At 51.7% G+C, this 57,671-nt stretch carries 52 protein-coding genes (2 of these 52 running past the window's edge); 24 read left to right on the forward strand and 28 right to left on the reverse strand.

All coding sequences use genetic code 11. From position 1 onward, the window contains the following. Window positions 1-877, forward strand: partial view of an NAD(P)H-quinone oxidoreductase gene (locus tag KTT_RS13235; protein WP_126596415.1) — the 3' portion only. 104 nt of this gene lie to the left of the window's left edge; the window shows 877 of its 981 coding nt (coding positions 105-981); the start codon falls outside the window, past its left edge; the stop codon is at window positions 875-877. 111 nt (window positions 878-988) lie between these two features. Here the strand turns inward: KTT_RS13235 and KTT_RS13240 are convergent, their stop codons facing one another. From KTT_RS13240 to KTT_RS13275, 8 genes are all read right to left on the reverse strand, one after another. Continuing rightward, on the reverse strand, window positions 989-1,459 hold the full coding sequence (locus KTT_RS13240; RefSeq protein WP_126596416.1) for a hypothetical protein: 471 nt from the start codon (window positions 1,457-1,459) through the stop codon (window positions 989-991). Window positions 1,460-1,597: 138 nt separating this feature from the next. Next, window positions 1,598-2,344, reverse strand: a complete 747-nt coding sequence (locus KTT_RS13245; protein ID WP_126596417.1) for a hypothetical protein — start codon at window positions 2,342-2,344, stop codon at window positions 1,598-1,600. A 323-nt stretch (window positions 2,345-2,667) separates the two neighbouring features. Continuing rightward, window positions 2,668-3,474, reverse strand: coding sequence for a hypothetical protein (locus KTT_RS13250; RefSeq protein WP_126596418.1), 807 nt, complete (start codon window positions 3,472-3,474; stop codon window positions 2,668-2,670). Between the two features lie 251 nt (window positions 3,475-3,725). Continuing rightward, entirely contained in the window at window positions 3,726-4,484 is a 759-nt protein-coding gene (locus KTT_RS13255) for a 2-phosphosulfolactate phosphatase (RefSeq protein WP_126596419.1), read from the reverse strand. Between the two features lie 675 nt (window positions 4,485-5,159). Continuing rightward, entirely contained in the window at window positions 5,160-6,278 is a 1,119-nt protein-coding gene (locus KTT_RS13260) for an FtsK/SpoIIIE domain-containing protein (protein WP_126596420.1), read from the reverse strand. A gap of 7 nt (window positions 6,279-6,285) precedes the next feature. Further along, window positions 6,286-8,700, reverse strand: coding sequence for an FtsK/SpoIIIE domain-containing protein (locus KTT_RS13265; RefSeq protein WP_160145843.1), 2,415 nt, complete (start codon window positions 8,698-8,700; stop codon window positions 6,286-6,288). Window positions 8,701-8,882: 182 nt separating this feature from the next. Further along, window positions 8,883-10,274: a hemolysin family protein gene (locus KTT_RS13270; protein WP_126596422.1), complete on the reverse strand. Its 1,392-nt coding sequence runs from the start codon at window positions 10,272-10,274 to the stop codon at window positions 8,883-8,885. Window positions 10,275-10,480: 206 nt separating this feature from the next. Beyond that, complete coding sequence (locus tag KTT_RS13275) at window positions 10,481-11,173, reverse strand: hypothetical protein (RefSeq protein ID WP_126596423.1); 693 nt, start codon at window positions 11,171-11,173, stop codon at window positions 10,481-10,483. Between the two features lie 251 nt (window positions 11,174-11,424). Between KTT_RS13275 and KTT_RS13280 the strand changes: the two genes are divergently transcribed. Together KTT_RS13280 and KTT_RS13285 are read left to right on the forward strand one after the other, a co-directional pair. Beyond that, window positions 11,425-12,174 carry a response regulator transcription factor gene (locus tag KTT_RS13280; protein WP_126596424.1) on the forward strand — a complete coding sequence of 250 codons (750 nt, stop codon included), beginning with the start codon at window positions 11,425-11,427 and terminating at the stop codon, window positions 12,172-12,174. Between the two features lie 10 nt (window positions 12,175-12,184). Then, the gene (locus tag KTT_RS13285; protein ID WP_126596425.1) at window positions 12,185-13,840 is read left to right on the forward strand and encodes a sensor histidine kinase; all 1,656 of its coding nucleotides are present in this window, start codon (window positions 12,185-12,187) and stop codon (window positions 13,838-13,840) included. Window positions 13,841-13,895: 55 nt separating this feature from the next. Here KTT_RS13285 and KTT_RS13290 read toward each other — a convergent pair whose 3' ends face one another. Next, on the reverse strand, window positions 13,896-14,603 hold the full coding sequence (locus tag KTT_RS13290) for a DinB family protein (protein WP_126596426.1): 708 nt from the start codon (window positions 14,601-14,603) through the stop codon (window positions 13,896-13,898). 583 nt (window positions 14,604-15,186) lie between these two features. On the opposite strand from KTT_RS13290, the gene KTT_RS13295 reads away from it, so the two are divergent. The 5 genes from KTT_RS13295 (at window position 15,187) to KTT_RS13315 (ending at window position 21,577) form a co-directional block, all read left to right on the forward strand. Further along, a complete protein-coding gene (locus tag KTT_RS13295; RefSeq protein ID WP_126596427.1) occupies window positions 15,187-16,608 on the forward strand; it encodes a hypothetical protein in 1,422 nt (473 codons plus the stop codon). Window positions 16,609-17,237: 629 nt separating this feature from the next. After that, window positions 17,238-18,860, forward strand: coding sequence for an ATP-binding protein (locus KTT_RS13300; RefSeq protein ID WP_126596428.1), 1,623 nt, complete (start codon window positions 17,238-17,240; stop codon window positions 18,858-18,860). A gap of 201 nt (window positions 18,861-19,061) precedes the next feature. After that, window positions 19,062-19,301 (forward strand): hypothetical protein, encoded by a 240-nt coding sequence (locus KTT_RS13305; protein WP_235845844.1) that lies wholly within the window; start codon window positions 19,062-19,064, stop codon window positions 19,299-19,301. Between the two features lie 15 nt (window positions 19,302-19,316). After that, entirely contained in the window at window positions 19,317-19,769 is a 453-nt protein-coding gene (locus KTT_RS13310) for a hypothetical protein (RefSeq protein ID WP_126596430.1), read from the forward strand. A 215-nt stretch (window positions 19,770-19,984) separates the two neighbouring features. Continuing rightward, complete coding sequence (locus KTT_RS13315; RefSeq protein ID WP_126596431.1) at window positions 19,985-21,577, forward strand: acyl-CoA carboxylase subunit beta; 1,593 nt, start codon at window positions 19,985-19,987, stop codon at window positions 21,575-21,577. Between the two features lie 231 nt (window positions 21,578-21,808). On the opposite strand, the gene pgeF is transcribed toward KTT_RS13315, so the two are convergent. Continuing rightward, window positions 21,809-22,708: a peptidoglycan editing factor PgeF gene (pgeF, locus tag KTT_RS13320; RefSeq protein WP_160145844.1), complete on the reverse strand. Its 900-nt coding sequence runs from the start codon at window positions 22,706-22,708 to the stop codon at window positions 21,809-21,811. A 134-nt stretch (window positions 22,709-22,842) separates the two neighbouring features. Next, on the reverse strand, window positions 22,843-24,285 hold the full coding sequence (locus tag KTT_RS13325; protein ID WP_126596433.1) for an LCP family protein: 1,443 nt from the start codon (window positions 24,283-24,285) through the stop codon (window positions 22,843-22,845). A 306-nt stretch (window positions 24,286-24,591) separates the two neighbouring features. Between KTT_RS13325 and KTT_RS13330 the strand changes: the two genes are divergently transcribed. The 5 genes from KTT_RS13330 (at window position 24,592) to KTT_RS13350 (ending at window position 32,219) form a co-directional block, all read left to right on the forward strand. Then, on the forward strand, window positions 24,592-25,779 hold the full coding sequence (locus KTT_RS13330) for a M24 family metallopeptidase (protein WP_126596434.1): 1,188 nt from the start codon (window positions 24,592-24,594) through the stop codon (window positions 25,777-25,779). A 364-nt stretch (window positions 25,780-26,143) separates the two neighbouring features. Beyond that, window positions 26,144-27,673, forward strand: coding sequence for a DnaJ-like cysteine-rich domain-containing protein (locus tag KTT_RS13335; protein WP_126596435.1), 1,530 nt, complete (start codon window positions 26,144-26,146; stop codon window positions 27,671-27,673). A gap of 253 nt (window positions 27,674-27,926) precedes the next feature. After that, a complete protein-coding gene (locus KTT_RS13340; protein ID WP_126596436.1) occupies window positions 27,927-29,612 on the forward strand; it encodes a glycosyltransferase family 39 protein in 1,686 nt (561 codons plus the stop codon). 414 nt (window positions 29,613-30,026) lie between these two features. Next, window positions 30,027-30,401 (forward strand): hypothetical protein, encoded by a 375-nt coding sequence (locus KTT_RS13345; RefSeq protein ID WP_126596437.1) that lies wholly within the window; start codon window positions 30,027-30,029, stop codon window positions 30,399-30,401. A gap of 162 nt (window positions 30,402-30,563) precedes the next feature. Next, window positions 30,564-32,219 carry an MptA/MptB family glycosyltransferase gene (locus tag KTT_RS13350; protein ID WP_126596438.1) on the forward strand — a complete coding sequence of 552 codons (1,656 nt, stop codon included), beginning with the start codon at window positions 30,564-30,566 and terminating at the stop codon, window positions 32,217-32,219. Between the two features lie 81 nt (window positions 32,220-32,300). Here the strand turns inward: KTT_RS13350 and gyrA are convergent, their stop codons facing one another. Next, window positions 32,301-34,886: a DNA gyrase subunit A gene (gene gyrA / locus KTT_RS13355; RefSeq protein WP_126596439.1), complete on the reverse strand. Its 2,586-nt coding sequence runs from the start codon at window positions 34,884-34,886 to the stop codon at window positions 32,301-32,303. Window positions 34,887-35,753: 867 nt separating this feature from the next. Here gyrA and KTT_RS13360 point away from each other — a divergent pair. Both KTT_RS13360 and KTT_RS13365 read left to right on the forward strand, forming a co-directional pair. After that, complete coding sequence (locus tag KTT_RS13360; protein WP_126596440.1) at window positions 35,754-36,308, forward strand: hypothetical protein; 555 nt, start codon at window positions 35,754-35,756, stop codon at window positions 36,306-36,308. 44 nt (window positions 36,309-36,352) lie between these two features. Further along, on the forward strand, window positions 36,353-37,960 hold the full coding sequence (locus KTT_RS13365) for a PH domain-containing protein (RefSeq protein WP_126596441.1): 1,608 nt from the start codon (window positions 36,353-36,355) through the stop codon (window positions 37,958-37,960). Between the two features lie 184 nt (window positions 37,961-38,144). Here the strand turns inward: KTT_RS13365 and rlmD are convergent, their stop codons facing one another. From rlmD to KTT_RS13390, 5 genes are all read right to left on the reverse strand, one after another. Then, on the reverse strand, window positions 38,145-39,506 hold the full coding sequence (rlmD, locus tag KTT_RS13370) for a 23S rRNA (uracil(1939)-C(5))-methyltransferase RlmD (RefSeq protein ID WP_126596442.1): 1,362 nt from the start codon (window positions 39,504-39,506) through the stop codon (window positions 38,145-38,147). Between the two features lie 184 nt (window positions 39,507-39,690). Then, entirely contained in the window at window positions 39,691-40,689 is a 999-nt protein-coding gene (locus KTT_RS13375; RefSeq protein ID WP_126596443.1) for a DUF8173 domain-containing protein, read from the reverse strand. A gap of 47 nt (window positions 40,690-40,736) precedes the next feature. Beyond that, a complete protein-coding gene (locus tag KTT_RS13380) occupies window positions 40,737-41,327 on the reverse strand; it encodes an anti-sigma factor family protein (protein ID WP_160145845.1) in 591 nt (196 codons plus the stop codon). Then, window positions 41,308-42,078 carry an RNA polymerase sigma factor gene (locus tag KTT_RS13385; RefSeq protein ID WP_218030889.1) on the reverse strand — a complete coding sequence of 257 codons (771 nt, stop codon included), beginning with the start codon at window positions 42,076-42,078 and terminating at the stop codon, window positions 41,308-41,310. Before KTT_RS13385 ends, KTT_RS13380 begins: the two co-directional genes overlap by 20 nt. Before the next feature lie 423 nt (window positions 42,079-42,501). Then, the gene (locus KTT_RS13390; RefSeq protein WP_126596445.1) at window positions 42,502-43,692 is read right to left on the reverse strand and encodes an NHL repeat-containing protein; all 1,191 of its coding nucleotides are present in this window, start codon (window positions 43,690-43,692) and stop codon (window positions 42,502-42,504) included. Window positions 43,693-44,254: 562 nt separating this feature from the next. On the opposite strand from KTT_RS13390, the gene KTT_RS13395 reads away from it, so the two are divergent. Genes KTT_RS13395 through KTT_RS13405 form a run of 3 tightly spaced genes read left to right on the forward strand, consistent with a single transcriptional unit; the run spans window position 44,255 to window position 46,074 of the window. Next, a complete protein-coding gene (locus KTT_RS13395; protein WP_126599609.1) occupies window positions 44,255-44,725 on the forward strand; it encodes an NUDIX hydrolase in 471 nt (156 codons plus the stop codon). A gap of 48 nt (window positions 44,726-44,773) precedes the next feature. Beyond that, complete coding sequence (locus KTT_RS13400; protein WP_126596446.1) at window positions 44,774-45,256, forward strand: GNAT family N-acetyltransferase; 483 nt, start codon at window positions 44,774-44,776, stop codon at window positions 45,254-45,256. A gap of 14 nt (window positions 45,257-45,270) precedes the next feature. Beyond that, window positions 45,271-46,074: an aminoglycoside 6-adenylyltransferase gene (locus KTT_RS13405; protein ID WP_126596447.1), complete on the forward strand. Its 804-nt coding sequence runs from the start codon at window positions 45,271-45,273 to the stop codon at window positions 46,072-46,074. Window positions 46,075-46,214: 140 nt separating this feature from the next. Here the strand turns inward: KTT_RS13405 and KTT_RS13410 are convergent, their stop codons facing one another. From KTT_RS13410 to KTT_RS13455, 10 genes are all read right to left on the reverse strand, one after another. Next, entirely contained in the window at window positions 46,215-46,436 is a 222-nt protein-coding gene (locus KTT_RS13410) for a hypothetical protein (RefSeq protein ID WP_126596448.1), read from the reverse strand. A gap of 158 nt (window positions 46,437-46,594) precedes the next feature. After that, window positions 46,595-46,993: a hypothetical protein gene (locus KTT_RS13415; RefSeq protein ID WP_126596449.1), complete on the reverse strand. Its 399-nt coding sequence runs from the start codon at window positions 46,991-46,993 to the stop codon at window positions 46,595-46,597. Beyond that, entirely contained in the window at window positions 46,990-47,829 is an 840-nt protein-coding gene (locus tag KTT_RS13420) for a hypothetical protein (protein ID WP_126596450.1), read from the reverse strand. The genes KTT_RS13415 and KTT_RS13420 overlap by 4 nt, the downstream gene beginning before the upstream one ends. 403 nt (window positions 47,830-48,232) lie before the next feature. Further along, a complete protein-coding gene (locus KTT_RS13425; RefSeq protein WP_126596451.1) occupies window positions 48,233-48,673 on the reverse strand; it encodes a hypothetical protein in 441 nt (146 codons plus the stop codon). Window positions 48,674-48,926: 253 nt separating this feature from the next. After that, window positions 48,927-49,115 (reverse strand): type II toxin-antitoxin system HicB family antitoxin, encoded by a 189-nt coding sequence (locus KTT_RS37675; protein ID WP_126599611.1) that lies wholly within the window; start codon window positions 49,113-49,115, stop codon window positions 48,927-48,929. Between the two features lie 94 nt (window positions 49,116-49,209). After that, entirely contained in the window at window positions 49,210-49,752 is a 543-nt protein-coding gene (locus KTT_RS13435) for a hypothetical protein (protein ID WP_126596452.1), read from the reverse strand. 430 nt (window positions 49,753-50,182) lie between these two features. Next, window positions 50,183-50,371 carry a type II toxin-antitoxin system HicB family antitoxin gene (locus tag KTT_RS13440; RefSeq protein ID WP_126599613.1) on the reverse strand — a complete coding sequence of 63 codons (189 nt, stop codon included), beginning with the start codon at window positions 50,369-50,371 and terminating at the stop codon, window positions 50,183-50,185. A 28-nt stretch (window positions 50,372-50,399) separates the two neighbouring features. Next, on the reverse strand, window positions 50,400-50,600 hold the full coding sequence (locus tag KTT_RS37680) for a type II toxin-antitoxin system HicA family toxin (RefSeq protein ID WP_126596453.1): 201 nt from the start codon (window positions 50,598-50,600) through the stop codon (window positions 50,400-50,402). Between the two features lie 345 nt (window positions 50,601-50,945). Beyond that, window positions 50,946-52,043, reverse strand: coding sequence for a hypothetical protein (locus KTT_RS13450; protein ID WP_126596454.1), 1,098 nt, complete (start codon window positions 52,041-52,043; stop codon window positions 50,946-50,948). Window positions 52,044-52,091: 48 nt separating this feature from the next. Beyond that, a complete protein-coding gene (locus tag KTT_RS13455; protein WP_126596455.1) occupies window positions 52,092-52,934 on the reverse strand; it encodes a helix-turn-helix domain-containing protein in 843 nt (280 codons plus the stop codon). Window positions 52,935-53,336: 402 nt separating this feature from the next. On the opposite strand from KTT_RS13455, the gene KTT_RS13460 reads away from it, so the two are divergent. The 4 genes from KTT_RS13460 to KTT_RS13475 all read left to right on the forward strand — a co-directional run bounded on the left by KTT_RS13460 (window position 53,337) and on the right by KTT_RS13475 (window position 55,891). Further along, window positions 53,337-53,549, forward strand: coding sequence for a hypothetical protein (locus tag KTT_RS13460; RefSeq protein WP_126596456.1), 213 nt, complete (start codon window positions 53,337-53,339; stop codon window positions 53,547-53,549). A gap of 263 nt (window positions 53,550-53,812) precedes the next feature. Beyond that, window positions 53,813-54,310: a lytic transglycosylase domain-containing protein gene (locus KTT_RS13465; protein ID WP_126596457.1), complete on the forward strand. Its 498-nt coding sequence runs from the start codon at window positions 53,813-53,815 to the stop codon at window positions 54,308-54,310. A gap of 18 nt (window positions 54,311-54,328) precedes the next feature. Then, window positions 54,329-54,730, forward strand: a complete 402-nt coding sequence (locus KTT_RS13470; RefSeq protein WP_126596458.1) for a hypothetical protein — start codon at window positions 54,329-54,331, stop codon at window positions 54,728-54,730. Window positions 54,731-54,802: 72 nt separating this feature from the next. Then, complete coding sequence (locus KTT_RS13475) at window positions 54,803-55,891, forward strand: ATP synthase subunit B family protein (protein ID WP_126596459.1); 1,089 nt, start codon at window positions 54,803-54,805, stop codon at window positions 55,889-55,891. A gap of 445 nt (window positions 55,892-56,336) precedes the next feature. Here KTT_RS13475 and KTT_RS13480 read toward each other — a convergent pair whose 3' ends face one another. Next, window positions 56,337-56,537, reverse strand: coding sequence for a hypothetical protein (locus KTT_RS13480; RefSeq protein ID WP_126596460.1), 201 nt, complete (start codon window positions 56,535-56,537; stop codon window positions 56,337-56,339). A 158-nt stretch (window positions 56,538-56,695) separates the two neighbouring features. Between KTT_RS13480 and KTT_RS13485 the strand changes: the two genes are divergently transcribed. Together KTT_RS13485 and KTT_RS13490 are read left to right on the forward strand one after the other, a co-directional pair. Beyond that, window positions 56,696-56,932: a hypothetical protein gene (locus tag KTT_RS13485; protein ID WP_126596461.1), complete on the forward strand. Its 237-nt coding sequence runs from the start codon at window positions 56,696-56,698 to the stop codon at window positions 56,930-56,932. Further along, window positions 56,932-57,671 carry the 5' end (the start) of a magnesium transporter gene (locus tag KTT_RS13490; RefSeq protein WP_126596462.1) on the forward strand. The gene runs 1,180 nt beyond the window's last position, so 740 of the gene's 1,920 nt are visible here — the first part of the coding sequence; the start codon lies at window positions 56,932-56,934; the stop codon falls past the right edge of the window. Before KTT_RS13485 ends, KTT_RS13490 begins: the two co-directional genes overlap by 1 nt.

Raw genomic sequence — 57,671 nt, forward strand, 5'->3', positions numbered from 1 at the left:
CGCCGCAGGCCTGAACCGGGCCGATCTAGCGCAGCGAGCGGGATTTTATCCCGCCCCTCCTGGCTCTCCCTCGGATATTCCGGGTATGGAGTTCGCCGGCGAGGTGGATGCGATTGGACCGCTGGTGCAGCGCTGGAAGCCGGGACAGCGTGTCATGGGTATCGTTGGTGGTGGTGGGCAGGCCGAGTATCTGCTGGTACACGAGGGCATGCTGGTGGAGATTCCCGAGAACCTGGATTTCGTTCAGGCAGCGGCGGTGCCCGAGGTATTTATGACGGCGCACGACGCGCTCTTTACCCAGGCCGGTCTGCAAATGGGCGAGCGCTTGCTGGTACACGCCGTTGGTAGCGGCGTGGGGACTGCGGCGGTCCAGCTGGCCCATGCTGTTGGGGCCACAGTGTATGGCACCTCACGTACCGCCAGCAAGCTGGAACGAGCCAAGAACCTGGGGTTAGAGGTGGGCCTGGCCGATCCCAATTTCGCGGCTGAGATCAAGCAATTGACCAGGGGCGAAGGGGTCCACGTGGTGCTCGATTTTATCGGTGGGGCGTATATGGAGCAGAATTTAGCAGCTCTGGCCTCCTGGGGACGGCTGGTCTTTCTGGCTACTCTGGGTGGGTCGCACGCGGATGTCAACCTGGGGACCGTGATGGCTAAGCGCATCCAGATTCGCGGCTGCACCCTGCGCTCGCGTACACTGGAGGAGAAGCTGGCGGTGACGCGCCTTTTCGCCACCCAGGTGGTGCCGCTGCTGGCCAGCGCCAGAGTAAGGCCGATCGTTGAAGAAGTGTTCCCTCTACACGAGATCGCCAAAGCCCATGATGTCATGGCTGATAACCGTAACTTCGGAAAACTGGTGCTCAAGATCGACGATTAAGCTGTTCGGTGGTCTCATCAATCCTTCATGGTTTGATGAGACCATCTTTCTCTCTGCTGGTAGATGGCGCGGGATAGATAGCGAAAAGGTTCGCAAATAGTGTGGTATTTTTTATACATTTGACCGCTTAAATGCAGATTGGCGAGATGGGGTATTCTTCTTCACCGCTGACTGCATCTGCAACTCGTATGCCGGTCGGTGCATCAACGCATCTGTGATAGTGCGCACAATTAAATTATTGCGTTCATTTCCTTCGGGCAGGGATGTCGATATCACGCGAATAATTTCATAGACGTTCAATTCATTGGCTTCGCGGCGCAGCTCTTTCGCGTAATAATCGGCGCGCTTATTAGCGCTACGGGCCTGGCTGATGATCAACTGCTGGGTGACACCGGTCACAACATTGGCAATAGTCAGTGCCCATTTGGCGCTATTGTTAACAAACATGGCATTGGTAAAAAGGAGAAAGAGCAAGATAGTGCCTAAAATGAAGATCGTTCCAATGATAGCGATAATCAGGCTGGTAAAGAACCAGCATTGGGCTTCAAAGCGGCTTTGCAGGTACATTTGCTCAAGAGCCATACCCTCATCAGGGAGGTATGACTCTTTGCTCGAGCGCCTGGACGCCGCTCCTGCGGTGCTTCTCTTTTCCATTATGCTCCCATACCCCTCCTAGCCCATCCTGGACATTGTTCAGATCCTTTCCCATCATCTGGTTGCTCATTTGTCTGCTAATGATTCGTTTTGATCATATTCGGGCTCGATATCTATCTGCTGGTCGGAGAGGCCTAAGGATGTTGAAACCAGGGTCTTTTGCAGCAGATGTTTATGCTGGTCATCAATGTCAAGCTGTGTAATAAAGCCTGTGATGGTGGCAAAACTACGTACTTCATTCAGGTTGCAGAGGTAGAGATCGGCCCGCTCATGCGCCTGTCGTGTCTGGTAAAAGACCCAGGCTGTGACACAGGCGTTGATCACATTGATAATGATAATAAAGCTGGTAATCGGAAAAAGTTGTGTTTTGAGCTGTAATGAATACAGCAGAATGGGTAGAAAGATCGAGAGAGCAATAATCATAGCCGCGGTGATCGCGGTAATCAGGCTGCGGTTAAACCAGTTCTGCGCCTCCTGATGATTCTCTTCATAGAGTCGTTCGAGCAACCCGAGCTTGCGCTGCGTTGCGTCTACGATGCGCTGATATGCTTTCTCCTGGGGCACACGTACCACTCGTCGCTGACAGTGCGCTGCTATGCTATCCTTACCATCTTGTTCCAGGGCTTTGACAATAACTGTTCCTTTATCATCTACCTCAATATTCATGCTCAGCGGCGTCAATAGTTCATCATCAATAACGGCATTACGAGCGATGTCGTTTAGAATAGCTTGTCTGACAATAACAGGTTTATCGGCTGAAATGGTAGCTGATCCCATCGATGACTGGGTGGTGCGATATGAGCGGCCGGTCATATCTTAGTCTCCTTTCTGTTTCCCCACACCGTTTCCATTGCCCTGCGTTTAACGCGCACGCCTCCCATGACCAACCCCTTCATCGCAGAGCACCCCAATGCCTTGAAAAGGACTAATTGACCTGAATATACTTTTTACTAATATTTACCAACTTATTATTGCTAGACGTTGCTATCTATAGAATATATCATTTTTATATCATTTTAAATTCTATTTGTCAAATTTTTACATCTGCATGTATTGCTTCGGTATGGAGGAGAGAGAATGCCTTGAAACTGACATTTAGAAGAGGTATAGAAATACAGAAATCAGGATGAGCGTGATCACTCGTCCTGATAAAATGCTTCGAGGGTCTGCTGATAAATCTGCTCAAGCTGCGACATGCTCTTATGCCAGTTCCCATCCAGCAGGAGCGTTGGACGTTGCAGTTGGGTCTGAGTGGAGAATAGATTTAACAGCGCTGATGGGTTATGGATGCTGAAGGCTGGCAATTTGTATTCCGCGATCTCTTTCGCGTTCTCTCGCCAGACTGTGGTGAGCATTTCAAGTATTTCGTGACTTGAAAACACGTTTTGATTGGGGAGCTGTTGTTTGAATTTATGCCACAATAAGTTGACACGTGAGGCGCTCATCAGTATATCAGTATGCAGGTGCGCACACAGCATCAGGTGGCGCCAGATAGACTGTTTCTGCAAGGTGGCAAAGGTATGCGCATCCTGAAATATTGAGCTCTGGGGACTCTGGTAGAGCACATCTAACGTCTGCCTGGCCGCCTGGTAGCGGGCATATGAAAGTTGTAGGTTGCAGAGGGCCGAATGCAGGTAGAGCAGGTGCCTGGATAGGTCCTGAAGCACAATTTCAAAGTCTATTTCTGTGGGCGTGAGCTGTAGCCGGATAGGCTCTGTCATCGCGACATTATACATGTCTTCCTGTTGCGGTTCCCCGATTAGATTATTATAGGCCTGTACCAGTTGCGCGGCCACCACCGATTCTACAAAGAGATTAATGCCCGCCCCTATTTTGTCTGAACCCGCGTACATGCATAGCGTTCCTGCGGTCGCCAGGGTTAAAGAAGCCTCTGTGTTCGCGAGCGCACATTGCTGCACCTTTTGTTCATCCTGTATCCTCATGAACTGGACTCCTGTAGTTGTCTGCCTTAAAACGCTTTCATCCCATCACGGGCCGAGGCGCGCAAGTACCGATGAAGGATACTCATTGCTGACGTTTATCTGTGTCGCGGTGATAAACTGGCACGATTGCGCTATCTACAGAGCAAATAAGGCTGCTTTTTCAGGGAGAGCATAGCATGAAAGGTTGAAATGGGCGTTCCTCCAAAGGATGGAGTACGCGGGTGGATTTCGCCTTTTACCCTTACCGGATCTCAGCCTGCAATCTGTTGGACACGTTCCAGAATTAAGAGCCCTGTCTCGGCTTCTTTACCAATGAGACGAGCGATGCTATCGCTGCCATTCTGCCGCATACAGAAATCGATGTCAGCACCCAGTCCGCTGTCAATCACCTGCCGGGCTGAATGGCAATAAGTTGCCAGGCCCGGTGGTGGATACAGTTGATACAGTCCACGGGCCGCAATGACGCTTTCGTGGGCGACAATCTCCGGCTGCTGATGTTGGATCTCTTGTGCCAGGTAGCCGGCGCAGACCGTATCATCCAGCGCGAAACGTCCGTGTTCGGCGGCACAAACGATATGCACATTGCTCTCCCGCCTGCGCGCATGGGCCAGCGCATAGGCGGTGACGGCCCGGGCATTGTAGAAGCAGCCAGCCAGGCACACACTGTGCTCGGGACAGGCGTAAAAGGCCCGCGTCCCATTGGTGGTGGTCAGGATGAGTTCCCGCCTGTTGAGATCGCTGTGTGAAAATTGGACCGGTGAATTGCCGTAGTCAAAGCCGGGAAGCGCGCGTGCGTGTCGCTCCCCGCACAGGAGCCGTCCAGGCTTTAAGCGGGAGGCCGTTCTGGCCTGCTCAACTGTATCGGCGGCGAAGACACGTTGAGCCCCTCGATCAAATATAGCGGTCAGCGCCGTGGTCGCCCTGATTACATCGATGACAATAAAAACATCCTCATCAGCAGGCCGTGCCGCCACAGCATCGGCCGGACTCATATGGACATATAATTCCATTTATGTATATCCTTCACTCATAACACTCTTATTATTCCTGGCAACATTGTATCATTCGGGTTTGCATACTATGTCGCGCTGCTTACTCCTGTCACTCTGGGGATACATGAGCGCTCTCGCACTCGCGTCCGCTGCGCGGACGCACTGGGTTTTATGTGTTGGTACAACAGGGGCGCATCCGCGCCCCTGTTGTACCAACACACTATGGACATGTTGAGCACTGTAGGTGTGAAAACGCCTGCGATTTGCATGAGCCTTCGCATCTGTGGTGCTCACATGCCAGTTATGTGTTGGTGCAGTGGCTGCGCATCCGCGCCCCTGTTGTACCAACCCACTATGGGCATGTTGAGTATTGTAGGTGTGAAAACGCCTGCGACTTGCATGTGTTTTCGCATCTGTGGTGCTTACATGTCAGTTATATGTTGGTGTAGCGGCTGCGCACCCGCGCCCCTGTTGTACCAACCCACTATGGGCATGTTGAGTATTGTAGGTGTGAAAACGCCTGCGACTTGCATGTGTTTTCGCATCTGTGGTGCTTACATGTCAGTTTATATGTTAGTGCGGCGGCTGCGCTGATGCGCAGCCGCCGCACTAACATATAACCCAATGCGGCCGCGTAGCGGACGCCCGTGCAGGGGCGCTTAAGGCCCCGGTAAGAGGAGATGGAGATACATTCTAGGCGATCTCTTGCCTTAAATGCTGGTCGCGTAAACTTTCAGTCTGGCCGGGCGCGGGCAGGGCCAGCTGTACCTGGTGTAGCCGGCGGTCGACGGTCATGATCAGACCGCGACCGGGAATAGCCTCGGTGGGAAATGATGCATGACCAAAGAGGTCATGGCGCTGCTGTTCATTCAAGGCGAGCCCGATCTTTGTGCTGCACGCACCCATCACTTCAGGCGCGATGTAGCGTGCGCTGGTTTCAGTTGTTGTCAGTATCAAGTAGTAGCCCTGCAGGCGCGCCTCTGCTACAGTCTGGATGAGCCTCTTCAGCTCTGAAGAGGTGGATACGCGCTCGGCAAAAGATTGATAATTGCTGATGATTAATAGAAACTGCGGGATGGTGAGTCCCTGTGACCAGAGTTGCGTCAGGGTATGCTTATCCCAGTGCTGGTTGGAAAATTTGTCATGGCGCTGCTGAATGTCGGCATTAATGGTTCGGATAAAGCGAGTCAGGTCTTCATCCGAGCCGCCATTGGTCCAGAGTGTCTCGCCATTAGGATGGCGGAAGTGTGGCAGAGCGCGAAATTGATCGAGCTCTCCCAGCGGATCAACAACGGCGCAGCGCAGCCGTTCTGGGAGGAAGCAGGTGGTTAGCCAGAGCAGCATAGTCTGCAGGGCCGTCGCTTTACCGCTGTGCTGTGGGCCCGCGATCAGTAAGGGACCTCCACTGCGGGCCTCGGTAGTTCCATGTAGATCTACCAGAAAGGTGTCAACCTGCTGTTCCTCGGGCTTATCGATCAGGCCGAGCGGTATCTGCATCGAGGGTTTGATGCGCTCGCGGTTGCGGTGTTCCAGCATCCCGTTCCTGGTCATGGGGATAATAGCCTGGTATGGTTGTGAGGGTTCCGCTTCTGGATGTCTACTACCATCTTCCGCTGGTGTAAACAAGAGCAGGGGATCTGGTCGCTGGAAGGTGGGTGTGGGTAAGGGATCAGGCCAGGAATGGATACCTTCTTTCCTGGCCTGATCCTTTGGATAGGCGACGCTGATCCGTTCAATGGCCGCTTCAAATAACGTCTGTGAGCGGCTCAAACGGAGCTGTGGCGTTTTATTGACTGTTGGCGTTGGTATCATGGTACCTCTATTTTCCTTTGAATGGTAGTGAGAGCAGCGAATTCAATTGCGCCTGGGCGCTTGCCATTTGATCCTGGATGAATGGTAGTGTCACGCGGGCCGCTTGAAAGAGGTCAAGCTGATTGTCGCCATGGAGCAGATAGCCCCGGCCAGGAATGCTGGCGGGCAGAGCGGCCGCGTCTATGCGTCGCAGCACTTCGCGACTATCCTCTGGTGAAGCGCAGCGCAGACAGAGGCGATATTGCACATACTCCCTGATTCGGCTGATAATTATCTCCTCGGGCCGCTGGGCGGCCAGTAACACATACATCTCCAGCTTGCGTCCCATCTGCATAATATTCAAGAGATCATCCAGCATCGAGGTCTCGCTTCTGATCATCTCGGCGAACTCGTCGATGATAATGATCAGGCTGGGTAGCGTTTTCCCCTCCTTTAACAGCGCTTCGCGCCTGTTCGCTTCGGCACCCAGCATGGTCACAAAGCGCCGGATTGTCGCGGGCGATGAGACATTGGTGAGGAAGCCTGTGGTATGGGGAAGGTGAGCGAAGGGCTGCCATGCCAACCCCGCCCGGTGGTCAATCAGCAGAAAATTGACCTCAGTCGGTTTATAGAGAAATGCCAGTGACAGAACGATCGTTTGCAATAGCTCGCTTTTGCCGGAACCAGTTTGCCCGATTAACAGGCCGTGCGGACCGTCTCTGTGGAGATCCAGGTATTGTATCTCATCCCCAATCTTTAGACCAATGGGAAACCTGAACATTGGCCTGGGTGTACGGAAGAGGGGGTCATTCCAGAGTACAAACGGATCATACGTGTTAAGGTCCAGCGGCGGATCGAACAGCGTACTGAGATCTACCTGAGTGCGCATCTCTATTTGCCTGGTACTCATGGCACGCAGAGATTGCAGGCGCAGCGCGAATGAACGCAGATCTTCCAGCCCCGCCGAGTCGAGCTGCAGGCAATGCCTGGCGGATTGGGGATTTTCACGCAAACTATGCACACGTGCCTGGATACCGGCCATCAACCTGTCCTCTTCGTCGGTAGCGATCTTTTTGTGTTTTTTCTTGCCGGCAACTTTTTCTTCGCTGGCGGGCAGTAAGGCACCGGGTGGTTGTTCCTCGTTTAAATCTATGAAGAGCTGGCTGGTTTGTGGCATCTGTGACCGGCTGGTACACAGGCAGAGCACCGATACACCGAGCTGGTGCCCGCGATTGAGCGCCAGGGCCATTTCAGGTCGCCTGAGTGGAGAGTCAGGGAGGCGTGTCCTGCGGTACTGGGTGGGATGTGACGGCGGGATCACCATAGCCGGTAGGGTTGGCGTGGGTTGATCCAGGTCGCCGGGTCCATCGAACGCATCCACAACGATGAGCAGGTGCGGCCACGGGGAATATCGCTGACCGTCGTCGAGCAGCAGCGCCCTGCGGTTCAGTTCGCGTGAGATAACTGGTAGCTGATCCATGACTGCCGCCGTACCAATTGCACAGGTGCGCTCCTGATAGGTATCTGGCATGGGTGCGCCATCTAACCTGGTATCATAGAGCAGCGTATGCGGGATAATACTGCTCCATTGCCAGGCGACTTCCTGGGAATAGGGGGCCAGGATGATGATGCGCACGTCTTCGGGCGAATGATGATAGGCAACCTGGCTCACGATCGAATGCATCAGTTCGCGAGCCAGCACGATTTTATGGCCGGGCCCTACAATTGCCAGTGGGCTCTGCTGACGTAGATCAACGCAAAGGGGCACGAACACACGCGCGTACGCTTCAAGCAGTGATTTCGCATAGTTATCCTCGCTTTTCAAACGTGCTGGCAAAGATATGCTACCCTCAACCCGCTGATCGCGGATCGTATAGGTCGCGGGCCGCTGCTCAATGCCGATACGCACTCGCATAAAGTCTGGATCGCCGGGCTGGCGTGCCCACAGGTTCATATTCTGGTCACTGTACGGGTATTGGAGCAGTGGTTTGACGTCAAGGTGTTTGTAGACACTGGATTTATATTCGAAGCGGGCTAATGGGGGATCAAGCTCCATCCATGCCTGGCGCTCGTGCCAATGTAACAGCTTTAGTCGCTGTTCCGCCTCCTGTAACTGCGCGTGATAGTGTTGTACCAGATAGCGACGGTGACGCAGCGTGCGCACGAGCTGTACCAGAAACACGATCAAAGAGCCGGCAGCCATTGAGCTACTGATCGCGATAAATGGGATGATCAAGAAGCCGACTTCACCTGTATTAAGATTGGTAAATACATACCCGTAGACGGCCAGGCCAGCCAGGCTAAGAAAAATAGTGCTATAGATGGAGGACTGTGGTAGATCTGGTAGCACCGGGGGCGTGGGTAGTGTAACGATATCTGCTGGAAGTTCCGGCCATACACGTGCCTTGCGTGTAATAACCGATGATGATTGCTGATAAGACATTGCGACCCCTCTCAACTTATCCATTCCCATATGCATATACATGCTCTTTTCCTATCCTAACATACGGGGGGAAAGACAGCAAATGCATAGTAATTCTGTCTTAGATTATTTAAGGTGTAGATGTGGGTGCAAGCGGTTCCATGCTGCGGAACCGCTTGCACCCACATCTACACCTTCTCTCTTTAACCCTGATTTTCGGATGGTTCTTGTTGTTTGACCAGGGTGAGGTGTGATTCGGTGGTCTCGGTCCTGGTTCGAGTCACTCTGACGCGCGCGATGCGGCGCCCATCCATCTCTTCTACACGCAGGCTATAATCTCCAAATGGAACGGTGTCGCCGAGCACAGGTAAGCGATCCAGCTTCTCGAAGATATAGCCGGCCAGAGTGTTGGCATGGATATTCTCAAGCTCTTTTTCACTGCCGCCGAATTGGTCGGCAAAGCTGGTGATGGCTATCAAGCCATCCACCGAAATGGTGCCATCCGGTAGTGTTTCGATCTCGTGTCGTACCCCCCGGTCGCTGGTATCGAACTCATCTTGCACCTCGCCTACCAGCTCTTCAATCACATCTTCTAGCGTAATGATGCCCGCCGTTGATCCGTACTCGTCGATGACAATGGCCATGTGGATGCGTCGGCTGCGCATCTGGGCCAGGATCATATCCAGCGAGGATGTTTCTGTGACATAGAGCACCGGACGTAGTATGGTGCGCAGATTGAATGGTTGCCCCGCCTGGTTGGAGCTGGTTTGAAATATATCTTTGATATGGGCGAGTCCAATGATATTATCAAGCGTATCTTCATAGACCGGAATGCGGGTATAGTTTTCCCGCCAGAAGGTTTGAACCAGGGCTTCACGTGAGATGGTAACCGGGACCGCTACCACCTCACTGCGTGGAATCATGACCTGCTGCGCGGTCTTATCGCTGAAATCAAATACGTGGCGCAGCAATATCTCTTCCTGCTGCTGCAGCAGGCCGGCCTCGCGGCTCTGGGCCACCAGCATCTCCAGTTCCTCTACAGAATGGACCGCCGCGTGCTCGCTCGTGGCTTCGAGTCCCAGCAGACGTACGAAGAAGCCACCAATACCATTCATCAGCAGGATAAACGGACGGAACACATGGGCAAAGAGATAGAGCGGACGGGCGACAAAGAAGGCGGTACCCTCGCTGCGCTGTAGCGCGATAGACTTGGGGACCAGCTCACCCAGTACGATATGGACGATGGTGATAAGGATAAAGCTGATCGCGACCGCGACCGTGTGGGAGATCGCCTCGGCGGCACCACCACCAATCCAGAGGAATACCGGCTCTACCAGGTGGGCCAGCGACGGTTCACCGATCCAGCCCAGTGCCAGGCTGGCCAGCGTAATACCTAATTGCGTCGCCGCGATAAACGTGTCGAGGTGCTGAATCTCTTTTTGAACCACTCGGGCTGCTACATTCCCCTCGGCTACCAGCTGGCTGATTCTGGTTGTACGGATTTTGACCAGCGCGAATTCTCCCGCTACAAAGAAACCATTGGCTGCTACCAGTGCGAAAACCGCGATCAGGCCAAAGATCGAGCTAACATCCACGGAGTAAGTTCCCTTCCCTTCAAATAGTCACTATGAAAACTGTGCCCAATTCCCATTATAACTGTACCAGCGGGCAGGCTATATATGCTATATCCTACACAATCTGTTGATACAGAACAAGCTCTGATGAAGGCAGGCAGAAGCCAAAAAAGACATTCCCTGCGCACATGTGCGCAGGGAATGTCTTTTTTGGCGTTATTGTTACATTATGCCTGGGCTTTTTTCGCCAGTGCGGCTAACAGATGCTCCTCAATCTGGGGATGTTTTTTGAGCGCGGTTGTGATAGCATCGGCACGCTTCTGGGTCAGATCTTTAGCGCTGACGGCTTTTTTCAACTCAGAGCTAACGATATTGTTGGCCAGTGTCTGCAGGTTGGCGCTGGAAACATTCTGAGCCCTGGCGATATCGACCAGTTTTTTGCCGCTCTTCAATTGTGTGGTGAGCTGACTGGTGGTCAGATGCAGGCCCTGTGCCAGCTGCTGGTCGGCATCCTGGCTGTATTTTTTCAGCAAGGCGGCCAGACGAGCCTTTTGCGTCACCGGAAGCTTCATGCAGGCATTGCCTTTGCTCCTGGCGATGCGCTGCTTCAGCTTATCGGCTTGAGTCTGCTTCATCTTACCCTCTTTAACCAACTGATCGATCGTATCGCTGGCCGCGCCTTTACGGTCCTGCTGCAGGGCACTGACCGAAATGTTCAGACGTTTGGCAAGATTCTGATTAAACAGGGCGCAATAGCCATTTCCCTTTTGCGTTGCCGCAGGTGTAGACGTCGCCGGATTAGAGGCGGCCGAGGCAAACATTGGACTGATGAAGAGCGCGCCAGCCAGTACCGCTAACATCAGGATAGCTCCGGCCACGCCGGCAAGCATGATTTTTTTACGTTTAAGAAACTCTCTCATTGGTAGGTAAGCTCCTTTATGTAAAGCTTTGTTATATTTATATATTTTTACATTGATGGTAAACATGAACCTTTCATGTTTGTCCTGCCCGATCAGGACATTCTTATCTTACTACCTGAAGGTACAGAAGATCTCTCGCAATATTCAAGAATTAGTCAAGATTTTTGGCTCCCTGCGAAAGTTTATGCTTTTCGCCTGGCAATATGCTACTATGAATTTACATGATCCATAGTTTCCGAGGAGTGCAGTTGATGGCTCAAAAAATTCTGGTGATTGAGGATGAAGAAGGGATCATTCACCTGATCAATTTATATTTGAAAGACGCGGGTTATGATGTGTTGGTGGCCAGGGATGGTGCTGATGGCCTGGCTCTGCATGCGCGTGAGCATCCTGATCTGATTATTCTGGACATCATGTTGCCCGCAATCGATGGTTTCGAGGTCTGTCGCCGCATCCGCTCGTGGTCGAAGACTCCCATCTTGATGTTGACGGCTCGTGGTGATGAGGATGATCGCATCGCTGGCCTGGAGCTTGGTGCGGACGATTACCTGGTCAAGCCCTTCAGTCCACGTGAGTTGGTGAGCCGCGTGCGCGCCATCTTACGCCGCGTCAGTGGTAGCCAGGAGCCGGCGGAAGTGCCGGCTCCCAAATCCTCGACATCTGCCAGAGCCGATGGTGAGTCCACATTACATTTTCCTGATCTGGACATTGATCTGCTGGCGAGACGCGTTGAGGTGCAGGGCCGTGAAGTCGCTTTGACCCCAACCGAATTTGACCTGCTGGCCCTGCTGGCTGGCTCGCCTGACCGGGTCTTCACGCGTGAAGTTCTGATGAATAAGGTCTGGGGCTATGATTACCTTGGTGATGGACATACCATAGATGTACATATCAGTTCGCTACGCAAAAAAATCGAGTTCGATCCGCAGCACCGCTATATCAAGACCGTCTGGCGTGTAGGTTATCGTTTTGAGGCGAAAGCGCGCTCATCTGCAAATTCATAAAGGGATAATTATGCGTACACGTTGGTGGAACAATATTCGCTGGCGCCTGGCTTTGCTCTCGATCATTGCCGCCCTGCTCTCAGCTGGCTTGCTGGCTCTGACCGCCATGCTGGTCATCGGCTACTATTATAATGTTGATCAGCAGTCGCGGCTGGGCGCGCTGGCGCATGAGAGAGCGCAAAGCGTAAGCATCGTCTACGAGCACAATCGGGCATTAATTGAGGACAATTCGAACACCACTTTTGCCAACCGCTTGAAAAGAATCGCCAACACCCCCAACGCATTCCTGGTAGCTTCGATTAAGGAGGTCTCCAGCGTCTCATCCAGGCAAAGTGGATCAGATCCTGAGCATCTCTACCTGTTTTTAAATACCCAGAAAAGGCTTGTCTATCCACTTGCGATGTCACGTGGCAATGCTTTTGCGGTTATTCAGTCGTTGCTCAATGTATCAGATACCTCTCATCTAAGCACTGATCAAGCGACACTGATGAACGCGGTGAATAGCGCTTTAAAAGGCCACGGTCAGGGAGGCTTTTTCGGACGGCAAACGCCGGTGGATAACTCGCTGCCCTTTTTTGTGGAACCGATTACGATAAGCAACCACACGACACGGACGAACCAGGTGGTGGGCGTCGTTATCGTGACCCCATTTTCTAATGCTGTGCCCGGCTTTGTTAGCACGGTTGGGATCGCCGTGTTGAGTGCTATCCCTGTTGTCGCGCTCCTGGTGGCTCTGCTGGCCATGTTTTATTCGCGCACGATTACGCGTCCCCTGGCGAAGCTGACCACGGCCTCCAGGGTGATCGCCTCGGGTGATTATGATGCCCAGGTCAGCGTAGATGCTCCTGGTGAACTGGGTGAACTGGCGCAGACGTTTAACGACATGGCGATCCAGCTCAAAAAAGATGTGGATGAATTGCATCGCCAGGAAGCCTGGAGACGTGAACTGATTATGAATATTACCCATGACCTGGCTACCCCGCTGACGGCCATCGCGGGTCTGGGCGAGGCCCTGGTCGATGGCATTAACCAGAGCCACGAGGATTACGAGGCGACCGGGCGCATCATCGTGCGCGAAACCCTGCGCCTGCGCCGCCTGGTGCAGGACCTGCATGTGATGGCGAAAGTGGAGGCGGGCGCCCTGGAGCCGAAGAAGAAGAATGTACGCCTGGCCGCGCTGGTAGATGAGACCCTGGCCGTGATGGCAACTGAGTTTGAGCGGCACCAGGTTGAGCCCATCAACGCCGTTTCCTATAGTTTACCAACTATACAGGCCGACCCCGATATGCTTGCACGCATTTTTACCAACCTCTGCAACAACTCGCTGCACTACACACCAGCGGGCGGCACGATTACCATCAGCGCCACCCAGCACGGCAACATGGCCATTATCGCCGTTACCGATAGCGGTAGCGGTATTCCCGAGGAGGCGCTGTCACGCGTCTTCGATCGCTTCTACCGTGCTGACAACGCCAGGCAATCGAAGACAGGAGGGAGTGGCCTTGGTCTGGCCATCGTGCAGGCCATCGTCTCAGTCCACGGTGGCAACGTCTGGGCGGAAAACATCCCTGGCGCAGGAGCTCGCATCTCCTTTACCATTCCCATAACACCCATTGAGGATCAACCAACCATCGTCACCAACCATTTGAGCCAGAGCCGGGTCTGATCTATCTTCACAGGGAAGTGCCCGGTCATGGCCGAGCGCTTCCCGCGACAACGTCCTATCTGGAATAGAGCTCCGCCAGATCAGGATCGGTGCGCGCAAACTCTTCGTTCTGAGGATCGAGCGCGATGGACTGCTGCAACGTTGTTCTTGTCTTCTCCATGTAACTATGCGTGGCGTAAAAGCAAGCTAGATTATAGAGAAGATTGCCCTTCAAGGCATCGGGCGCCTCCCTTCTGTCAATGACGCTGCTGCTCCATTCCTCGTGAATCTCTCGTGCGCGCTGGACATTGTGGCGTTCGCTCAGGTAATACCCCAGGTGAATCTGGGTATGTTCATAACAGCCACCCATATACAGCAGGTAGAGCGGTAGACCCTGGCCTATCCAATCGAAGCGATTGAAGGCCGTCAGATCCTCCTCTGTCAATTGTTCACTGAGCGTGATCAGTTCGGTATAGACCTGGTCGGATTCAGCCAGGATATCCGGCCACGAACGATAGCGATTCTCTGTAAAGACAATGGTATTGATTCGCTCAAAATCTTTAGATGAGGGTGGAGTCTCTCCGCGCAGAATAGCCCGCACCCTGGCCACGAGATGCCGACGCCAGAACGTCAGGTGGGCCACATGATCTTTTGCTGACCAGTAATACGGTTCACCGATAACCTCCAATTCACCAGATGGTAACTGTAGGAAAAAAGCATTCTGCCTGTCCTGAGCCTGTTGTAAAAGTTCGAGTAATAGCGGCTTAAAAGCATGCTGAGTCATAGGGATGTGTCCTCGCTTCTTTTCTTTTTCTGTATGATGGTGGAAATCACGGGTCGCAAAGCGCCCTGCCAAAGACGGATTGAAAAGGAATAGATGGAGGAATGCACTGCGAGGAGAGGGATGTTTTCCACAGATGGAAAAAGAAGCATGGCAATAGCAACCAGCTCACATGCTAACGTCGCTATGCGAACGTCAGTCGATTTTGCCTCTAGCCTGGGAAGTGCAGAGCCTCGTTAAGATTATTTCTTTGTACATAGCTGCCCCTCCTTCCGCTTATAAGACAATTATTTTCTTTGCTCAATATAACAGATCAGCTTTTTTGCGTCAAGCATGATTCAGATGTTTCTTGTCTTCTTTTGCCCGCAAAACGGCCAGAAAGCATGAAGATGATGAGAAGATGGTGTGGAGATGATGTGGGCATAGCGGATGATTCAGCCCATACTTGAAGGGAGCGCTCGTGCTGATCAACGATCAGTTGTACCCGTTTTCTATGTTCCACTAATAACACAAAAACTTTTAAGATCTTGAGTAAATCGCGTAGGTTGAAATACCAGATAGAAATATCGAAAAAGTGGAGAAATTTATGCACTATAAATCTGTACGCGCCCTTCTTTTTTGTGGCTTCCTCGGGCTCATTGCTGTGCTGATGGCCGCCTGCGGTCTGCAGACCACGGGCGAGACGGGAGCTGCCCTGCTTTCTGCAACCGCTCAGATGCCATTTGTAAACACTTCGCAAAGCTGTCCTGCCCAGGGCCAGGGGCGCGCGGCGGTGATGCCAGCGTTTCCCCATCCACAGCATCAGAGCGTGGTCTACCTGCGGCACCAAAACGCCGCCGAGATCTTGAGCAGCTATGATCCACTGACAGGAAATAAGAGGGACCTATTAACAATTCCTGATGACATCTACAACGTCGAGGCGCACGTCTCACCAGATGGTCACTGGGTGACCATTGTCCGAACTGCTCCGCAAGGGCAGCATCCTGCCATCCAGCTCATTCGTGTAGATGGGAAGTATATACAGACCCTGTACTGCTCACCGACTGCTGAGGGCTTGAGCGGCGCACTGCTCTCGCCCGATCAGCGTTACCTGGTCTTTAATGAAGGAAAGGGCCAGAGCATGCCGGGGGATGCGCTTAAGCTATTGGATATGAAGACGGGAAAGGTCCAGACCATCCTCTCATCGCTGCAGCCAGGCTATCCGGGTATGGCTTCGTCGCAGCAAGCATCCGTTAAATCTTCAGCCCCGGTGAGCTATCACCTCCTGCAGGGAGGAATGCGTTACGCGAGTCTGTCGATGCCGCACCCCGGGCAGCCTCCTGTAACAGAATATATCCCGCTCAAATGGGCGAGCAATAGCAGCGTCTACATGTTGGGCATGCCTGTCATCCCGGGTAGTGGAGCGGTGCCGCATCAGCTCTATCAACTTCTCGACATCAAAAAGCCGGTTACTCAGCAGAGCACCGATGTAAAATCGATCACTGCGCCATTGAAACAGGATGGTTGCCAGAGCTATGACATCACCCCTGATCACCAAAAACTGATCTGCAGCGCCTATCCGATGTTTGGTGGTGATCCAACGCTACCAGGGGTCAACGTAGAACCCATTAGCGGCGGATCATTGCAATCCATCTTTACAGCACCAACTGGCAGCCAGGTTTATGCGCGTGCGCCACGAGCACAAACGATTCTCTTCATCGTCAACACCATTCCCACCCACGTCGCGCGGCTCTACAGCATCAACGCCAATGGAACGGGATTGAAGCTGCTCGCCAGCGCAAACGCATCCGAATACTACTACGCCAGCTATGGCAATTTGACTGACCTGAACAGCTACCTGCCATGGACCAATGTCTCTCACGATGGCAAACACTACGCCATCCTGGAGGGAAGCGGCAGCGGAGCCACTCTCACCAGTACCTTGATTATTGGCAATGTAAATGGCGGTGCTCCAACCACTGTCTCAACCATACATTCCGGCTCCATCGTCGGCTGGACCGCCGCGTAACACCTTTGGGGGAACGGGATCGTCCGGGTACAGGGTCGCCTTCGGCTCCAAGCCGGGGCGAGCCCGGCACCGACGCTCACGTTCCTTTTGACGCCGTCATTCCTTCTCTCGTCCTTACCCTTAGATAGAGGCACGAGCCAGCTCCTCCCTCTCCAAACAAAGAGAGGCACGAGCCAGCTCCTCCCTCTCCAAACAAAGAGAGGCACGAGCCAGCTCCTCCCTCTCCAAACAAAGAGAGGCACGAGCCAGCTCTTCCCTCTCCAAACAAAGAGAGGCACGAGCCAGCTCCTCCCTCTCCAAACAATCCATAGAAGATGTGTGGGGCCGTGCGCCAGCACGGCCCCACACATCTTCAAAAACATGGCGGTGGGCGCGCAGCGCCCACCCGCCATAAAACCACAACCCATATTAGCAGGGGAATTTACCAAATTCCCCGCTAACGTGGTATACTTTGACTTACGGTATCAGATGAGTTACCTGTTCTGCCGATAGCGCAACATATATTTGTTGGAACGCTGGTAAGGAGGAGAACTGGAAGGGCATATGCCCCTTTTTTCGCTTCTTACGCGGCTCAGTAACTATCTGTATTTCTCGCTTTATAGGTGACAAAGAAGTAGAAGAGAGCGCTGATGACCTTACCTGTAACATCACTACACAACCACGAATTTTTGCACACTATCCCCTCCTTTGATGTTAATGCTCCAGAAGTGATATCAGCACTCCATAAAGTTGCTCTCAATGTGAGCATGCTCTTTCCAGGCACAGGTTGTATTATCATGCTCTTACATCCTTCAGCTAGATTCTTGCTTACGTACACCAGCGAGCAGATCATTCAGCATCCTTTTATCTATGCTGGTAGCAGGCTGGACCAGGTGTTACAGAGCCACCAGCCTGTGATTATTGAGGACGTTGCTGACCAGGACAAGCTTGCGCGGGAGATTCCTGGCTTCCATGGCCGTTCTCTGCTCTTACTCCCCTTGCTCAACACTGATATCTGTATCGGTGCCCTGGTAATAATGGGGTATGAGCCACAGGTTTTCGATGACCAGGCTGTGCGCATCGGGCGCGCCTTTGCCGACCAGGCGGCCCTCTCGCTTATGAGTGTCCAGCAGGCCAGCTCTGTCCAGCACTGGATTCTAGAGGATCAGCGCTACCTGCGCACTATATTACAGGCCAGCTCTGATGGGATCGCTTTAGTAGGTGATCAGCGGCACTTCATTGAAGCCAATCCAGCCTTCGGCCGTATGTTCGCTTTACAGCCTGCTGAGATGGAGAATTGTTCTTGCGCCGATATTTTTGGTTGTAACGGTGATGTTAAGCCCGCCTGCTGCCTGAAAGGGTGCATGATCGAGCACGCCTTACGGCATGAGCAATCGTTAGAATACGCCGAAGTCGATATCACTATTCAGGGGACTCCACGTGTGCTGGGATTGAGTGTAACGCCGGTCGCCTTAAAAGATGCGCCCGTCTGCCTGGTTATCGCGCGGGACATGACGGCCGTCCGTGACGCCACTCGTAGCAAAGCGAAATTTCTGTCTATGATTGCACACGAGCTTCGTTCTCCTCTCAACGCCATCAATGGCTATCTAGAGCTCCTGTTGACCGGAGTGGGAGGTGAGCTAACAGATGAGCAGCATGATTTCGCCCGCCGTGCCCGCGCCGGTAGCGAGAATCTGTATGCGTTGCTTGAGGACCTCTTGTTGATCTCGCGGGCCGATGCTGGTCAGATGCGCCTCCATCGCGAGCTGGTTCTTTTGCCGGCTATCATTGATAACGCGGTCGAAGAACTAGAGCTGACGGCCGCCGACAACGAAATCACCATGCAGTTGGATATCGCCGATCACCTCCCAAGGCTGTATGCCGACTCTGTTCGCCTGCAGCAGGTGTTGCGCAACCTGATCAATAACGCTCTACACTTCACCCCCGCTGGCGGCGAGGTCACGATCTCGGCCTCGTTAATAAAAAGTGACCATCGCTCGTCCGCTTCACTGAATGATGATGATGAACCACAGCAGATGATACAACTCCAGGTGCGCGATACCGGTTGTGGAATCGCTCCGGAGTTCCATCAGCGTATCTTCGAACGCTTCTTCCAGGCGCCCAATGAACGCGTTAGTCGTGCTGGAGGACAGGGGTTAGGCCTATCGATCGTCAAAATGATCATCGAATTGCACGAAGGAACGGTCACCGTCTCCAGCGTACCGGGTCAGGGAAGCACTTTTACCTGCCTCTTACCATGCCTGTCGAATTAAGCAAACACACCTGATCTTGTACTTTTAACCTGAACCTTTATTCAATCATATTTATGCCTGCTTAATGCTTTACCCTTGACGCGCTTGTGAATGCGTGCTATGCTCAAATTATTCCAATATGTTCCTTGCTGCTGAGAAGCCAGGAATGAGGCGAGGTAATATGTAGGCTTTTGTACAAAAGAAGGAGACAAGACTGTGGGTATGCTACGGGTCATGTCCCGCCGCGGCGATGATCGCATTATATGGGATGCGCAAAAAGTCGAAGCCCAGGATTCAGAAGCTGTTGCGGCCATTAAAGAGGCAGAGCGCATTTTTACGGAAGAGCGCAAGAAAGGTGCCACCGCCTTCAAAGTAGAGCCAGGTAAAACTGTAGAACGTATCGACAAGTTTGATCGTACTGCCGAACAAATTGTCCTCGTACCTCGTGTTGTGGGCGGGTGAGGAGTGTAATTCGCTATGTTGGAGACGCTGAGTTTATTCCTCGGTATCTGGTTGTTGTTTCTCCTACTCGCGATTTATTACCTTTCGCAGTCGCCAGATGGCAGCGTGGGCCGGTTACGCGAGTCCGTGAGCGAACACCTCTCAGCCGAGAGTCGGGCCAAAGCACTCATGCGCGAGATGCTCTCCGAGAATCAATATCAGCAATTGATCAAGTTTGGTTACCTTGAAGTGCCAAGTCCTACAATGGATAACCGGGTGTATCGTATTCCTGGAGGTGGGGGATTAGTAAAGGTATACGAACGTGGCTGCGCAGTAATGGAATTATGCTTACAGCCAGCGGAACCATTACCCGATGGTGACGTTGTGGTCATGCATAAGTTGATGATCGAGGCAAATGAGCAGGAGTATTTGCAGAAGGCGAATCATTTCGCTCCCGGCATCATTTCTCTGCGTTGCCAGCATCTATAAGGATCACTTTTCTTACGTAGGACCCTGGCTTTTGGGCTAGCGTAACAATTGGTTGGGCCGCTTCGAACTGCGTGTATTTCGCGGATCTCGGGCGGCCTTTCTTGTTTGTGTTCCCTATATTCGCTCCCCTCGTTCTAATAGTGACACGTTGCTTTATGTCGCGGCGTGATTATGCTGTATCTATTCTATGATCGATCAATGGAGATGAGTTGAAGATGACTACGGGAGAACGAAGTTCACAGGAGACGTCGGAACTAAAAAGTACGCAGGAGAAGATCGCTGAACTGCGAACCTTACAGGAAGAGGCGATGCGTGGCGGTGGTGAGAAGCGCATTGCCGCCCAACATAAGAAAGGCAAGCTGACCGCTCGTGAGCGCGTGGATCTCTTATTGGATCCCGGTAGCTTTAATGAGTTAGATATGTTTGTAACCCATCGGGCCAGCGATTTTGGTCTCGACGAGCAGAAGATTCCTGGCGATGGTGTGGTGACGGGCTACGGCAAGATTGATGGACGTCTCGTCTATGTGTTTTCCCAGGATTTTACGGTCTTTGGCGGCTCCCTCTCAGAGGCGCATGCGGAAAAGATCTGTAAAGTGATGGACCTGGCCACGCGCAATGGGGCGCCGGTGATTGGTTTAAATGACTCGGGTGGCGCGCGTATTCAAGAAGGTGTGGTAAGCCTGGGCGCGTATGCCGATATTTTTTTGCGCAATACCCTCGCCTCGGGTGTGGTGCCGCAGATTTCCGCCATCATGGGACCCTGTGCCGGCGGCGCCGTCTACTCGCCGGCCATTACCGATTTTATTTTTATGGTTGAAGAGACCAGTTATATGTTTGTAACGGGTCCCAATGTGTTAAAGGCTGTGACCCATGAAGATGTCTCATTTGAGGATCTGGGTGGCGCCATGGTACATAATAGCACGAGTGGCGTGGCCCACTTTGCCTCTCCGGGCGAACCCGAATGCCTGGCGATGATCCGTCGTCTGCTGAGCTACCTGCCCTCTAATAATGTCGATGATCCTCCGCTGGTGACGCCAAACGATGAAGCTAACCGCCTCATCGATGAGCTCAACGAGATTGTTCCTGACAATCCGGGCAAGCCATATGACATCAAAGAGGTGATCCATCATATCGTCGACGATGGCGATTTCTTTGAGGTGCAGGAGCACTTTGCCCAGAACATTATCGTCGGCTTCGCGCGTCTGAATGGACGCTCGATCGGGATTGTAGCCCAGCAGCCGCGTGTACTGGCCGGGGTGCTGGACATCAACGCTTCCGATAAGGCCGCTCGCTTTGTGCGCTTTTGCGACTGCTTTAATATTCCGATCATTACGCTGGAAGACGTTCCTGGCTTCTTGCCGGGCGTGGGACAGGAGCACAACGGCATTATTCGCCATGGCGCTAAACTGCTCTATGCGTACTGTGAAGCGACGGTCCCCAAGATCACTGTCATTACTCGCAAGGCATATGGCGGCGCTTATGATGTGATGAGCAGCAAGCATATTCGCGGCGACATTAACTACGCCTGGCCGACGGCTGAGATCGCCGTTATGGGTGCCGAGGGCGCGGTCAATATCCTGTTTAAAGATGAGATCGAGCACGCCTCTGATCCCGAGCAGCGCCGTAAGGAGCTGATCGCGGAATATAACGCCAGGTTTGCCAACCCCTATATCGCCGCCAGCCGTGGTTACGTTGACGAGGTTATTGAGCCGCGCTATACCCGCGTCAAACTGATCAACGCCTTAGAGATGTTGAAAAATAAACGTGACACCAATCCTCCCAAAAAGCACGGGAATATTCCGTTATAAGGATAAATAAGGATAAGAGAGTTTCTCGCACAATAGGACGAGAAACTCTTTTTTCATTGCATCAGGAGAGATATCGATAATTTATATTTTGTTTCTCATGTAAGATGTAATAGGGACCACTCGTACCCGATAATGCCCATCATTGATGCCAGCAATGTTCGTGACCGCGTTGCTGGCATCTTTTTTGGGGATGTATCTCTCCCCGCGGTAAAGCCGGGGCAAGCCCGGCACCTACCGTAGGGCCATGATGACGACGAAGCGGCCGGTTTTGCCATTCTCTTTGCGGTGGGAGAAGAATTGTTCGGTTTGGCAGCCGGTACAGATGCGCATGACTTCTATATGCTCGGCGGTCAGGCCGGCCATGAGCAGTTGTTGCCGATTCGCTTCCTGCAGATCCAGGCGTAAGCTGGTCCTGTTATCTGGCAGCTGGACCGTTGAGAAGGTGGCCGAACGCTGGATGCGTTCGCGGTAGGCTGGATTGGTGGGCATGCTCGAAAATTCTTGCTCTCCCATAAAGAGCTGCCGTACTTCCTGTGAGACCTCATAGCAACAGGGGCCGATGGCGGGGGCGATCCCGGCATAGATATCTTCGGGTCGCGAACCAAAGGTCTGCTGCATGGCCTCTATGGTGGCGATCGAGATGCCACGGGCGGTGCCGCGCCAGCCTCCATGCGCAATACCTATGACATGCTGGATCGGATCATAAAAAGTGAGGGGTACGCAGTCCGCGAATGAGAGGGCCATTGCGACCTCGCGCTCTCGTGAGATTATGGCGTCACCCTGGCGAATGGTGGCGGGCGTCCAGGCTCGCTCATAATACGACATATCGGCCCAATCGGTGCGCCATTCTTTAGACAGATCCAGTGTCAGCACATCCGCCCCATGGACCTGCCAGAGGGTGGCGCTGGGCGTGCCTGAAAGCTGCAGGGCCTGTAGGGCCAGCTGACGGTTGCGAATAACGTTAGGAAATGTATCTCCACCCCCACGTGGTGGGGCCGATGTATTCAAACTGCTGTATGGTGCTTCGCTAAAGCCGCCGACGCGGGTAAATACTCCATGGGTCAACTCAGAAAAGGGACTGTAGTGGCTAAATTGCAGATAGCGGACGTCCTCATACTGTCGTTCGATCAAAGCTGCTCCTTTTTCCTGTTCGCCTTCCAGTATCTGTGCGCAGCCGGGTAAGGTGAAGCGGCATTGATGGATCGCTTTCCCGGCCAGCAAGGCTGTGTCTATTGTATCACAGCCTTTTGTGTCCTTTTTCTGAACTAGCCGTTGACATGACAGCTCTGCGCGCTTCCCAGACCAAAGATGCGATTGATGGCTGGCTGGATCGCGTCACAGTGAGGGATGACCACATCCTGGTCCGCTCCGACCGAAGGATCATAGATCGTGGCCAGATCGCCGTAGTCCTGTGAGCCCTGGCCGGTTCCCAGCGTTAGATGATCGATAGGTTTATTGAGCAGCGTACGACCATAGTTGGCGAAGGCCAGCATCTCATTTTCATTGAAGTCGGTATAGACGCTACCGGAGAGATCATTGAGCAGCGACGAGAAGTTCTGTATCAGTGTTGAGACATTTAGCTTCAATTTCAGCGCCTCCAGCACCTGTTGCTGGCGCTGGGTACGCCCGAGATCTCCGACCAGATCTGAGTGACGTGAGCGTACATACTCCAGGGCTTCTTGCCCGTTCAGATGTTGCGGTCCAGGCGTCAGATAGAGGCGCTTGTATGCATTATGGTCGTTGGGATCACTGCTGGCGCCGACGTCGTTGGGATAAGCATCATCGACGACCGGGTGGTCAACGTTAATATCAATACCATTCAATGTATCAATGACCTTGGCAAAGCCATCCAGTCCTACCCAGGCGTAGCGATCGATGTGAATGCCGTAGTCCTGCTCAACCGTCTGGCGGGCCAGGCGCACACCGTCCTCAAATTTACCGCTCTCTTGAACGCCCAGCGAAAACGCCTGGTCGATTTTGTGCATGCCCATGCCATCCGGTACCGAGACCCAGGAATCGCGCGGGATTGAGACCATAGTCACCGTGTTTTTAATGGTATCAACATGGACCACCATCATGACCTGTGTTAAAACATTGGGAAAAACATATTTTTGATCGTTATCACTGCCCAGCAGCAGAATATTCCAGCTCTTGCCCGTTACCAGGTCGCTGGACCCGCTCATTGTTGTGGTCGGCAATACCGTTGGTTCTTGATTGGAACGAGATACCGGGCGAATGATCTGATTTAATGGTTTTTGGATCGTCGTTTTGTAGTAGTAATAGGCCGCGCTGGCGCTTCCGCCTCCCAGAACCAGTAAGACGGCCAGCGCGATCAGGAGTACCTTAACCAATCTGGGCAATACCTTCTTCTGTATCGTTTGAACCGCCGTTGCAGCTTCTCCTGCTGCTGGCGCAGCCTCGTTAAGATGATCTGCCCGATTGGTGACGTGGATCCCTTTGAGGTCTACCGTGATGCGGCGGGTGGGCTGGCTGGCGATATCGCTGCTTTTGAGGTCTACCGTGATGCGGCGGGTGGGCTGGCTGGCGATATCGTTCTTCCCGATCGTTTCCGCGTTGGGTTGCGTTGACTGATCAACGACATTCATCTCCTCTGGAGCTTTTGCAGAGGTGGTATCTGGCGCTGGAGCTTCGGGAACGCCGGGTTCTGTTTCTGTACAACTGTGCTCTTCAGAAGGGGGTGTCGTCATCCTTTAACTATCTCTTTTCATAGTATATTTATGCCGGCCAGGGGTAAAGTATGAACGAATTTACTACAATGGCATTATAAAAGTATGTTTGATATTACATGCATCAGGACGAACGATGTGCTACGGTGGTGTATATAAAGTATAGGTGTAAGTAACCGAATGATAATGTATACCTTGTGTTAATATAAATGCACTACTATTAAGAATCGTCTCACTAATCCTTATAGATTATTATATGGTACCTTTGGGATAAATGGTATAGTGAAGGGTGGATGAATTGAAACATACCTGTTGGGAGGTTGTCTGATGGATATTGAAAAGATCCAACGCGTCTTGCAGGACGAAAAGTTGGATGGCTGGCTTTTTTATGATTTTCGCAAGTCAAATCCGATCGCATATCAGGTCCTACAACTGCCGGTGGAGGCGATGTATACACGGCGCTGGTTCTATTTTGTGCCTGCCCAGGGAACGCCAGTCGCGCTGATCAGCGCGGTCGAGCCTCATATTCTGGCTACGTTGCCCGGCGAGCGTGTCCTTTTCAGGACCTGGCAGGAGATGCATACACACTTACGGGAGATACTCCCGGCTCAGGCCCGGGTGGCGATGGAATATTCCCCCTTCAATGCTATTCCATATGTTTCGCGGGTAGATGCGGGTACGATCGAGCTGGTGCGCTCTTTTGGAGCCGAGGTTGTGACCTCCGCCAACCTTGCCCAGCACTTTATTGCCCAGCTTACCGAGGAGCAGATGTACACGCATCGGCAAGCGGGACGGTTGTTGATAGCCGCCAAAGATACACTCTTTGCGCAACTGGGGTCAGATCTGAGCGCGGGACGTGAGCTTAATGAGTTCGAGGTGCAGCAGCGCTTTGTCGCTTTAATTCAGCAGGCCGGACTGGAACTCCCTGAAGACGAGATGCCGATCGTGGCGGTCAACGAGCATAGTGGAAATCCCCACTACGAGCCGACCGCGTTGCAGCATAGCCCCATCCAGCGTGGTGACCTGGTACTGTTCGATTTCTGGGCTAAATTGCCGCGTCCGGACTCGGTCTTTGGTGATTATACCTGGGTAGCCTTCGCTGGCACACGCGACGAAATCCCGGCTCGCCAGCGCGAGGTATTTGAGGTAGTGAGCAACGCCCGCGATAGCGCGATTGCCTTTGTGCGCGAGCGCATGGCAGCCGGCGGCTACGTTAAAGGTGGGGACGTCGATGATGTTTGCCGCCAGGTGATTACCAAAGCTGGCTATGGTGACTACTTCGTACATCGCACCGGCCACAGCATCGGTCCTGTTCTGCATGGCAATGGGGCCAACGTTGATAACTTCGAGACCCGGGACGAGCGTACCCTGCTTCCCTATACCTGCAACTCGATCGAGCCCGGCATCTATCTCCCCGAATTCGGTATTCGCAGCGAAGTCGATCTGCTTATCCTGGAACACGATGCCGAAGTCACAGGTGTCCCCATCCAAAAAGAAATCGTAGCACTCCTTTAACATAGAAAGCGGATGCGCTTTGAGCGGGTAGCGCCGCAACGGCACCATTCATTTTGATCAGGTTGGGTCACCGTGCGACGCGCACGGTGACCCAACCTGATCATTCCATATATCTGTTGTGTGTTGCAGCAGCGGGTCGCGAAAGCGACCCGCTGCTGTGCAACACACAACCCCTGTGTGGCCGCGCATGCGGACGCCCGTACGGGAGCGCTTACGTTCAGAAGTAAGATATCCTCTTACAACCTCATATATTTGTCTAACGTACATGATATTGAAATAATCATTGACGATGGTCCTGGCATGGAGCAGGACATCCTCTTCATTGTAAAGATATTCTCTTGAGTACAAGGGAGGCGAGTTTCAAATGGGTGATCAATGGGATCAGAATCCAAACAATAATACGGGTGGTCCGAGCCAGGATGATATAGATAGGCAGTTGAAAGAGATCAAGCGTGTGGTGGTGCAGGGAGCCAGCGAGGCCCAGGTGCGCCTGAAGCGTGTCATAGATAAAGCTGGCGACTACTGGCAGCAGGTGCAGACACCCCCCGTCGCCCCACGCCCGGTATCCAGCGTTGAAGAGCAGCGTCTGCGCCAGCTGGTCAATGAATGGAGCAATGAAAACTGGCGCGTGGCTCGTGAGCTTGGCACCTACATGGATATCCTCTCCACCGGCGTGAGCGAGATCTGGCAGGCGTCCCTGGAGACGCGCTGGGAGACCCGCTCACTGGAGATCATCAGCGAACCATACACCGGTCGTTCGGTTAATCGTCCACGCCCACTCCTGCCGGTCTGGGATTATGAACTTGCAGAGGTAACCGGCTTAAAGGCCCCTACCACGCGTACACGCCTGGAAGGTATGGATGAGGTTGTCTCCTGTACCTCCTGCAATAGCACCGGACACGTTCTCTGCTCAGGTTGTAATGGACGCGGCTGGATCGTTTGCCCGGAGTGTAAGGGGCGCACCAGGAAGCGCTGTACCACTTGCCGTGGTCGTGGCTACATCTCCGACTGGACGCCGGGCGAGAAAAAATCCTTCTTCAAAAAGCAGGCCGATAATGTGACCAGTTCGGTGGGCAACAAATTCTCTGACCTGTTTGATAATATCCGTCAGCAAGGAGTGCCCATTCCTAATCCCGTGGACACTGATCCCGCCAGCAAGGGGCCGACCGTTCCCTGTCCTGATTGTGTCAATGGTGAGGTCAATTGTAGCTGTGGCAACGGCAAACGGGTCTGCACCACCTGTCAGGGGGCCAAGATGTCGCTGTGCTCGAATTGTGGCGGCACCGGCAAGGTTGTGCGGCACCGTGAGGTTGTGCGCCGCTTTGACCTGCGCTCCCAGACCCGCTTCATCGGCGATAGCGTCATTCCTGCGCAGCAGCTAGAGAAGGCCCAGGGCGACCTGATTTATAGCGCTGAAATCAACGAAAACCTGCAGCTGGAGGCCGTACCCGATATGGTTCCCTTCGATGTCTGGCGCACCACTGTGGAGATGGTAGAATCCGAGCGCAAGGTTGTTGATAAGCCTGGCCTGGACCCGCAGGCGTTCCCGCGCCCTACGCTGCAGGTAGTTGAGCTGATTCGCATCCCCTATACCACGGTACGGTATCGCTTCGCTGAGCAAGAATATGTATTGTATATCTATGATGTCGAAGGCAACGAGAAATTCTATTCTGACCGCTACCCGGCCCGCTGGGATCGTGTTGAGCGCCTGGTGAAGGCGATTACCTCTGATCTACGCATGCCAGGACAGATACAGGAGAATAACAACCAGTCGTCTGACCCGGCGACCCATAGTTATAGTGGTGGCTATCGCGTGCCGATTGAGGTCCCCCCGTATAGCGTCCAGGATGAAGATGATGAGGATACTGAGCCTCGTCCACCTTCCACGCATTAAAAAATAGCGCCAAAGGCACGGCGGCCAGCATTTTTGGCCGCTGTGCCTTTTTTTACCTGATGTATTATAGTTTGTTTGCTTATGTGCGCGTCTCCCCCATCTTTCCCGTGGTCGTGACTGCTGATAGGGTGATTCGTCTTTATTTATCGAGCTTTGTTATATTATCCTTCTCGTTTAATGCGTCCATGAGGGTTGAAGGCGCCCACCAGTAGCGCATGCGGAGGATTACAATGTATCAGAAGGATTGTTGTGGATGACTCAAGCGCGAGGTGATGTGCGTAACGGTGAGGCTGAGGGTGAAGTAGAGAGAAAAAAGAATACGGCTGCAGACTCATTGGCACATGGTTTGGTGCTATTGGATCTCCATCCCTGGTTGCTGTGCGTATTGTTGATCGGCCTGTCGATGATTCTTGCTTGCCTTTATTTAGGGCGGCCGGGAATCTGGTTTGATGAGGCATTTTCGGTTGAGCTGGCGCGTCAGCCGCTGCCCCTGCTGTGGCACACAATATTCGGGACCGAGCCGAATATGGAGCTGTATTACCTGCTGCTTCATGGCTGGCTCATGGTTACTGGCTGGCTGGGATTGGCGCCTGTTGAATGGCTGGTGCGACTGCCTTCGGCCATCTGCGCCGCTCTGAGTACAGGTGTGATCTTTCTCTTTGCACGTAGGTATCTGGGAACCGTTGCGGCCGCTGTTGGATCTGTTCTTTTTGCCTCTAATTATCTGTTGCTGGTATACGCTCAGCAGACCCGCGCGTATGCCTTACAATTGCTGCTGCTCTGCCTTTCCTGGCTGGCCCTGTTGACCGCTATCCAGCGGGAGACGTCTCAGAAGCGCTGGTGGGCTCTGTACGTGGCTACGATTGTGCTGGCTATCTACAGCCATCTCTTCAGCGCCTTCGTGCTGCTGGCCCAGTGGACCGCGCTGGCGGGTCTGTACGGCGTCTCTGTTGACTGGCGTGCCGTCATTCGTCGGCAGTGGCTGTTCTGGATGGGCAGCCTGTTGCTAAGTGGCGTATTGAGCATTCCCATGCTTCTGGTGAGCTTACACGGTTCCAAAACCGGCTGGCTATTTGTGCCTCACCTGAGTGAGCTTTTATCCCTGTTCACAATCATCAGTGGTAGCAATCCGCGCTACCTCGTTGTAATGGGTCTGTGTATCCTGGCTGGCTTGATCCTGGTGGCTATCGGGAGCCTGGTGGGACAAGATGCGCGCTATCAGCAATGGATGGAGCGGCGTCTTCAATTGGTGTGGGGACCGCATCACCTGCGGCGCTTCTGGCCGTTTGCCTGGATGATGTTGTGCTGGTTTGTCTTGCCGATCGTGATCAGCTATGTGATCTCACAGGGTTCGCTGCGCCTCTTTTCTACGCGCTACCTGGTCGTTGTGGTGCCACCATTCTGCCTGCTGGCCGCGCTGGGCGTGGCTATCTGGCGCTGGCGCATCTTACAGGGGATGGTGATCTGCGTGTTGCTTGGCTCGGCGTTCCTGGTGGTGCCGCACTACTATCAAAACGCCCAGGTTGAAGACTGGAATAGCGCCGTTCACTGGTTGCAGGCGCGCTCGCAGCCCGGCGATGGCCTGGTCTGTTACGACAACACCACCACGCAGGGTTGCCAGATCGCGGTCGAATATTACCTGCACGCTTATCCCAATGGAACGTATTTTTCCAGTGATTCGCCCGGCGCTTTTTCATGGGAGAAATTCAGTAGCGGAGAGCCACAGAATGATCCCACCCTGGCTTTGCAGCCAGCCGCGCTATCTACGTTTGCCAGCCATCACCCACGTTTTTTCCTGATCACTGGCCGCATCGCCAACCAGACCGACGCTGTTCGTGTGCAGGATACCCGGCGCTGGCTCGATCAGCATTACCACCTGCTCGGCCAGGAAGAGACACACACAGTAACAGTCAGTTTTTACAGTACCGCCACCAAATGAACGGTGCATAGTCCGTAGATTATTTCTGCATGATGCGGCAGGTGCACAGCAGTCAAATTTGAGGAGGTGCGGCAGGTGCACAGCAGTCAAATTTGAGGAGGTGCGGCAGGTGCACAGCAGTCAAATTTGAGGAGGTGCGGCAGGTGCACAGCAGTCAAATTTGAGGAGGTGCGGCAGCGGCGCATTCGCGCCGCTGCCGCACCTCCTCAAAAAAACAGGGCGGCCGCGCAGCGGCTGCCCGCACGGGCGCGTCAGCGCGCCCCAGCAAAACTATCTTTAGAAGTATACGAAGAAGTACTTGTTTTCAGTCTCTCCGCTAGATATATGATACTATTAAGATTGCGTTTAATTTAAATTACTTACTCAGGTATCAGCAAATGGTTCGCCGTTCAGCCAACACATATGGAGCCGAAAATGTCCAGTTCATTTGATGAATTATACCGCAATACACTTAATAGCGTCTTTCTTGAGCGCGCCAGACAACAATTAGAGCAGGGTGTTGATGGTCTGGCTCTCGCCGATGCCTATGCTGATCAGGGAAAGCCCGATTTTTCGCTAGCCCATTTGCTGCTGGTTGATGCACCGGATGATGTGAAGCGGGAAATTCTTGCCCGCGCTTACGAGCGCCGTGCCGATCTCACCGATGAGAAGGCCGAAAACTTTGATAAGCAATTTCACCGCCCTTTCCCGTTGGTCAAGTTAGAGGCTCAGAAAGATCGCATGTCTGCCCAGCAGGTGCGTCAACAAAAGCGCATTCGTAGGGGCACGCGATCGCTTAACATGAATTGATCGTGAACGAACAACAGTAGAGATAGCGTTAGCATAATTTGATCTGGCTGATCAGCCACTTGTAGGAGATGGTAATTCTTGTTAGAGAACGTTGTAAAAAAGGTAGATTCATCTCTATCAAATAAGAATGCATCTGACCAACAGCAAAATTTTATATGGCCCATGCTGATTTCAGCTGCCATATTTGTTGTCAGCATCCTATTCTTTGATGCCGTACTACACAACATATCGGGTTTTAAAACAAGCGTATGGATAAGCAATAAAATCACCTGGTTTGGTCGTTGGATTCCTACCGATCTTACAGGTGGTGCCCATACCCGGTTAGCCATGCATAAAACCGGCTTTATCGAAATGGTGATTTTTCTGGTCGTGATGTTCGCGGCGTATCTTGCATGTGCATGGTTTCTCTATCGACGCGCAAAGTCGGGTTCGCAGACCTTTCTGTTCTGGTTTATCTGGGCAGGCGTATTGGTTGTGAGTGTTATTTATCTGCTCACGCCTGCCATTATGACCACTGATGTATATTCATACTCAAGCTATGGACGTATACTGGCTATCTACCATGCCAATCCCTATTTTGTTCCTCCAAAGGCGTTTCCACATGATGTTGTCTATCAGTGGCTCCAGCCCGAGTGGCGCAAGGTGGTTTCTATTTATGGACCCATCTGGACCATTGTCGGGGCCCTGCTGGCTTTAATTGGTGGCTCATCGCAGCTGGGTCTGGTTCTCGTTTTCCGCTGCTTTGCCCTGCTGTGCCATGTAATGAATATTATCTTGATCGTTGCGACCATGCGCGCCATGAAGCGTTCGCCACGCCTCATTTTGCTCGGAACCTTCCTTTATGCCTGGAATCCGCTGGTGCTGATGGAGACGGTATTTAACGGGCACAATGACATTTTTATGGTCACCTTTCTTTTGTTGGGATTTTATTTTTGTGCTCGCGCTCAGCAAAAAGGGACCTTTTTGCAATGGCATGGTTACCTCCTCCCCCTGGTCTCTTTTACGGCTGCTGTACTGGTCAAGTTTAGCGCCGCGCCCGTGCTGCCCGTGCTGGTATTAGCTGTGGCGTTCGCCACCATACAGGTGGACAGTAAAAATGGGAAGCTCGTCTGGCGGCGTGCTTTGTCGTCAGCTGTGCTTATGACGGTCACCTTTGTGCTGATCGCGCTGGTCTGCTATGGTCCCTTCTGGATTGGTCACAGCCTGCGGGATATTATACGAGGTTTTACCTCGTTGCCGGCATCATCTGACTCGATTAGTTCGGTACTGTCCATCTTTAAAAACTACAATTTATACCATGCGCTTCCCTCGGCATTGAATATATTCAAGAGCCGCCTATTGTGGAACATCGTTAACATGGTCGCCATGCTGGCGCCAATCCTCATTGGTTGCATCTATCTGTGGCGGGCTCCTGGTACGCGTACGATGGCGCTAGTCACCCTGGCGTCGTTCTCGGGCTTTCTGATCACCACGCCCTGGTTCTTTTCCTGGTACCTGGTCTGGCTGATTGGCCTGCTCCCGTTATGTATCGCCGCGCGCATGGGCCGTCTGAGTTACACCCTGCTGGCATTTTCTCTGGCCTTCTCCGCGACGGCTTTCTTCTCTTACTACACCACGATGGTAGGCTGGATGCTGCTGCTCTTAAAGCCGCCAGCATTGACCTGGAATATCTGGCTCAGCATTGGCATATTGGGCATACCTATCGCTGTCCTGGTTATTACCTGGCTCCTGTGGCCTCGCTTCGCACGTCCCGAGACGATATCGATACAGGATACTCCTCTGGACTTGCCCGCCGCCGATAGCGCGCTGGTGAAATAATCATAAATACAAAGAGCCGCCTGTACGCCGGTCCACGGACCGGCGTACAGGCGGCTCTTTGTATTTATGAGTTCAATTGTATTACGGTTGCTCCTCGGTGGGGGTCTCTGAATCGGGGGTGCCGGACTCTATAGTGGCATCGGCGTCTGATTCTGTGGACTCTACCGGAGCCCCGATCACGACCGGCTCGCCGCCTTCTCCGTTTTCCACTGCGACTGCTTCCGCCTCCTGATCGGCGAGCTTTTTGCCATTGGTGGTGGCAACCGCGACGATGCTGTCATTCTTATTGACGTGCATCAGGATGACACCCTGCGTGGCGCGGCCACTGATCTTGATGGTATTGACGTCGGTACGAATGACGACACCGCTGGCTGAGATGATCATCAGGTCGCTATCCTGGTCGGTTACGACGCGTGCCGTTGCTACCAGGCCAGTTTTATCCGAGATTCTGGAGGTAATGACGCCACTGCCGCCACGGTTGTGGCGTGGATACTCATCGACCGGGGTACGCTTGCCAAAGCCATACTCGGTGACGATCAGTAGCTCGCTATCCGCCTTCACCAGATTCAACGAGACGACCCGGTCATCCTGATCCAAGCGGATACCACGGACGCCGCCGCTGGTACGCGATGCCAGGCGCAGATCATCGACACAGAAGCGAATAGCCTGACCTCTGGCCGTGATTAGCAGCACATCGTCTCCTTTGGCCGCCATCTTGGCTCCAATCAGCTCATCATCATCTTCCAGGTTCATGGCGATCAAGCCCTGGCGACGCACGACCTCAAACTCGCTCATGGAGGTCTTCTTGACCTCGCCCTTTTTGGTGGCGACAATCAGCACATCTCGGCTGATGCCCTTGGGGACCGAGACGATAGCAGTGATGCGTTCGCGCTGCTCAATGGCGATCATATTGATCAGGTGCTCGCCCCTGGCTGTGCGGCTCACATCCGGTAACTCATACACCTTTAATTGGAAGACGCGGCCACGGTCCGTGAAGAAGAGCAGGCTGTCATGGGTATGGGTAACCAGCAGATGACGCACCGCGTCATCCTCGCGGGTGACCATACCGGTCACGCCACGACCACCACGGCGCTGCGCGCGGTACGTGTTGGAAGGCAGGCGTTTGATATAGCCCTTCTCGGTCAGGGTCACGACCACTTCCTCGTTCGGGATCAGATCTTCGTGCTTGAAGTCTCCAACCTCGGCGGCATCGATCTCTGTGCGCCGCTCGTCGCCATATTTCTCTTTCAGCATCGCCAGGTCATCTTTGATCAGCTTGCGAATCTCATTGATATCGCCCAGCAGCATGTTGTAGTAATCAATGTGCTGCAAGACATCTTTGAGTTCGTCCTCGATTTTCTGGCGCTCCATAGAAGCCAGGCGAGCCAGGCGCATGTCCAGAATCGCTCGGGCCTGTTCTTCCGACAGGCCGAACTGCTCGCGCAACTGCGCCAGGCCATCCTCGTAAGCGGACCTTGATGAGCGGATGATGCTGATGACGGCATCCAGGTTATCCAGGGCGATCTTTAAGCCCTCCAGGATATGTTTGCGAGCTTCAGCCTTTGCCAGTTCGAAGCGGGTGCGGCGCGTCAGCACGTTTTCGCGATGCCGGATATAGTGGTACAGGAACTTCTTCAGTGTCAGCGTCTGTGGTTGCTGGTCTACCAGTGCCAGCATGTTGGTGTTGAAGGCCGTCTGCATGGCGGTATATTTAAACAGCGAGTTCAGCACGCTATCAACGTTGGCGTCACGTTTCAGGTCGATGACCATGCGCATGCCCTGCCGATCTGACTCGTCACGCACCTCGGAGATGCCGTCGATCTTCTTATCGCGGGCCAGCTCGGCGATCTTCTTCACCAGGTCAGATTTAATCACCTGGTAGGGCAGCTCGGTCACAATAATGCTGATGCGTCCGCGTTCGCTCTCTTCAGTGGTGGTGCGCGCGCGAATCACAATGCGGCCGCGACCATTGGCGTAGGTATTGCGAATGCCCTCGCGGCCCTGAATGATGCCGCCGGTCGGGAAATCTGGTCCGCGAATGATGCGTGCCAGCTCTTCGGTAGTGGCCTCGGGATTATCGATCAGATAGGTGATGCCGTCGCAAAGCTCGTTGAGGTTGTGCGGCGGAATATTGGTAGCCATACCAACGGCGATACCTGTGGAACCATTGAGCAGCAGGTTGGGTAAACGTGCTGGCAGCACGAGAGGTTCTTCGGTCTGGTTATCATAGTTGGGAGCGAAATCGACGGTATCTTTTTCAATATCACCCAGCAGTTCATCCGCGATTGTGGCCATTTTGGCCTCGGTATAACGCATCGCGGCGGGTGGATCATCGTCCTGCGAGCCAAAGTTACCCTGGCCCAGAACGAGAGGATAGCGCATCGCCCATGGTTGGGCCAGACGCACAAGTGAAGCGTACACGGCTGCATCACCGTGTGGGTGATAACTCTTCAACACCTCGCCAACGGTACCTGCGCACTTACGAAATTGTCTCGTTGATTGCAGACCCATCTGGTCCATAGCATAGAGCACACGACGATGAACAGGTTTCAGGCCGTCTCGAACGTCTGGGAGCGCGCGGCTCACAATGACACTCATTGAGTAGTCGAGATAGGCTCCTGTCATTTCTGTAACGATATTGACTGGCTTTACATTGCCCGGTTCCATAAAAACATCCTCACCAAAAAGTAAGACATAGCCTGAAGGCGATATCGGGTTGAAGCATTGATATAAGCTGCCTGGAGGGGTCTTAGAAAATTTGATCCTACCTGCTCTATTATAGCACATTGGGCTTATATTTACGAATTTTTCACTGTTCTATAGCAGGTTATTCCCAGCTTGTTTGCTATCTAATTGGATGGGCGAGTATGGCCGGCTGACGCCCTTGCGAGGGGTCCATTGCCGCTCGTGCATAAACACGCTCTTGAGGGTATCGTGGGGAACGCAGGCGTCCCCATATTCTTTTGATGTCGTGATGAAGCGGGGGCGCGATTGCGCCCCCGCTTCATCACGACATCAAAGCCCATTGAGCATCGCAGATGTCTGAAATCCGCCGAGGTGGTGCAGCAGGAGCGCCTTTGCTTCATCACGACATCAAAGCCCATTGAGCATCGCAGATGTCTGAAATCCGCCGAGGTGGTGCAGCAGGGGCGCCTTTGCTTCATCACGACACCAAAGCCCATTGAGCATCGCAGATGTTAGAAATCCGCCGAGGTGGTGCAGCAGGGGCGCTTCGCGCCCCTGCTGCACCACAAAAAAACAGCGCGGCCGCGCAGCGGACGCGCGTGTGGGGGCGCTCACGCTGCCTAGCAAGAGATCAGGCAACTCTGCACACAGACATTTTAGCCGGCATATTACTATATGGACACTAGGGTTGACAAAATACGATTTTGTCAACATAGACCCTATGTTTTGTAAAAAACCTGTGGTATGATTAAATGCAGGAACGGAAGTTACGGGGAAAATTTCAGTGCTGTTGCTTTCTCCGGTTGTGTAGCGCCTGCGATTCTGCTGACATTGGGAGATTTAGAGTATATGTCTTTACCATTCACGGAACAACAGTGCTTCTTTGTCGCTATCCTGATCTTTAGCGTGGTTGGTTTTCAACGTGGCTGGCGACGCGAGCTTGTTTCACTTGTGTTTATTTTATTAGCCGCCTTTCTTGTCCATCAAGATACCAGCAATGCTGTCGGTTCTTTCATCGGTCGCTTACCTGCTATTGTTGGCTATGCCGCAGGTTCCAGCCAGCCTCAGGCTACCCCGGTAACTGGATTTCTAGGTGGCCCCTTCTGGTCCTTAGTTATTTTCGCCGCCATGGTAGCGTTGGGCTACTACATAGGAAATAAAGCATTTCCTCGACCATCCACACCTCAAGAACGTTTTATAGGTATTGTGCCTGCGGTCATTTCCGGGGCCTTTGTGCTGGGTTATTTAAGTAATTATTTTAAAACGATTGGCGGCCGTTCAACTGTGTCGGTTGATGTTCAATCACCTGATCCTTTAAACTACGTGGCGGTTATTTTCTTTATCGCGGTAATCGCTATTGTGGTAGCGGTGATTGCTTCACGCAGGAAAGCTGCCAAAAAATAAAGAAATGGTGTTCTGAACACTGTGCTGACCGTTGAGGTGACTGAATGGCTGAGAATCCTAAAAAGACGACCACAAGGCGGCTGGAAAATCCTTTAAGTTCGGCGCGTCGCCGTTTTAGCTTATCGCAGTTGCGGCGCGGTTCCGATCGACGCTGGCAATTTCCCGGGCAGCAACCGGGTGAAAATGTATTGATGGTTGTACGTCGACACTGGTGGTTTTTGCTCCGACCCGCGTGGCCATTCCTGGTTTCCGCTTTATCGATCATCGCGATCAGTTTTATCGCGGTGTCGTATCCTGCGCTCGGTTCGCTCTGGATTCTACTGGAGATTGCGGCTGTCGTGGCGACGCTGGTAACGGGTGTGTGGTTTATCTATCGCCACCTGATCGCCTGGTGGTATGAGACCTATATTATCACCGATCGGCGCCTCATCAATGCGCGCGGCTTATTAGAACCTACACGCCAGCAGACGCCCATTGAAAAGGTCGAGCAGGTTGGCATTGGTGTAGATACATTGCCCGGCCACCTGTTTAACTTTGGTACGGTGCATGTATACCTGGCGGGCGGTGACCTGTATATCCGCGAGGTGCCAAGGCCCAAAGCTGTCCGCGATGCGATTCAGGGTATATCGACTGAAATCAAGGCGAAAAAGCCAAAGCCTCCAGCACCTCCAGAGCCGAGCGATCCCGAACTGGCGGCCGTCCTCAAATCGCTGGCCAAAGGCAAAGAGGTTCCCAAATTACCCAACGCGGACGAGAATCTCCCGCCGATTCGTGGAGAGAATGGGCGCTTTCTGGGACCACGTCGTACCTTTGGTGGTATTTTGCGCCTGCCCTGCGATGTACGCTACGTCTCGGGCGAATATACCGTTATGTATGTTCAGCGTTCGCAGTATCTGTTGTGGCGCAACATTGCGGTTCCAGTGCTCTTGCTGGTATTGTTGGCTCCCATCACCCTGTTTGCGCCTGGCACCGGCCTGATCCCCTATTCCATCTGGCAATACTGGTGGATCTTCATGGGACTGGTGCTTCTAGGTCTGCTGCTAACCATTTTCCTGATCTACACCAACTTTGTTGATGATGTTTACATCCTCACCAATCGCCGCATCATCGACATTGAGCGCCACTATGGTCTTTTCTTCGAGACCAGCCTGGAGGTAGAGTACAAGAGTGTTCGTGATATTCGCGTGCAGGTGCCCGGAGTGATTGCCCGCTTCTTTGATGTCGGACATGTCTATATCGAAACGCCTGGCAGCAATCCAGACGTCGTCCTCTCCTATGTGGACCACCCGTTTGTATTGCAGGATGAGGTGCTGGGCATCAAGTCGCACAAAGATAAAGTGGATGCCGCCAAGCGCGAGAATGATGAGAAGAAACACTTATACACCTGGTTCAGCACGGTGGTCAGCAAACTGGAGGATACCGATCAACGTGTGAGCACCCCCAATCTGAAAAACCTGGATCTCTTCGACGCCATGGGCTGTGCCAAAGAATGTGGCCTGGACGTGGTTGTGCGCGGCGAGGCGGTTGATAGCCCCAACATTCCGCCTGGCCTGGTGATTCAGCAGAGCCCCCCTCCTGGTACCGTCATGCAGAAAGGGAGCCAGATCGAGATCGTCCTGAGTAAAAGGCCGACTCTCGTCGACTCAATTTAATGGCGCGCCTGTGCGCCCCCGCACAGTCTCGCGCCTGCGGCGCTCGCAGGGGAATAGTATAGTGGTGCAAGTGTGGCGCATCCGCGCCACACTTGCACCACTATACTATTCCCCTAATAAAAAAAGTGAAGGTGCCAGAAACGTGCAGAGCACGTTTCTGGCACCTTCACTTTTTTTATGCTTACTACCATTTACCGGCGCGGACCAGGAGGGCAACGCTTTCGATGTGATAGGTCTGGGGGAACATGTCGACTGGCTGGGCTGAGACCAGGCGATAGCGTCCACCGGAGCATAGGGTTGCGATGTCGCGGGCCAGCGTGCTAGGATCACACGAGACGTAGCAGATGGCCCGTGGCGCCATGGTCTGCAATGCCTGTAGCGCTTTGGGGTGGCAGCCGGCTCGTGGTGGATCGACCAGGGCGATATCGATGCGTTCGCGTCGATAGTGCAACTGGTTAAGGATACGTTCCAGCGTTCCTTCCAGGGCTGTGATGTTATTCTGATTGTTCAGGGCGCAGCCGGCTCGTGCATCCATGACCGCGCTGGGTTGGGACTCAACGGCGATCACGCGGGCGCACTGGGAGGCCAGGAAGGTCGAGAAGAGTCCGACACCGCTATAGCCATCCAGCACTACCTCATGGCGTTGTGGCTCAAGGGCCGCCATGGCCTGCTCGACCAGAACGGAGGTCTGGATTGGATTGACCTGAAAGAATGAATCAGCCGAAATGCGGAAACGCCGTCCCAGCACAGCGTCGGTCAGGAATTCCTGTCCGACAAAGACACGTCCATAGCGTCCACCGACGCGCTCAATGATCACACCTACGATACCTGGCGCGATTGTCATCAGTTCCTGTGCCAGTTGATGTGGATTCTCCATCATCGAGCCGGGGCGCGCATTCAAAATGAGCAGCGTGGGCACCGCCTTGACCGCGTTGGGCGCGATCCCCGTGGCGGCATTGCTGACCGCCCCGATGGCGCCACGAATGGTTACGCTTTGCAACATCTGACCGAGAGTGTCACCAAAATAATCGATCAGTTTCCGGCGTACCAGTTGATAGACCTGGTCCAATGCGGGATGTAAGAGACCACACTCTTCCAGATCCTGTACATCGTGGCTTTCGGTTAGTTTAAAACCGATTTCGCCTGCCGCGCCCACTGTAAATACAGCATAATTGCGATAATGCCAGGGTGGGACGCTGGCTGGCATACCGATGGTTGGATGAACAAGTGCGTCTGGTTGTTTGCCGATGCGAACCAGCAATTGACGCACAATATGAGCTTTCCATGTCAATTGTGCGGGATACGCGATATGCTGCCACTGGCAGCCGCTATCGGTAAGCTGCGGGTAAGCTGGTTCGACCCGCTCGGGAGCGGGGCGAAGGATTTCTAGAAGTTCCGCACGTGCATGTCCGCGCCGTTCCTCAACAATCTCCACGCGTACCCGTTCACCCGGAATGCCTCCCGGCACAAACAGAACACGTCCCTCATAGCGGCCTACGGCGTCTCCTCCGTAGGCAAGATCTGTAAGTTCAACATCAATACTCATGTTCACCTCGGCGGCACCTGACGACAAACTCTGTCGCTGATGTCCGTCCCCTCTTTCCAACGTTTTTGTATCTTTCAAATCTTACTACATAGCCCCTAACAATGGAGCTTCACGTAGTGAAGGATGCTTGTAAATAAGTGGGCTTTGATGTAAGGCCCATGGGAGCATCCTCTTTTACGTGTTTTTACCAGGAGAGTGGTTGTTTTGGAGAGCCATAGAACCGCGTCCCAAAGCGGCTTAAAAAGACTGCTCCGACTCCCAGAATCCCTACTCCAATATTGACGACCCAGCCAATGTAAGGCAACGATCCAAACAGAGCCAGTATCGCCATACCAACGCCGATCTGAACCAGGCGTGTATCATATTGAGGAAGAATGCGTTGCACGATCGAGTGTCCGATAATCCAGCCGGTCGCGACCAATCCAAGTGCCCAGGCTGCAAAGAGTCCGACTGCGACCAGAATTGCCAGCGGAATAGGGATAATAAGTGCAAGCAAGACAGCGAAAATAGCTGGTGCAAGCAGAATGCTTAACAGCCCCAAAGCGAGGCTTCGTCGCGTCTTCTGTTTTATCGTCGTGCGCACCATCATGACATGTTCTGGTAACAAGGTGGTAAGCAGCATCCCCATCAAGACCCATGTCACAATATACCAGAAACGGAATTGAACGCCCGCATCACTTCCAAGCATGTCAACGACGCCCGTTGGACAGCCAAAGTAGCTTCCGTGAAGAAGCAGGTTGTCTTCTTTGTACCGTTGACCTCCACAAACATGAATGTCTCCATTGACGTGCGCGCCAGGGGAAGAACTGAGGTTGCCACCATAAAGGGTCACGTTGCCGTCGACTCCTCCATCGATAACCACATTTCCACCAATGACCATCACGTCTCCTTTGACTTCACCATGGATGGTGACATTACCCCAGAATGAAGTCACATCTCCACATACCACTTCTCCTTTGTTTACCACTACAGCACTCCTGAAACCGGGTTTGCGCTGTTCACCGGTGCAGTCGACTTGAGGTTGAGACGCCTGGGATGCCAGGTTATTGTTCGCCCCCTGTGCCGATGCCGTAGGAACGCCAGTTGTGAGTGCTTCTACTCCACCGCTTATCAAGAATGCCGTCAGGAATATAAGGCCTGACAGCGAGAACATGAATCGTTGTCTTCGAGAGACCTTTCGCATACTAGAACTCCCTATCATGGCCACCATCTGACCATGACCTTCGCTGCCTACGCTTCTTGTGGAGAGCGCATCAGACGAAGCCACATCCCCATCATGACGACCACTGCGAACGCAAGACCTGACAGCAGCAGGTTATCGCGGGTGACGAGGGTTAGTTCGGTCTGGATATATTCACCTAGCACAATGCCTGCGTCAATGACACCATTGAAGAGGGAAAGTGTTTTGAGTGCAAGATCGGTTTGAAGAATCGCCATGACCAGAAACAAGAGTGGAATGCTGCTCAAGGTGAGGAGACCTAGTGCGGCGCTAATAGCACCAGCTGTGCGTATGCGTGCAACGCGCAACCGCTGCTGTTGGCGCAGATCCTCAAGCTGATGAGTAATCTGCTTCTGTTGCTGGACTGCTTGCATGATCTGATCGGTTGAAATGCTGGCCCGGCGTACCAATGAGGGTTCAGATTTTTGAATATGGGGACGTGGCGAACCAACAAGCATGGCATCTATGCGTTGTTGTTCTCGCACAAAAGCACGGCAGGTGGCACACCGGCTAAGGTGCTGCTGGAGTGCTTGAGCGCGCGACGGTTCCAGTTCGCCATCACGCTGAGCGATCAGCCATTCTTTAGCGTCGCGGCAGCGCATCGATTGGTCCCTCCTCATTAGAAGTGTTCTGCTGCATATAGCGGGCCAGTAATTCACGGGCACGGTGTAAGCGTGCTTTTACCAGGGCCGGCGTGAGCTTTAACGCGTTGGCGATCTCTTCGTATGAAAAGTCATACCAGTAGCGCAGCACAATAACCGCCCGGTACTTGGCTGGCAGGCGTTGCAGATACGTTTGTATTTCGTCCTGTTGCTCACCATGTAACGCCGATTGTTCGGGACTGATACCCACATCGACGATCCATTCTAAAAATGGTACATCTTCGAGTGGCAGGGCCAGGAAGCGCCGACGGCGCAGCTGGTCAATGGCCAGGTGGGATGCAATGGAGAGCAGCCATGTGCTGAATTTATGCGCAGATTTATATGTAGCAAGCTGCGTATAGGATCGCACAAACGTCTCCTGCGTTACATCTTCAGCTTCCGTGATATTCCCGAGCATACGATACGCGAGATTCTGCACGGCATCTTTATAGCGTTCAACAAGTGTTGCGAAGAGGTCATGTTCGCCATTCAGTATCAGCTCAACGAGCGCTGCGTCGCTCATTGACTCCACGATGGCCCCCGACTTTGTTCTGGCGCTGGTCACACTGGTATCAGCAACACCCTGTACACCCGCCGCACCTGTTAGTGTCCCACTACCCTGACCACGACGTGGTTTACGAGCCGGCTGCGCGATCGCACCAGCCCCAATCCCTCCCAACATATTTGAAGCGTTTACAGTTGATTCTAGCATTTGTCACCGCTCATTTATTCTTAAAACTCGATTCAGATCATAAGAGGACGGATATACTGCGTCTTCTATGGTCATTTACGAGCAGCGACTAAAAAAGTTGTAATCTCCAGTTGAAGTGTAACACCAGTGGGTCACCAGTTGCAAGAGAAGAGGACCCTCGCCGACACCACACCTGTGATCACAACCCATGTCTACTGCTCCTTCTTTACCAGATCTGTACCGAACTGAACAACCATTTCTATTTTCTATATCGTATAGACGTAATAAATCGTTGCCATCAAATTATAATAACAAAAAATCCACCTGATTTCGTCCCTGTTAACCTCACAATGAAGTATTTGCTGCTGTATTTTCAGGAGTTGATGCAACACAACGGGTGGGTGCGATCGCACCCACCCGTTGTGTTGCATCAACTCCCCTGGATTATTTTGTCAGCACATTCAGGCTATTGGTATTATCATTGGTGAAGTAGACCTTGAGGTTCCCCAGCTGATCTTTCACTGCCGCGACCCCAAACAGGGCTGAATTGTTCCCTTGAGCATCGACCATGGCCGGATCGATCTGTTTTACCCCAACCACGGTCCCTTTCTGCAGATTGATTTCAACCAGGTTATTGTTATTCAGGTTTACCACCAGGGCGTCACCATTTAAAGGATTGATCGTCATACCGCCGGGATTATTCAATGGGCCACCTTTGAAGATGGTCTGAGATTTTACCGAGAGCTTGAGCTTGCTGCTGAATGGATAGCCGGCGATGCGGTTGGTTGAAGGATCAACGGCCAGCAGGACATCTTTCCATTTATCGTGGCCGACTTTGAGCTCCGGCAGCCAGCGTAGCTCAATCTTCGAAACTTTATCCCGCAGTCCGAACTGGCCAATCTGGGTTACCTTGAACTTGACGGGCTTGCCGCGCTCCTGCTTCTTGATATCGACGCGTAGGATCTTGCCGTCAAATTTGTTGCTGGTAAAGAAGGTAGCGATCTTATCCATGTCTTTGTCGCTGGTTTTACCAACTGTAATGCCCCAGGGTCCATTGAAGAGGGGGCTTTTCAGGGTCTGGAAAATGGAGCCATTGGCATTGAGGATCAACACATCATTACCGGTTGAGTTCGCCACTAACAGCTTGCCACCGTCGAAGGCCATCGCGGAGGGACCCGACACACCATTGGCGGCTGGCATATTAAAGACGCGCCCCTTGCCAGTGACAGGCGCGAACTTCACCAACGTCATCCCCTTGTCCTCATTACCAATATTAGATACAAGTATGTCACCAGCTTTTAGCGTTGGTGAAAGATTGGCCGGGGCGATCGCGATCTTGTAAGGGTTAGGATCAACCATGGCCCTTTTGCCAGTGAAATCGAGCACGTTCGCCGTGCTCCCGATCTGTGAGATATTTTTCAGCCCATTGATGTTCGTGATGGCTGGTGCGTGCCATTGTTTATGCTGCTGATACGCCGCGTGTGAGATGCTCAATTGCTGGAAAGCAAAAAATATGATCGCGCCCAGGAGTACTATAATCGTCGCCATGATACCCAGACGACCACCACGTGAAGATAAAAACTTTGTTGAGCCTGCCGTAGCGGGCTGAGTATGCGCCGTGTTAAGAAGTGACATCTCTACTTCTCCCCTTCTTGTCAAAGACAAGTTAAATACATAAACACAAATCTAACGCACAGTTTGCGACCTTATGTGCTTTTACACGAAGTGATAAAGTCACATTTTCTGAATAACCCAAAAGTCACTTCAAATACATATGTGCATGCTAATGGGAGGAATAGCCAATCAATGGTAATCATGACACAGCGAGAGGGGTCCTGGTTTTATGCCACTGATTAAGAATGTATCTTACACCCATGATTATCACGTGCAGCAAGCCTAAGCTTGCGCCCCTCTGTAGCTCACAAATCCATGGTGTGTTGGTGCAGTAGGGGGCGCATCCGCGCCCCCTACTGCACCAACACACAAAACCAGCGCGGCCGCGCAGCGGACGCGCGTGCGGGGGCGCGTAGATGCCCCCAGGGTGACGGGAGTCAGACACATTCTCTAAGGTCTCTGTATTGTAAAACCCTATCTGATCCGCTATATGTTAAAATTGAAAATAAATACATTAATAGATTTAGGGGTAAAAATGCAGAGCGCGGAAAAAATTTTGCATATTGAGAGAGATATCGTGTGGATGCCTAAACCAAATGAAGGGTGGCTTGTCCTATCTTCGCAATTGCCTGCAAGTGAGGCAATCTCGACAGCTTTTGTGCTGGCTTTTTCCGACGATCGTCTCTTGCTGACGAACCTGATTGATCGTGGCTGGGACATTGCGGGAGGTCATGTAGAGCCTGGTGAACTTGCCGAAGAGGCTGCCCGTCGGGAAGTATATGAAGAGACAGGTGCCACATTAGGACCATTGCATTTGCTTGGCTACCAGCGTTTACGGCTCCTTGCTCCCAAACCTGAAGGGTATCGCTATCCCTATCCTGATAGTTATCAGATATTTTACTGGTCCCATGTAGAATCGATGAATGAGAAGTTCGCTCCAACCGAGGAAGCACAGGGATGCGCCCTTTTTGCCCCGGCAGAAGCTGTAAATATCTCCTGGGTGAAGTCAAATTATGGATTGTATGAAGCCGCCTTAGCTGCCGCTACTCACTAATCACTCAGCCCTGAGCAATGAGCAAAAGATAATGAGGATAAATGAAAAATGAGCGTATCGATTCGACTTATGTCTGATGAAGATATAGAACCTATTGTTCAGCTATCACTGTTAGCCTGGGCCCCTGTATTTGACTCATTCCAGCAAGTATTGGGCGAGCGTATTTACGCATTGATGTATCCCGATTGGAAAAAGCAGCAGCAAGAAGTGGTTGAAAAGTATTGCCGTGAAGAGCAGACCACCGTCTATGTTGCGGACGTGGATGGGCGTGTGGCTGGATTTATCACCTACACCCTCAATAATGAAGACAAAACAGGGGAAGTTGATCTGCTGGCCGTTCATCCCGAATATCAAAATCGTGGCATCGGGACCGAGTTGAATACCTTCGTGTTTGAGAGGATGAAGGAACGCGGGATAAAGCTCGCCTCTGTGGGAACAGGGGGCGATCCAGGCCATGCGCCTGCGAGAAGATCGTATGAGAAGGCTGGCTATATCGGTTTACCGTTGATGCGCTACTACAAAGATCTATAGAGGTAGGTATAAGCTTGAAAAAAGACATGTCTAAGCCTCTCACCCGCGAGATTATGATAGATCGTTTACGCGCTGTTGTTGAGCATGATGAGCGTATCGTAGGCGCTGTGGACTATGGTTCGGAAAGTGAGGGGCGCGCTGATCAATGGTCTGATATTGATCTTGCCTTATTCGTTCGTGATACGGATCTTCCCTCCTTTGAACAAAATTGGAAGGCGTGGGCCGCACAATTTGGTGAGCTATTGCTTGCCTTTCCCGGTGTGCTCGATCACCCCTGGACAGTCTACCGGGCCGACCCTGTTCCGTTGCGTGTCGATTTTGCCTTCCATCCTGCTTCAAAACTTGATATCATCACGGCGTGGCCCAATAGCCCCCTTTCTCTGGAAGCGATGATCTGGTGTGACAAGACTGGCGGCGAATTAAGCAATTCTGTACAACAACTTATCGGCCGTCAACTTGGACCTTCTGATAAGGCAGCCACCTTCGAAAAAATCTGCGGGAGCTTTTGGTACTACCTGCTCTTTGCCCATTGCAAGCTTCAACGTGGCCAGCACTGGTTTGCACGCGAAGCGTTTAATTCCTGGGTTATAGGGAACCTTCTAGCACTCCTCAAATTTGAAGCAAGTGCTTTTGAGCGCTGGCAATCCGCGCCAGCCTCATGGAACCTTGAGCAGGTTATTACCCCACAGCGACTTGCCCAATTAGATAAATGTATTCCTGCCGTTGGTATAGAAAACTTACAGAATACCTTTACCCATACAGCCTGGCTTGGCCGAGAAGTTTGTACGGCAATAGCAAAAGCACATCATTGGATATAGCCCGAGGCACTAGCTCAAGAGTTGACCGAAAAAACATTTTCAGATCAGCTTTTTTAGGGCTTTGTATTTGTAGTGGAAAGAGAACGCTGTGGAGTAAATATCCATTTAAAGCTTAGATGAGTTTCATCTGGAAAGTGTGACTAGAGGGTAAGATCGAGAGTAAACGCCTTCTTACCAGCAGGGTGGTGTGAATGAGCTATTGACCCTCCAAAACGTTGTTTATAGTACGCGATAGTTGGAATATCGTGGTGGTCTGGATCATTCGGGCTGAAATCGGTCACTTCTAAAATGGCCTCTCCTGCAAGAGTCTTTCCGCTTTTAGAGAGCCATGTAGTTGTCCCAACGCTGATGATCTTTTTCATGTTTGTCCTTCCTAAGGTCTATCTAGAATTAAAAGATAGCATTTAGACCAGGTATAGATTATTAAATAACTCCTGGTCCGATATCTAGCAGATTAGTATGAGTCCACACGGTATGATGAATGTTTTTACTGCTCCATCTGAATCAGAAAAGTTAGAGACTACGTCATATATACCTTTCGCCCACAAATAGGACAAATACCATGCTTTACACTGGAGCGAACACTTATATTGCACTTTGTGCAATGTCCGTATTCACCATATGGCGTATCTGGATCTGCGCCGAACGGGTATTCCTCACGATCGATATATGCTACAGCACCTTTTTCCCACTCACTCCAATCGGGAGCATCAATCTCCTCTTCTCTCAAATCATTAGATGTAGCAAGTCCTAAATAATACTTTGATCTGCAATACTTTGCTTCTAAAGGATAAGGTATTCTTTCAGCAAACACTTGCTCTAAGAGATCGATTAAATCGCCATCAGGTATTTTTGTGAGTATTTCGCGCAATATTTCAGGGTTTTCTTTCAAAGTTTGTACAATTTGTTCTTTATTCATTTGTACCTCCTATAAATAAAATCGGTAAATCCAGGTTTTTCCCGTGGGCAAGTGGATCTGTACATGATGTGTATCCAGGAAAATGGGCGCATCAAAAAAGATGGCGTCATCTGTTTGTGCTTCTGGCAACCAGCCAGCGGGGAGCGTTGCAATAATTGGAATGGGACCAGAGAGTGGTCGTTTCCCCTGAAATACTCGCAGCGTCCCCAATTCGTATTCCCCTCCAAGAGCTGGTTGTTCAAGTGCATCATCTGCTTCTGGGTCTGGTGACCACCATTCCTCATTTTTTGTGTACAGCATACCCAGAGCTGCCCGTCAGGACCCATGACCGGACGGAGCACATCGTCTGCCCCTTCCAGGAGGTAGCTTGCGTGAATATCCTGGGAAATATAGTGGGAGTTAAGATCAATAAATTCAAAGTTCGTCGCATCTTCATTGCATATCGTACAAAGTGCGAGTTGGTTGTGGGGAAACACCAGCAGATCCTCCCCCCATCCGACCAGTGCAGATGAAACAGGGCAGCTGTGTAGAAGCTGCCTCTCTGGCCAGGAATACAACGCAAATTCATAGGTAGTGGAATAATATGAGGAACCAGCAGATTTACGAAACACAGCAATGCGCGTGCCATCTTCTAGCCAGGCCAGGGCGATAGCCCCTTCCGGCTGCCAAAAAATACGCTTTGTCCCTGTTTCCCACACGAGCCCTTCATTATCAATCCCAGCTTGCATTGCCAGATAATTTCCCATTGGATGGCTAGACGTAAGACGAAAAGGAGTATGCCCTTTCGGCGTTTTTTCAAAATCGGCAAATGGAATTATGGTTTCTAGCGTTCTCATTTTTATCTTTTATCTTTTTTCTCATCTCTATATAACTGTAGAGAGCCCATAGAAACACGAGACAAACTGCTGCCCCCATACCCTAATACACAAAGCTTATCATCGAATTCCCCTGATTTCGATAAATAAATGCAAAAATGCCCTACTCAACGGTAATGACCCCTAGCATAATAATGTTCAGTATGGGAGTAATACGCAATAAGGGTAGGGGAAATCGTCGTTTTGTTCGCATCGTACGTTCCTTAATTTCTAATGCATCTGCTTAATACACGTTATACATATTTTGTTCGTTTTCACTACTAAAACATAATCCATGAGACCAGTAACACATGGGGCGTACTGTGTTGGTTCGCTCATGGTTGATGGTTTAGTTGCTAGTTATTAATTTAGTGACTTGTAAAGTTCAAGATGTTAAATCACTTATTGCTTCCTTAGCACTTGTCGAAAGGTAGGAAATATCAGAATTTAGATATGATTTGATTAATGCAAGATATGCCAGATTTTTTGATGCTCCTAAAAAATAAAGCACATATTCTAACTCATGTGGTACAAATGCTGATAAATTTGCAACTAGTGATTCCCAATCTATAGATCTAGCTATAGTATGGTTATATGTAATAGCCTGGCTAATATTAAAAAGAATACTTTCTCTTATATCACTATTCTTTTCTACCAAGACTTCATTTATAAGCAAGCCGATAACCTGTATTAAATTTGTTCTATTTGCTTCTGAAGTGGTTAAATCAGTATACTCAAATAGATTTTCTATCATCTGTAAAGCCCTTAGCTTCTCTTTTTCGTCTCTTTCATATAAGGCTCCTCTTATTTCTTTAAAGATATCCATTTGTTTTCCCCTTTCAATTGAATAGCCTATAATATTGGTGATTACACCTTGCTCTATAGACGGTTTTATAAGATTTCCATTTGTTGTATCAGCTGTGCTTCTTTATTCTCGTCCTAATCGTCGGAAGGTAAAAGGCACCTGATTACACGATCCAGGTGCCTTTGTTTATTGAATATTTTGTTCATATCAACAGAAGTATTTATTCAGATCTTCTTAATAGGTTCTCAAGGTCTATATACTTTTGGGTGCTTTTTTAGGCTGCTATTATTTTTGGTGGTGGTATGGGTGCTCCGTCTGCGATAGCTGACATCAGCCAACTTTCAATCGAATCTTGTCCCTGTTGTACTGCTTCTTCGTAGGATCTGCCATGCGTCATACATCCTGGCAACTCGGGCACAGAAACAACATAGATCTGGTCTTGATCATCCCATCGAATAACCATGGAATAGTGCTTTGGATTGGGGTACACATCAAACTCCTAGGTTTGCTTTCTGAAAGACGACTGCGGCATATTGCACTCTATGTAAAGCAAACTTTTATTCCTCTTGATTGTCGATACCTTCACCAGTTACTACGAAATGTGGGCTATCCTCATTACTAAGATGAAAAAAGCGCCAGCATTCTGTATCGTCAGAGGCACTTGGAAACGCTGTAAGTTTATGATTTTGGCTCAGTTCGATGGTAAAGCCTCCAAAATCATCTGCTCGAATGGCCTGGACAAGACATGGTGTTTTTTCTCCTTTCAGAAAGAAGTTGAGGAGCCGCTCATCAAGGAGGGTCTTTTCTGTTTTGCCATGCGTATAGATTTCACTATCATTGTTCTGTATCGTTTCCTCGCTCTCCTCAGTAGGCTCAGAATAGCGGTCTCCCGAAGCCACAAGGATATGTTGTGCGTCGGTGAGACGCCAGGCGCACTGCACGTGCAAAGCATAGGTCCCTACTTCATATGATTGCCCACGACGACTGGTTCTCCATTGACGAGGGCCAAACTGAAAGGTGAGAAGATTAAGGGCTCTTCCCGCGCCCCAGAATGGGTGGCCAATCAAGCACTCAAGGGTTTCTTCCACTTGTTTTTTCATAGTCTCTTTATTCTTTCTCGGTTCACTAGTTTTTTTGGAAAGGAGAACGAAAAGGCCCAGCGACCCAGTTCCTGGGCGTGTTGAAGGTGGTGTTCAATAATTCTCTGCATGCGATCGTAAATGTAGTGGCTTGGAACAAAATTAGTCTTATTCTGAGCTTTGTGCATGGAAACAAAATCCAAGTGAGTCTATAGCTGGGAAGTGCGTTGAGAAGAGAAGGAGTGGGGCGAGAGGGAGTCGAACCCTCACGTCCTTGCGGACAGGAGATTTTAAGTCTCATCAACACTAGAAATGGCTTCACAGGCTGCTTCAGCTCCTATATATCTTGTTCAACAGAGGAGATTTTTGCACTGTCAATTTAGGTGCTGCTTGTGTATTTTAGCGCTAAAGTGGAAGCACCCGGTTTACTTACTATCGGGTGCTTTTTCTTTTAGGCTGCTACTATTTTGGGTGGTGGTATCGTTGCTCCATCTGCGATGGCTGACATCAGCCAACTTTCGATCGCATCTTGTCCTTGTTGTACTGCCTCCTCGTAGGACTTGCCATGCGTCATACAGCCTGGCAGTTCGGGAACAGAAACAACATAGATCTGGTCTTCGTCATCCCATTGAATAACCATGGAATAGTGCTTTGGATTGGGGTACACATTAACCTCCTAATCTTTTCAACGCATTGTTTACTTGTAGTATTTGGTATCGCTCTGCGTCGTCTCCGTCTTTGCCTGAAAGGGTGACTCGGACATCTGGCAGATTAGGATGAGTCCACACGGTATGACTTCCTTTGCCTGGTCTCCATAAGAAACCAACTCTAGAAAGCTTTGCTTTTAATTCTCTTATCTTTACAGGCATGTACCACTCCTCGGTTTGCCTTTACTAATAATAACACAGGATGATGAATGTTTTTACTGCCCTTTTGTGTTTGTTATTAGCTGATTTTATTTGGTTCTACGAGCCAAGTTTGTATTCTTGCCTTCTATCTCCGACATACGATTTAGGAAACAGAAGCAGGTCTAAATTCCCTCCAGAAGCCAGTTTACTGCCATTGATATACGGCAATAACTTAGAATGTCCTGGTTTTTTATCTCTCTCCTTTTAATCCTAAATCAACGCTCAAAGCCCCTCGATCTTGTGTTGCTTCACCCTCGGTTATGCGCCTCAGACAGTAATATATTTCTTGAGCGATAAGTTGCATTGCTACTCAGTACCAAGCGTTGCTTGTAAAAATTGTGGATCATCGCGAACATCTTGAAACTCAGGTAAATCACGGTAGTCACGCCAAGATTTTCCACCTGCATGCAGATGTGCGGCAGATCTCAATAACGAGAGGACTTCATTCCTATCTTTTGTGGTAATCCATAATGAAGCTGCCAACCATAGGTAGGTATGGCTCCTCCCTTCATGAACATTCAGAGATCGACGAAACTGGGCGATCGCGAGATCATATTGACCAGCAAAATAGAATTGTGCTCCGAGATTGTGGTATCGAATCCAGAAGTCACCAGGCAAATGACCAACCGTCGATACGAACTCTTCTCTTTGTTCTTCGATAAAGTGGGCTGTTTCGGTACCTAATCGCCGCAACTCGTCGATGCGTCCGAGTTGCTGATATGCTTTCATTTGAAGGTGTGAAGCTTCAGCTATCAGATAATAATTCTTTTCCCACGAGGGATCTTCCTGTGCAATCTGACGAATCCTTTCCCCAAAGGAGAGAACTTCATCCGTCCTTTTTAGCACTGAGCAGACCACTCCAGCGGTGCGGAAATAGCAGAATCGATCGAAGCGATTTGTCTCAGTCGCTTCAACTTGAGGTAGAAGATCATGAAAGATGTGCATCCACTCCTCTCCTTGTCCCAAAGCTACCCAACCAAGAGCTTGTGTGGCATCATTCATAACTCGACAGATATCTTGCAAAGGAGTATTGCGCAAGGCCCAGTGGAGGAAATCTTTTTGTGTTTTTATCATCTCTTCATAACGGTGAGCAAGAGCGAGATGATCTACCAATTCCCATTTAGCCCAGGTTTCCTCTGAAAGAGGTAACGATTGCGTTAGGTAACGAGAGAGAAAATGGATAGGGGTTTCTCTCTCCTTTAATTTATGGCAAAGGATAATTCCGAGGTGAACAACCTCCTCATCTAACGTTGGTTGGTTAAGCCTTTCTTGCAATAGTTTCCACGCCTGGTCTAACAGTAGGTTATCCGGCAATTGCTCTCGTTCATTGAGTTGAGAGTCATACTGATCCAAAAGATTGGCCAGTTTATGTTCTCGCTGGATATTTGTACGATCAAAGGCCATGGTTCCCTCCAATATAGCCAGTATAATAAGTATAAAAGATTATGGCTTTTATTTTTGACCGGCAAAATTTTGATAAGCTTCTCTATAAGCTTGCGTTATTGGTGCTCCAGACTTCTTCATGTCAATGACAAACACTCTGGTATCTTCCCGCGGGAAGATGATCTCACTAAATCCAAAGTGCTGCAGCAGTCTGACCCCGCTGCGGGTGGCTCCGACTGATACAATCCTCTCGACGATAACTCCTCGTTTACCGAGATCGACTATGGCATCCATGAAATTAGAGATGAGTTTAGCACCATATTTGCTTCTGAGGTCTTTGTGCAGACTTGGTTTGATGCCGATTTCAGCAAGGTACAGCTGCACCTTATTGCCTGGCGTGTATTCCTCTATATCATTGGCTGATATGTCCACGTCACCCAGGAGGATGGACGTGTCAGCCATCAAGACCTTCTCGAATTTCTTCGAGCCTGGCTTGAGCGGTAAGATCGTGGCGATCCCTACAACGTCTTCGCCTCTCTTAAGCACATAGACCACCTGAGGATTTTTCTGTATCCATGAGGTCCACTTCTCTGCTAGAAGTGCATCGCTCTCGCTGGTGCTCGTGGTAAACAGCTCACGATTGAGTTTGATGCATCCGGGGATGTCAGCTGCCTGGGCCGTCGTAAAGTAGACGGCTTCGGTTTCCTCCTCAAGTTTGAAGAATGTCTCTAACTCTCTGGCCAGAGCGTCTACATCCTTCTTCAAGTAATATCCATGTTTCCTTCCAGGAGGAACAACGTGTCTGATCTTGCCCTTTTCTACATAATTGGCGATCATGGCTCCGCTGATATTCAATATCTCTTTCACCTGTGTCGAGGTGTAGTATCCCTTTGGTGGCTGGTATCTAGGCATTGCTTCCTCCCTGAATACGAATTTCAGTATCCTCCAATATTGTATATTTTTTCAGATATGTTTGCAATGTTAGTGATGTAAGTATTGACAACACAAGATTTATTATGGCATAATTACTTTTGTCAGTAATGTTAGTAATGAAAGTGACGTATGAGACATATCAAGCAAGGAGGCAAGAACTTGAAGAGTTGTCGGTGCGCGTGCTGTCAGCAAGAGTGCATGCCATTAGATGTCTTGTTCGTACCTGACCCCTCGCAAATTGATGAGTACCTATGCAGCTCATGCTCTACAGCATTTTTCGATGCCTTTCTCGAAACATACCCTTCCAATGTTGTCACATTCGCGTCGCTTCGCCGCGGCCGGACTACTGGTGAATTAGTCGCATAGCAAAAGGAGTAGAGGATGTTCTTTGTAATGCTGCCCTGGTTGATCATTTCGGTACTGGTCGGTGGTGTGGCTGGTTTGCTCGGTGGTTTCTATCTGGCATCCGCGCAAACACGCAAACACTACACACATTTTCAGGGCATTCACACACAGCCTGTCCAGCGTGGATATCCGAAGGTTGTCAGCCGCTATCTGGATGAGGATGAAGTCTATGCACGTCCTCGCCGCTAAGGAGCTTTAGCCTATGCGTAGTTGCTTTGACTGTGATAGAAGCGGGGTCCGCCTGGTTGAGGTCAAGGTGGGTCCATATCTGATCTATGTCTGTACGGATTGTAAGCGGAAACGGAAAACGCATAAGTAGGGATGTTGGGCTAGGTCTGGTACACCTAACCCAACAGTTCGAGTAGCTAGTTGCACTGCGAAGTTTGGCTAGGTCCTCCCTGTGATTCTCTCACATAGGACCTGCCAGGGCAAGTATTGCCAGAAAAGGTTCTATGCGCAAACTGCTTCTTATCGGGCTGGTGATTGTGGCTGCGGCCTTGCTGTATCCCTCGTTTCAGGCAACAGCACAACATCAGTCAAGCTCACACGCTACCGTCACCAGTTATGTCTCGATGGCTCGCCAGGCGGCGACGGATGCAGGCATTTCTCCCGATCTCTTTGAGCGGCAGATTGAGCAGGAGAGCAAGTTTGATCCTCGTGCACTCTCTCCTGCTGGTGCGCAAGGGATTGCACAGTTCATGCCTGCGACCGCTCGTGCGCTTGGTATCGATCCCTGGAACCCTGAGCAAGCCCTCAAAGGGGCGGCTCATCTTATGGCGACCTACAACAAGCAGTACCACGGCAATTATGCGGCGGCTCTAGCTGCTTATAACGCTGGCCCTGGTGCGGTTAAAACGGCCGTTGATCACTGTCGATCACAATGGCAACGCTGCCTTCCCGCGGAAACACAAAACTATATCACTGTCATTCTGTCTGAACAACACAACTAAGAAAGAAGAGGTGCTCCTATGGCCCTAGTATTAACAGGTGTGGTCAATGGCATTCGTCCCGTTGGTGGAACCATCGAAAAAGGCCCTCGCGCTGGTGAGCAGTGGCATTTCCTCTCGATGGAGATTACTGACCCTCGCTATGGTCGCGTCTACTCCTGCCAGCTGCGCAGCAATGACCGTCAGTATAAGGACCTGGTTGAGGCGAAACCGGGCAAGGATGACAAGGGACGTGACATCGAGATTCACACCCTCAAAAATGATCTGGCCGGTCACAAGGTCAAGGTCACCTTTGTCAGCCAGACCGCTGGTGAGCGCGAGATCGAAGACAAGAATACCGGCGACAAACAAACTATTCTGCAGATCCGCACCCAGGTCACTAATTTACGCGACCTTGGCCTTCCCGAAGATGACGACGAATAGTTGATGCTGTTGCGGCTGTCCCTGGCCGGGATAGCCGCTCTCCTTGCTCTCTGAGCAGAAAGGTTTCCTCTCATGGATGACGCACAGAACTTTTCCAACACACAGGCATTTCCTAACCTGGCTGAAGAGAACACGGCGACCGGATACGCGCAGGCTTCCCAGGGACAGAGCACTTCTCGGCCGGGCATCTTCGGTCGGCTGCGCTCGGCCTTTAGCAATGATGAGGACCCAGGAGCCGGGGCTGCGGTTCCGCGCTCTCCTCGTCCGGCGGCTCCCTCAACCAGTACCGAGGCGCTGCCTGCAGATTATACTATTGAGACTCAATCAGCGGCCAGCCCACGCCTGAATACCTCGTTGATGACACCTGAGCAGCTGCGCGTTCGGCGTATGAACCTGGTCGAGGGGGCGAAGTTCGGCCGTCCCTCCCATGAGCGGTTTATGCTCTTCCTCCTCAAGTTCTGGCTCTTCCTGGGGCCGATTGCTTTCGTGGCTCTGACCACTTCGGAGGTGGCCTATGTGCTGACACGCCTGGTGCCAGCTGGTGACACGGCCGATTATGTGATTGCCGGTGGTGCGCTCTTCATCGACCTGGCTATGATGTTTGTCACCTTCGGGGTTGCTATCAAACGGCGCGATCTGGAGGAAAAGCGCGAGTCCGGCGGTATTGTTTCCAAGCGTGAGGAGGGCGAGGTCTGGTTAGGTACGGGCATGTGGCTGGTCTTCGCGCTGATCAATATCATCAGCCAGACCGCCTTCCTGCTGCACGTGATTGGCCAAAGTCACGACGCCAACATGACGATTCTCTATGTATTCATCGCCTCGCGTGTCGCTGGTTTCATCCTGGGTGACGCCTCGACCGCCTTCTTCCTCGCCAAAGTGGACGGCAGCGCCCTCAAGCTGATCGCCCGTGGCGAGCGCGAAAAGGGCGCGATCTATCGCGAGATCGCGCAAGCCGAAGGCGAGCGCAAAACGATCGAGGCCAAAGCAGAAGCGGATATCCTGTTGCTGCAGATCAAGGTTCAACAGGAAAAGGAGGACGCCGAATTTCTGGCCGAATTGAAGCGCCAGGTCTTCAAAGATATTCTCACGCATCGGCGCGCACCCAACACGCCCGAACTCAGCGAGCCAACAAAATCTCGTATGCGTCGACTCGATCAGTAACGTTATCTCTCTTTTCTCTGAAATCTTTTCGCGCCACGCGCCAACCGCCCGGCTCATAAGGTGCGCCCGTCGCTCCCGTGTTCCGGGCCTTCTCCCCTCATCCAACACATAACAGAAAGGAGCCTTGTCTATGGCTGATCGTTCACCCAACAGCATCGTTTTCACGGCTACCACGACGGCCCACGAAACGGACGCCAAAACAGCCCTCAGGCATCCAGGAGCCGAGGCACGTACCCCAACGCCCGACAACGATCACGCCCGCACTGCGGCGGTGCGAAGCAAGCGTACTACCTTTGAAGGCTCTGCTACGCTTGGAATGGCGAGGCGAGAGGGTATCTTATGCGCTCCTCAGTATATCCTCTCGCCTCGGCATGGAATGCATAGCAGGGCCGCAAAAGGTGGAGACGCTAGCCGCGAGACCGCCTTGACGTGTGTGTGCCCTCTTCTAAAGATCTTTCCCCGTTCGAATGAGCAGAAAAACATAGAAACTGCTCATAAGCAGGCCGCAAATACCAAGTATCACATAGAAGAAGACATAGCTCCTGTTCGCTGTAATCACGCAATAAAATGCTTCTGCTGCCCCAGCAAAGAAGAAAATAGCACTAAAAGCCCAAAGATAGAAGCGTGTTTTCTTGTTTATTCTCATAGTTTCCTTCCTCGCGTTTTGTGTAAGTATCCTCTTCTACACGTAACAAGCAGGTTTTCCGGATGGGGAAATAGCAAACTGCACCCCACGAAACCAGTAACACGTGGGGTGCAAAATACCTGCTCTTGTTCTCTCTTTTCTTTCCTGGGGGTGAACGTATGAGCATGTATGATGTGGCCCTCTGGCGGTTCTGGCCGTCTTCTGAGTTCCCGATAGTTGACGAGGTTGAGGCATCTTCTCCTCTGCTGGCCGCTCTTCATCTGATGCATAGAAACCGGCTTAAACATGCCTCGTATGTGGCAGTGGCCGCGCCTGGTGATGTCATCTCTCGATGGACCGATGGGCTTTCGCTTGTACTGGATGAGGAAGAATCCGAAGAACAGGAGGTGCTTTGATGGGAAAAGATACACTCCTCGTGTCACCAGTGGAATTGAAAGCAGTCAATCACAATGCGGATACCTTTTTCGTGAACTTTAAGTTCCTGGGATCGGACGGCCGCCCGAATGGTCAGCCGCTCCCTGACCATATCGCCAACCAGCTGGATGAGTGGCAGAAGACCGCCCGCAAAGAGCATGCCCACGTGCCAACCTCGCTCACTTTCACCTATTGGGCAGGAGATGAGGCCTATAGCCAAACCTTGATGATGCGTGAGCATGGGTCAAGTCCCTGGTCCTGGCTGCTCTACTCTGATGATGTGAAGATCAACATGTCCTATGGCACCCTCAAGGGGAATGTGTTCTGCCAGGCGCGCTTTTCCTCGCACCTGCTCCACATGATCGGGCCGGAACAATCCATTGTAGCCACTGAAGCTATGCTGCATGCGTTCATGGGTGAATTGTTCCATCAACAAGCCTCTGAGATACACTTATGCCTGGACCTGCAGGGCTTCGATTTCTCAACGCTCTGCATCCATGATCCTGACCGCTTCCCCTTCGTCTCTCGCGTCACCAACATCAGTGACCGGCCGCTCCCTCCGACCAATGAGGAACAAGAGGGCGGGCTTTCTGACCTGGGCTATGCCAAGGTGCAGCAGCAGATTGAACAGGACAAGCACACACTTGAACAGGAACTCTTTTTGCAGCCTGCGCTGCGCACGACACACCGACGCATTGCCACGCTCGATTTTGGCTCTCA

Origin of the sequence: Dictyobacter aurantiacus (genome assembly GCF_003967515.1) — a bacterium.
In the GTDB taxonomy this organism is placed as follows: Bacteria; Chloroflexota; Ktedonobacteria; order Ktedonobacterales; family Ktedonobacteraceae; genus Dictyobacter; species Dictyobacter aurantiacus.

Coding starts and splice junctions, on each gene's coding strand:
- KTT_RS13280 (WP_126596424.1), top strand. CDS start 11,425: ATGGCTCAAAAAATTCTGGTGATTGAGGATGAAGAAGGGATCATTCAC.
- KTT_RS13360 (WP_126596440.1), top strand. CDS start 35,754: ATGTCTTTACCATTCACGGAACAACAGTGCTTCTTTGTCGCTATCCTG.
- KTT_RS13465 (WP_126596457.1), top strand. CDS start 53,813: ATGCGCAAACTGCTTCTTATCGGGCTGGTGATTGTGGCTGCGGCCTTG.
- KTT_RS13290 (WP_126596426.1), bottom strand. CDS start 14,603: ATGACTCAGCATGCTTTTAAGCCGCTATTACTCGAACTTTTACAACAG.
- KTT_RS13350 (WP_126596438.1), top strand. CDS start 30,564: ATGCTGATTTCAGCTGCCATATTTGTTGTCAGCATCCTATTCTTTGAT.
- KTT_RS13250 (WP_126596418.1), bottom strand. CDS start 3,474: ATGAGGATACAGGATGAACAAAAGGTGCAGCAATGTGCGCTCGCGAAC.
- KTT_RS13285 (WP_126596425.1), top strand. CDS start 12,185: ATGCGTACACGTTGGTGGAACAATATTCGCTGGCGCCTGGCTTTGCTC.
- KTT_RS13435 (WP_126596452.1), bottom strand. CDS start 49,752: ATGAAAAAACAAGTGGAAGAAACCCTTGAGTGCTTGATTGGCCACCCA.
- KTT_RS13340 (WP_126596436.1), top strand. CDS start 27,927: ATGACTCAAGCGCGAGGTGATGTGCGTAACGGTGAGGCTGAGGGTGAA.
- gyrA (WP_126596439.1), bottom strand. CDS start 34,886: ATGGAACCGGGCAATGTAAAGCCAGTCAATATCGTTACAGAAATGACA.
- KTT_RS13390 (WP_126596445.1), bottom strand. CDS start 43,692: ATGTCACTTCTTAACACGGCGCATACTCAGCCCGCTACGGCAGGCTCA.
- KTT_RS13460 (WP_126596456.1), top strand. CDS start 53,337: ATGTTCTTTGTAATGCTGCCCTGGTTGATCATTTCGGTACTGGTCGGT.
- KTT_RS13255 (WP_126596419.1), bottom strand. CDS start 4,484: ATGGAATTATATGTCCATATGAGTCCGGCCGATGCTGTGGCGGCACGG.
- KTT_RS13425 (WP_126596451.1), bottom strand. CDS start 48,673: ATGGATATCTTTAAAGAAATAAGAGGAGCCTTATATGAAAGAGACGAA.
- KTT_RS13335 (WP_126596435.1), top strand. CDS start 26,144: ATGGGTGATCAATGGGATCAGAATCCAAACAATAATACGGGTGGTCCG.
- KTT_RS13450 (WP_126596454.1), bottom strand. CDS start 52,043: ATGGCCTTTGATCGTACAAATATCCAGCGAGAACATAAACTGGCCAAT.
- KTT_RS13440 (WP_126599613.1), bottom strand. CDS start 50,371: ATGGTTATTCAATGGGATGACGAAGACCAGATCTATGTTGTTTCTGTT.
- KTT_RS13265 (WP_160145843.1), bottom strand. CDS start 8,700: ATGTCTTATCAGCAATCATCATCGGTTATTACACGCAAGGCACGTGTA.
- KTT_RS13480 (WP_126596460.1), bottom strand. CDS start 56,537: ATGAGAATAAACAAGAAAACACGCTTCTATCTTTGGGCTTTTAGTGCT.
- KTT_RS13485 (WP_126596461.1), top strand. CDS start 56,696: ATGAGCATGTATGATGTGGCCCTCTGGCGGTTCTGGCCGTCTTCTGAG.
- KTT_RS13310 (WP_126596430.1), top strand. CDS start 19,317: ATGTTGGAGACGCTGAGTTTATTCCTCGGTATCTGGTTGTTGTTTCTC.
- KTT_RS13295 (WP_126596427.1), top strand. CDS start 15,187: ATGCACTATAAATCTGTACGCGCCCTTCTTTTTTGTGGCTTCCTCGGG.
- KTT_RS13245 (WP_126596417.1), bottom strand. CDS start 2,344: ATGACCGGCCGCTCATATCGCACCACCCAGTCATCGATGGGATCAGCT.
- KTT_RS13240 (WP_126596416.1), bottom strand. CDS start 1,459: ATGGCTCTTGAGCAAATGTACCTGCAAAGCCGCTTTGAAGCCCAATGC.
- KTT_RS13455 (WP_126596455.1), bottom strand. CDS start 52,934: ATGCCTAGATACCAGCCACCAAAGGGATACTACACCTCGACACAGGTG.
- KTT_RS13365 (WP_126596441.1), top strand. CDS start 36,353: ATGGCTGAGAATCCTAAAAAGACGACCACAAGGCGGCTGGAAAATCCT.
- KTT_RS13300 (WP_126596428.1), top strand. CDS start 17,238: ATGACCTTACCTGTAACATCACTACACAACCACGAATTTTTGCACACT.
- KTT_RS13385 (WP_218030889.1), bottom strand. CDS start 42,078: ATGCTAGAATCAACTGTAAACGCTTCAAATATGTTGGGAGGGATTGGG.
- KTT_RS13375 (WP_126596443.1), bottom strand. CDS start 40,689: ATGCGAAAGGTCTCTCGAAGACAACGATTCATGTTCTCGCTGTCAGGC.
- KTT_RS13400 (WP_126596446.1), top strand. CDS start 44,774: ATGAGCGTATCGATTCGACTTATGTCTGATGAAGATATAGAACCTATT.
- KTT_RS13395 (WP_126599609.1), top strand. CDS start 44,255: ATGCCTAAACCAAATGAAGGGTGGCTTGTCCTATCTTCGCAATTGCCT.
- KTT_RS13415 (WP_126596449.1), bottom strand. CDS start 46,993: ATGAATAAAGAACAAATTGTACAAACTTTGAAAGAAAACCCTGAAATA.
- KTT_RS37675 (WP_126599611.1), bottom strand. CDS start 49,115: ATGGTTATTCGATGGGATGATCAAGACCAGATCTATGTTGTTTCTGTG.
- KTT_RS13275 (WP_126596423.1), bottom strand. CDS start 11,173: ATGAGAGAGTTTCTTAAACGTAAAAAAATCATGCTTGCCGGCGTGGCC.
- KTT_RS13420 (WP_126596450.1), bottom strand. CDS start 47,829: ATGAGAACGCTAGAAACCATAATTCCATTTGCCGATTTTGAAAAAACG.
- KTT_RS13330 (WP_126596434.1), top strand. CDS start 24,592: ATGGATATTGAAAAGATCCAACGCGTCTTGCAGGACGAAAAGTTGGAT.
- KTT_RS13315 (WP_126596431.1), top strand. CDS start 19,985: ATGACTACGGGAGAACGAAGTTCACAGGAGACGTCGGAACTAAAAAGT.
- KTT_RS13345 (WP_126596437.1), top strand. CDS start 30,027: ATGTCCAGTTCATTTGATGAATTATACCGCAATACACTTAATAGCGTC.
- KTT_RS13475 (WP_126596459.1), top strand. CDS start 54,803: ATGGATGACGCACAGAACTTTTCCAACACACAGGCATTTCCTAACCTG.
- KTT_RS13380 (WP_160145845.1), bottom strand. CDS start 41,327: ATGCGCTGCCGCGACGCTAAAGAATGGCTGATCGCTCAGCGTGATGGC.
- KTT_RS13325 (WP_126596433.1), bottom strand. CDS start 24,285: ATGACGACACCCCCTTCTGAAGAGCACAGTTGTACAGAAACAGAACCC.
- rlmD (WP_126596442.1), bottom strand. CDS start 39,506: ATGAGTATTGATGTTGAACTTACAGATCTTGCCTACGGAGGAGACGCC.
- KTT_RS37680 (WP_126596453.1), bottom strand. CDS start 50,600: ATGCCTGTAAAGATAAGAGAATTAAAAGCAAAGCTTTCTAGAGTTGGT.
- KTT_RS13410 (WP_126596448.1), bottom strand. CDS start 46,436: ATGAAAAAGATCATCAGCGTTGGGACAACTACATGGCTCTCTAAAAGC.
- KTT_RS13470 (WP_126596458.1), top strand. CDS start 54,329: ATGGCCCTAGTATTAACAGGTGTGGTCAATGGCATTCGTCCCGTTGGT.
- KTT_RS13260 (WP_126596420.1), bottom strand. CDS start 6,278: ATGATACCAACGCCAACAGTCAATAAAACGCCACAGCTCCGTTTGAGC.
- KTT_RS13305 (WP_235845844.1), top strand. CDS start 19,062: ATGCTACGGGTCATGTCCCGCCGCGGCGATGATCGCATTATATGGGAT.